Source organism: Enterococcus dispar ATCC 51266 (assembly GCF_000406945.1).
Taxonomy (GTDB): domain Bacteria; phylum Bacillota; class Bacilli; order Lactobacillales; family Enterococcaceae; genus Enterococcus_C; species Enterococcus_C dispar.
Window position 1 is genome coordinate 711,735 of record NZ_KE136354.1, and the last position, 57,671, is coordinate 769,405.

General features: G+C 37.2%; 48 protein-coding genes (2 of these 48 cut by a window edge). 38 read left to right on the plus strand and 10 right to left on the minus strand.

Annotated features, from left to right (window positions below; all coding sequences use genetic code 11):
- The 16 genes from RK01_RS03455 to pcp form a co-directional block, all read left to right on the plus strand.
- Positions 1-256, plus strand: partial view of an NUDIX hydrolase N-terminal domain-containing protein gene (locus RK01_RS03455; RefSeq protein WP_016171886.1) — the end only. Its footprint begins 344 nt before the window's first position; 256 of the gene's 600 nt are visible here — the last part of the coding sequence; its start codon lies off the left edge, out of view; the stop codon is at positions 254-256.
- Positions 257-276: 20 nt separating this feature from the next.
- Positions 277-1,212: an alpha/beta hydrolase gene (locus RK01_RS03460; RefSeq protein WP_016171887.1), complete on the plus strand. Its 936-nt coding sequence runs from the start codon at positions 277-279 to the stop codon at positions 1,210-1,212.
- Between the two features lie 85 nt (positions 1,213-1,297).
- Positions 1,298-2,611 carry a GTPase ObgE gene (gene obgE, locus RK01_RS03465; protein ID WP_016171888.1) on the plus strand — a complete coding sequence of 438 codons (1,314 nt, stop codon included), beginning with the start codon at positions 1,298-1,300 and terminating at the stop codon, positions 2,609-2,611.
- Between the two features lie 161 nt (positions 2,612-2,772).
- Entirely contained in the window at positions 2,773-3,345 is a 573-nt protein-coding gene (locus RK01_RS03470; RefSeq protein WP_016171889.1) for a DUF1269 domain-containing protein, read from the plus strand.
- A gap of 85 nt (positions 3,346-3,430) precedes the next feature.
- Positions 3,431-4,369 (plus strand): ribonuclease Z, encoded by a 939-nt coding sequence (gene rnz / locus RK01_RS03475; RefSeq protein WP_016171890.1) that lies wholly within the window; start codon positions 3,431-3,433, stop codon positions 4,367-4,369.
- A 5-nt stretch (positions 4,370-4,374) separates the two neighbouring features.
- Positions 4,375-5,166 (plus strand): SDR family NAD(P)-dependent oxidoreductase, encoded by a 792-nt coding sequence (locus RK01_RS03480; protein WP_016171891.1) that lies wholly within the window; start codon positions 4,375-4,377, stop codon positions 5,164-5,166.
- A gap of 382 nt (positions 5,167-5,548) precedes the next feature.
- Entirely contained in the window at positions 5,549-7,837 is a 2,289-nt protein-coding gene (recJ, locus tag RK01_RS03485) for a single-stranded-DNA-specific exonuclease RecJ (protein ID WP_016171892.1), read from the plus strand.
- An 11-nt stretch (positions 7,838-7,848) separates the two neighbouring features.
- A complete protein-coding gene (locus RK01_RS03490; RefSeq protein WP_016171893.1) occupies positions 7,849-8,361 on the plus strand; it encodes an adenine phosphoribosyltransferase in 513 nt (170 codons plus the stop codon).
- Positions 8,362-8,628: 267 nt separating this feature from the next.
- Complete coding sequence (gene trhO, locus RK01_RS03495) at positions 8,629-9,534, plus strand: oxygen-dependent tRNA uridine(34) hydroxylase TrhO (protein WP_016171894.1); 906 nt, start codon at positions 8,629-8,631, stop codon at positions 9,532-9,534.
- A gap of 161 nt (positions 9,535-9,695) precedes the next feature.
- Positions 9,696-10,862 carry a radical SAM family heme chaperone HemW gene (hemW, locus tag RK01_RS03500; RefSeq protein WP_016171895.1) on the plus strand — a complete coding sequence of 389 codons (1,167 nt, stop codon included), beginning with the start codon at positions 9,696-9,698 and terminating at the stop codon, positions 10,860-10,862.
- A gap of 167 nt (positions 10,863-11,029) precedes the next feature.
- Positions 11,030-12,070 carry a heat-inducible transcriptional repressor HrcA gene (gene hrcA / locus RK01_RS03505; RefSeq protein ID WP_016171896.1) on the plus strand — a complete coding sequence of 347 codons (1,041 nt, stop codon included), beginning with the start codon at positions 11,030-11,032 and terminating at the stop codon, positions 12,068-12,070.
- 32 nt (positions 12,071-12,102) lie between these two features.
- Complete coding sequence (gene grpE / locus RK01_RS03510) at positions 12,103-12,636, plus strand: nucleotide exchange factor GrpE (protein ID WP_016171897.1); 534 nt, start codon at positions 12,103-12,105, stop codon at positions 12,634-12,636.
- A gap of 46 nt (positions 12,637-12,682) precedes the next feature.
- The gene (gene dnaK, locus RK01_RS03515) at positions 12,683-14,512 is read left to right on the plus strand and encodes a molecular chaperone DnaK (protein WP_016171898.1); all 1,830 of its coding nucleotides are present in this window, start codon (positions 12,683-12,685) and stop codon (positions 14,510-14,512) included.
- A 143-nt stretch (positions 14,513-14,655) separates the two neighbouring features.
- On the plus strand, positions 14,656-15,825 hold the full coding sequence (gene dnaJ / locus RK01_RS03520) for a molecular chaperone DnaJ (protein WP_016171899.1): 1,170 nt from the start codon (positions 14,656-14,658) through the stop codon (positions 15,823-15,825).
- 83 nt (positions 15,826-15,908) lie between these two features.
- Complete coding sequence (locus RK01_RS03525; protein ID WP_016171900.1) at positions 15,909-16,973, plus strand: iron-containing alcohol dehydrogenase; 1,065 nt, start codon at positions 15,909-15,911, stop codon at positions 16,971-16,973.
- A 14-nt stretch (positions 16,974-16,987) separates the two neighbouring features.
- Positions 16,988-17,635 carry a pyroglutamyl-peptidase I gene (gene pcp / locus RK01_RS03530; protein ID WP_016171901.1) on the plus strand — a complete coding sequence of 216 codons (648 nt, stop codon included), beginning with the start codon at positions 16,988-16,990 and terminating at the stop codon, positions 17,633-17,635.
- 146 nt (positions 17,636-17,781) lie between these two features.
- Here pcp and RK01_RS03535 read toward each other — a convergent pair whose 3' ends face one another.
- Both RK01_RS03535 and RK01_RS03540 read right to left on the minus strand, forming a co-directional pair.
- A complete protein-coding gene (locus RK01_RS03535) occupies positions 17,782-18,519 on the minus strand; it encodes an amino acid ABC transporter ATP-binding protein (RefSeq protein WP_016171902.1) in 738 nt (245 codons plus the stop codon).
- Positions 18,520-20,673, minus strand: coding sequence for an amino acid ABC transporter substrate-binding protein/permease (locus RK01_RS03540; protein WP_016171903.1), 2,154 nt, complete (start codon positions 20,671-20,673; stop codon positions 18,520-18,522). It lies immediately after the preceding gene.
- A 364-nt stretch (positions 20,674-21,037) separates the two neighbouring features.
- Between RK01_RS03540 and uvrB the strand changes: the two genes are divergently transcribed.
- From uvrB to whiA, 7 genes are all read left to right on the plus strand, one after another.
- A complete protein-coding gene (uvrB, locus tag RK01_RS03545) occupies positions 21,038-23,032 on the plus strand; it encodes an excinuclease ABC subunit UvrB (RefSeq protein WP_016171904.1) in 1,995 nt (664 codons plus the stop codon).
- A gap of 52 nt (positions 23,033-23,084) precedes the next feature.
- A complete protein-coding gene (gene uvrA / locus RK01_RS03550) occupies positions 23,085-25,904 on the plus strand; it encodes an excinuclease ABC subunit UvrA (protein ID WP_016171905.1) in 2,820 nt (939 codons plus the stop codon).
- A 180-nt stretch (positions 25,905-26,084) separates the two neighbouring features.
- Positions 26,085-27,296 carry a carboxylate--amine ligase gene (locus tag RK01_RS03555; protein ID WP_211212149.1) on the plus strand — a complete coding sequence of 404 codons (1,212 nt, stop codon included), beginning with the start codon at positions 26,085-26,087 and terminating at the stop codon, positions 27,294-27,296.
- 5 nt (positions 27,297-27,301) lie between these two features.
- Complete coding sequence (locus RK01_RS03560) at positions 27,302-28,021, plus strand: amino acid racemase (protein ID WP_016171907.1); 720 nt, start codon at positions 27,302-27,304, stop codon at positions 28,019-28,021.
- A gap of 245 nt (positions 28,022-28,266) precedes the next feature.
- On the plus strand, positions 28,267-29,151 hold the full coding sequence (rapZ, locus tag RK01_RS03565) for an RNase adapter RapZ (RefSeq protein ID WP_016171908.1): 885 nt from the start codon (positions 28,267-28,269) through the stop codon (positions 29,149-29,151).
- Entirely contained in the window at positions 29,148-30,134 is a 987-nt protein-coding gene (locus RK01_RS03570) for a gluconeogenesis factor YvcK family protein (protein ID WP_016171909.1), read from the plus strand. Before rapZ ends, RK01_RS03570 begins: the two co-directional genes overlap by 4 nt.
- Positions 30,135-30,191: 57 nt before the next feature.
- On the plus strand, positions 30,192-31,127 hold the full coding sequence (whiA, locus tag RK01_RS03575; protein WP_016171910.1) for a DNA-binding protein WhiA: 936 nt from the start codon (positions 30,192-30,194) through the stop codon (positions 31,125-31,127).
- Positions 31,128-31,210: 83 nt separating this feature from the next.
- Here the strand turns inward: whiA and RK01_RS03580 are convergent, their stop codons facing one another.
- Positions 31,211-31,729: a thioredoxin domain-containing protein gene (locus RK01_RS03580; RefSeq protein WP_016171911.1), complete on the minus strand. Its 519-nt coding sequence runs from the start codon at positions 31,727-31,729 to the stop codon at positions 31,211-31,213.
- 205 nt (positions 31,730-31,934) lie between these two features.
- On the opposite strand from RK01_RS03580, the gene cdaA reads away from it, so the two are divergent.
- Genes cdaA through glmM form a run of 3 tightly spaced genes read left to right on the plus strand, consistent with a single transcriptional unit; the run spans position 31,935 to position 35,290 of the window.
- Positions 31,935-32,819, plus strand: a complete 885-nt coding sequence (gene cdaA / locus RK01_RS03585) for a diadenylate cyclase CdaA (RefSeq protein ID WP_016171912.1) — start codon at positions 31,935-31,937, stop codon at positions 32,817-32,819.
- Positions 32,816-33,904 carry a CdaR family protein gene (locus RK01_RS03590; RefSeq protein ID WP_016171913.1) on the plus strand — a complete coding sequence of 363 codons (1,089 nt, stop codon included), beginning with the start codon at positions 32,816-32,818 and terminating at the stop codon, positions 33,902-33,904. Before cdaA ends, RK01_RS03590 begins: the two co-directional genes overlap by 4 nt.
- Before the next feature lie 33 nt (positions 33,905-33,937).
- Positions 33,938-35,290 (plus strand): phosphoglucosamine mutase, encoded by a 1,353-nt coding sequence (gene glmM, locus RK01_RS03595; RefSeq protein WP_016171914.1) that lies wholly within the window; start codon positions 33,938-33,940, stop codon positions 35,288-35,290.
- A gap of 120 nt (positions 35,291-35,410) precedes the next feature.
- Here the strand turns inward: glmM and RK01_RS03600 are convergent, their stop codons facing one another.
- Both RK01_RS03600 and glmS read right to left on the minus strand, forming a co-directional pair.
- The gene (locus RK01_RS03600; RefSeq protein WP_016171915.1) at positions 35,411-36,619 is read right to left on the minus strand and encodes an amidohydrolase family protein; all 1,209 of its coding nucleotides are present in this window, start codon (positions 36,617-36,619) and stop codon (positions 35,411-35,413) included.
- Between the two features lie 152 nt (positions 36,620-36,771).
- On the minus strand, positions 36,772-38,577 hold the full coding sequence (gene glmS, locus RK01_RS03605; RefSeq protein ID WP_016171916.1) for a glutamine--fructose-6-phosphate transaminase (isomerizing): 1,806 nt from the start codon (positions 38,575-38,577) through the stop codon (positions 36,772-36,774).
- Between the two features lie 389 nt (positions 38,578-38,966).
- Here glmS and RK01_RS03610 point away from each other — a divergent pair, with 389 nt between their 5' ends.
- The 7 genes from RK01_RS03610 (at position 38,967) to yihA (ending at position 45,476) form a co-directional block, all read left to right on the plus strand.
- Positions 38,967-39,257 carry a hypothetical protein gene (locus RK01_RS03610; protein ID WP_016171917.1) on the plus strand — a complete coding sequence of 97 codons (291 nt, stop codon included), beginning with the start codon at positions 38,967-38,969 and terminating at the stop codon, positions 39,255-39,257.
- Between the two features lie 22 nt (positions 39,258-39,279).
- Complete coding sequence (gene sppA, locus RK01_RS03615; RefSeq protein WP_016171918.1) at positions 39,280-40,311, plus strand: signal peptide peptidase SppA; 1,032 nt, start codon at positions 39,280-39,282, stop codon at positions 40,309-40,311.
- Positions 40,304-40,906: an RDD family protein gene (locus RK01_RS03620; RefSeq protein WP_244874950.1), complete on the plus strand. Its 603-nt coding sequence runs from the start codon at positions 40,304-40,306 to the stop codon at positions 40,904-40,906. Before sppA ends, RK01_RS03620 begins: the two co-directional genes overlap by 8 nt.
- 25 nt (positions 40,907-40,931) lie before the next feature.
- Complete coding sequence (locus RK01_RS03625) at positions 40,932-41,879, plus strand: hypothetical protein (protein ID WP_016171920.1); 948 nt, start codon at positions 40,932-40,934, stop codon at positions 41,877-41,879.
- 117 nt (positions 41,880-41,996) lie between these two features.
- A complete protein-coding gene (gene tig, locus RK01_RS03630) occupies positions 41,997-43,280 on the plus strand; it encodes a trigger factor (protein ID WP_016171921.1) in 1,284 nt (427 codons plus the stop codon).
- A 300-nt stretch (positions 43,281-43,580) separates the two neighbouring features.
- Positions 43,581-44,819: an ATP-dependent Clp protease ATP-binding subunit ClpX gene (gene clpX / locus RK01_RS03635; protein ID WP_016171922.1), complete on the plus strand. Its 1,239-nt coding sequence runs from the start codon at positions 43,581-43,583 to the stop codon at positions 44,817-44,819.
- Between the two features lie 72 nt (positions 44,820-44,891).
- The gene (gene yihA, locus RK01_RS03640) at positions 44,892-45,476 is read left to right on the plus strand and encodes a ribosome biogenesis GTP-binding protein YihA/YsxC (RefSeq protein ID WP_016171923.1); all 585 of its coding nucleotides are present in this window, start codon (positions 44,892-44,894) and stop codon (positions 45,474-45,476) included.
- A gap of 9 nt (positions 45,477-45,485) precedes the next feature.
- On the opposite strand, the gene RK01_RS13680 is transcribed toward yihA, so the two are convergent.
- Positions 45,486-45,644: an SPJ_0845 family protein gene (locus RK01_RS13680; RefSeq protein WP_016171924.1), complete on the minus strand. Its 159-nt coding sequence runs from the start codon at positions 45,642-45,644 to the stop codon at positions 45,486-45,488.
- Positions 45,645-45,775: 131 nt separating this feature from the next.
- Here RK01_RS13680 and RK01_RS03645 point away from each other — a divergent pair, with 131 nt between their 5' ends.
- Both RK01_RS03645 and RK01_RS03650 read left to right on the plus strand, forming a co-directional pair.
- Positions 45,776-47,110, plus strand: coding sequence for a hypothetical protein (locus RK01_RS03645; protein WP_016171925.1), 1,335 nt, complete (start codon positions 45,776-45,778; stop codon positions 47,108-47,110).
- A 3-nt stretch (positions 47,111-47,113) separates the two neighbouring features.
- The gene (locus RK01_RS03650) at positions 47,114-47,314 is read left to right on the plus strand and encodes a hypothetical protein (protein WP_016171926.1); all 201 of its coding nucleotides are present in this window, start codon (positions 47,114-47,116) and stop codon (positions 47,312-47,314) included.
- A gap of 219 nt (positions 47,315-47,533) precedes the next feature.
- Here the strand turns inward: RK01_RS03650 and RK01_RS03655 are convergent, their stop codons facing one another.
- The 3 genes from RK01_RS03655 to RK01_RS03665 are packed head-to-tail and all read right to left on the minus strand — an operon-like array spanning position 47,534 to position 51,169.
- A complete protein-coding gene (locus tag RK01_RS03655; protein WP_016171927.1) occupies positions 47,534-49,453 on the minus strand; it encodes a PTS fructose transporter subunit IIABC in 1,920 nt (639 codons plus the stop codon).
- Positions 49,454-49,499: 46 nt separating this feature from the next.
- Positions 49,500-50,417, minus strand: coding sequence for a 1-phosphofructokinase (pfkB, locus tag RK01_RS03660; protein ID WP_016171928.1), 918 nt, complete (start codon positions 50,415-50,417; stop codon positions 49,500-49,502).
- Entirely contained in the window at positions 50,414-51,169 is a 756-nt protein-coding gene (locus RK01_RS03665; RefSeq protein ID WP_016171929.1) for a DeoR/GlpR family DNA-binding transcription regulator, read from the minus strand. Before RK01_RS03665 ends, pfkB begins: the two co-directional genes overlap by 4 nt.
- A gap of 194 nt (positions 51,170-51,363) precedes the next feature.
- Between RK01_RS03665 and RK01_RS03670 the strand changes: the two genes are divergently transcribed.
- Entirely contained in the window at positions 51,364-52,830 is a 1,467-nt protein-coding gene (locus RK01_RS03670) for an alpha-amylase (RefSeq protein WP_016171930.1), read from the plus strand.
- Positions 52,831-52,846: 16 nt separating this feature from the next.
- Positions 52,847-55,138 carry a hypothetical protein gene (locus RK01_RS03675; RefSeq protein ID WP_016171931.1) on the plus strand — a complete coding sequence of 764 codons (2,292 nt, stop codon included), beginning with the start codon at positions 52,847-52,849 and terminating at the stop codon, positions 55,136-55,138.
- 32 nt (positions 55,139-55,170) lie between these two features.
- On the opposite strand, the gene RK01_RS03680 is transcribed toward RK01_RS03675, so the two are convergent.
- Positions 55,171-56,697 (minus strand): ClC family H(+)/Cl(-) exchange transporter, encoded by a 1,527-nt coding sequence (locus RK01_RS03680; protein ID WP_016171932.1) that lies wholly within the window; start codon positions 56,695-56,697, stop codon positions 55,171-55,173.
- Between the two features lie 218 nt (positions 56,698-56,915).
- On the opposite strand from RK01_RS03680, the gene pcrA reads away from it, so the two are divergent.
- On the plus strand, positions 56,916-57,671 hold the 5' end (the start) of the coding sequence (gene pcrA, locus RK01_RS03685; RefSeq protein ID WP_420864520.1) for a DNA helicase PcrA. The gene runs 1,491 nt beyond the window's last position; the window shows 756 of its 2,247 coding nt (coding positions 1-756); it begins with the start codon at positions 56,916-56,918; its stop codon lies off the right edge, out of view.

Consider the following 57,671-nt stretch of genomic DNA (forward strand, 5'->3'; position numbering starts at 1 on the left):
GCCAGTTCAATTAATGGCAGTAAAAGATAAAGCAAAACATGATTATCCAGCCAGTCTAACTTATGTTTATAAATTCTTTATTTATTGTGAAGCGCTAGATACTGCCATCAAAACGGGCATAGAGACAGCTGAAGTTGGCTTTTTTAGTTTGTCAGAATGTGAAAAGCTACCTTTATCATTAGCTCGAACCACTTTAACGGATTTAAAAGAAGCGTTTTCTTATCACACACATCCTGCCAACACACATTGTGATTAAACTTTAAGTGAGGAAAAGAAATGAAGAAATTTTGGATAACTTTTGGTCTTATTTTACTTGTAGTACTTGGTGGCTTAGCTTTTGCTGGAAACTATTTTTATAATTATGCTTTTGTGCCTTCAGAAAAAGATTTTTTAGCCAACGATACTCCAGCAGATGCCACTGATGAAAAACCCACAACCCAAGCTTTAGCATGGTTTAAAGGAAAAGAAAGAGAAAATTGGCATATTAAAAGTCAAGATAATTTAAAACTTCGAGGGATTTATTTGCCGGCTCAAAAAGAAAGTCATAAAACGGCAATTATTGCTCATGGCTATATGGGCGACGCAGAATCGATGTATCAATTTGCCGATATGTATCACCAACTAGGTTACAACGTTTTGGTTCCAGACGCTCGAGGGCACGGTCAAAGTGAGGGGAATTATATTGGTTTTGGCTGGCCTGAACGCAAGGACTATTTGCGCTGGATTGATAAAGTTTTGAAGAAAAACCCTCAAGAAGAAATTGTGTTGCATGGTGTTAGTATGGGGGCGGCAACTGTGATGATGACATCAGGCGAAAAATTACCTGATAATGTAGTTTCCATCATAGAAGACTGTGGTTACTCATCTATTCAAGATGAACTAATCTATCAATATCACCAGTTGTTTGATTTGCCGACATTTCCAATTATTCAAGTTACAAACTTAGTTACACGTCTACGGGCTGGTTTTTTCTTTACCGATGGCGATGTGACCAAGCAATTAGCCAAAAATAAAACGCCGATATTATTTATCCATGGTTCTGCGGATAAATTTGTCCCTTTTGAAATGTTGGATAAAGTTTATAATGCAACTGATGCTCCTAAAGAAAAATGGGTAGTAGAAGGTGCTGCCCATGCACAAAGCTTTAATCAAAATCCGTCACTCTATCAAGAAAAGGTTAAGAGCTTTTTAAGTCAGCATGAATTCAGGTAATAAATTTTAAAATCATAGACAAATAGCTATTTGGTCGTTACAATAATGAAGACTTAATTTATGGGAATAGAATGGAGGACAAAATATGTCCATGTTTTTAGATCAAGTAACAATTGACGTTAAAGCCGGAAAAGGCGGCGACGGCATGGTTGCTTTTCGTCGGGAAAAATATGTTCCTGATGGTGGACCAGCCGGAGGCGATGGCGGCCACGGCGGTGCAGTTATTTTAGTAGTTGATGAAGGTCTCCGGACTTTAATGGATTTTCGTTTCAATCGTCATTTTAAAGCAACTCCTGGTGAAAACGGGATGAGTAAAGGTATGCACGGTCGCGGTGCAGAAGATACTTATGTGAAAGTTCCGCCTGGCACAACTGTGCGAGACGCGGAAACCGGTGCCTTATTAGGGGACTTAGTAGCAGAAGGGCAGACGTTAGTCGTTGCTCAAGGCGGCCGCGGTGGCCGTGGAAATACGCGCTTTGCTTCACCACGCAATCCAGCACCAGAGTTAGCTGAAAATGGTGAACCGGGACAAGAGCGCAAAATTGAGTTGGAATTAAAAGTCTTAGCTGATGTAGGTTTAGTTGGATTTCCCTCAGTTGGTAAATCTACACTGTTATCTGTAATTTCATCAGCACGTCCTAAAATTGGAGCTTATCACTTTACTACTTTAGTACCAAATCTTGGTATGGTCACTACCAGTGATGGCCGTAGCTTTGCTGTGGCAGACTTGCCAGGGTTAATTGAAGGAGCATCCCAAGGTGTGGGACTTGGTACACAATTCTTACGTCATATTGAACGGACCCGGGTGATTTTGCATGTAATTGATATGAGCGGTATGGAAGGCCGAGATCCCTATGAAGATTATTTGGCGATTAACAAAGAGTTGGAAAGTCATAATTTGCGTTTATTAGAACGTCCTCAAATTATCGTGGCCAATAAAATGGATATGCCTGAATCAGAAGCGAATCTAAAAGCTTTTAAAGAAAAATTACAAGAGCAAAAAGCTGACGAATTTGCAGATGATATGCCAATTTTTCCTATCTCGGCAGTTTCTAAAAAGGGACTCCAGGCGCTTTTGAATGCGACTGCTGACTTGTTAGAAACCACACCTGAGTTTCCTTTATATGATGAAGAAATCGAAGAAGATGTGGTTCATTATGGTTATCAGTCAGATGGGCCAGAGTTTGAAATTACCCGTGAACCTGATGCAACTTGGGTCTTAAGCGGAGATAAAATTGAAAAACTATTCCAAATGACTAACTTCGATCATGATGAAACTGTAATGCGGTTTGCACGCCAATTAAGAGGCTTAGGTGTCGATGAAGCTTTACGAGCTCGCGGCGCTAAAGATGGTGATATTGTGCGAATTGGCAATTTTGAATTTGAGTTTGTTGAATAAATAGAAAAGCAAATTACTAGGACGCAACTTTAAAAGGGAGATTGACGACCCTTTTGTGGAAATGTGTCAGAGTAATTTGCTTTTCTTTTTTCTTTCTTTCCGTTAACTGGTACACTCAATTTATAAAAGCAAATACAAAATGTATATGGAGGTTGATTATCATGAGTAAACGGGTCATTGTGATGAATTTTGAAGTTGCATCTGAAAGTTATCAAGCTTTTTCAGAAGTAAAACAATTGGTTTTAAAACGAGAACTAAAAGGAGAGCAAATGGCAGTTGTAACCCATCAAGATGATGGTAGCCATCAATTTAAAATTGAAGATTTCATGGATTTTACTGGCAACGATAACGCTTCAAAGGGCGGTTTTATCGGCATGTTGGTAGGGGTATTAATTAGTCCCTTAGCGATATTATTAGGTTGGGTTGGTGGTAGTATGATTGGTGCCACTCGGGATGCTAAGGAAATCAGCGAAGCTCAAGACATTTTTAAATTCTTACTCAATAAAATTGCACCCGGTCAAACAGGATTAATTATAATAGCCGAAGAAGATGATAACCGGCCCTTAAATAAAATCGTTTTTGAACAACTTCATGGTGAAATTGCCCGTTTTGATTATGATGAAGTACAAGCAGAAATTCAAAAAGCGCAACAAGTTACAAAAGAAACAAAGGAAAAAGCAAAAGACAGTTGGGAAAAAAGTCATCTAAAGGATGATTCTAATACAAAAGAATAAAACAAAGTTAAGTTTGGGCTTTTGCGCGTGTTATACTATTAAAGAACCTTTCGTTCGTTAAATTTTTAGAAAGCCAGGTTAAAAAATGGAATTAGAGTTTTTAGGAACCGGTGCGGGTGTACCGGCAAAACACCGCAATGTGACAAGCATTGCATTGAAATTATTAGATGAGCGTAATGCGGTTTGGCTATTTGATTGTGGCGAGGGGACGCAAATGCAAATTTTGCGTACGAATATTCGTCCTCGTAAAATTGAAAAAATTTTTATTACCCATTTACATGGTGATCATATTTTTGGCTTACCAGGATTAATTAGTAGCCGCTCTTTTCAAGGCGGGAATGAGCCTCTCGAAATTTATGGCCCAGTCGGTATTAAACAATTTGTATTAAATGCTTTAAAACTTTCACAAACGCGTTTGGCCTATAGCCTGAAATTTATTGAAATAAAAACGGGTGTTGTTTTCCAAGACAAACAATTTACTGTTACCTGTGAACTACTAGATCATGGGATTGAAAGCTACGGCTATCGGGTGGTAGAACACGAGCACGCTGGTGAACTTCAAGTTGCTAAATTAATAGAACTGGGTATTCCAGCAGGACCGATTTTTGGTCGCTTAAAAAAAGGTGAGACAGTAACTTTGCCAAATGGAGAGCTAATCAACGGGAAAGATTATGTTGGCCAAGCCAAAAAAGGGCGAATTGTTACCATTTTAGGCGATACTAGAATGAGTGATGCTTCGGTGAAATTAGCACAAAATGCAGATGTTTTAGTACACGAAAGTACCTTTAACAAAACAGAAGCTAAAATGGCGCGCAACTATTTTCATTCCACGACTCATCAAGCGGCTGAAGTGGCTAAAAATGCTCATGCTAAACGATTAATATTAACTCATATTAGTGCCCGCTACTTAGCGCAAGATGCTCTCAATTTGGAAAAAGAGGCCCAAGAAATTTTTCCCAATACAAAAATTGCTAAAGATTTTGATATTGTTGCGATTCCCTTTGAAGATGAATTGAAGGAGTGAGAAGGATGGATTTACAAAATAAAGTTGTCTTAGTTACCGGTGGTTCCGGCGGTCTAGGCGAACAGCTCTGCTATGAAGCTGCAAAACAAGGTGCTATCGTCATTGTTTGTGCAAGAAGAATCAATTTGATTGGTAAAGTAAAAGAACAATGTGAAATGTTAAGTGGCAAAACGGCTTACGCTTTTCAATTAGATGTAGCCCAACCTGACAGCGTGGCTGCCATGCTTGAAAAGGTACAAAGTGAAGTTGGCAGTGTCGATATATTAATCAATAATGCTGGTTTTGGTGTTTTTGAAGACTTTGTTACCTTTGATATGGCAACAGCGTATCAAATGTTTGAAGTAAATGTCTTAGGGATGATGGTATTGACGCAAAAAATTGCATTGATGATGTTAGAAGCAGGAAAGTCTGGAAATATTGTCAATATTGCCTCTATGGCAGGAAAAATGGCCACACCTAAAACTGCGGTATATTCGGCGACGAAATTTGCTGTATTGGGCTTTTCAAATGCATTACGTTTGGAACTAAAACCTGCTGGTATCCAAGTTATGACTGTTAATCCAGGCCCGATTGCAACAAACTTTTTTGAAAAAGCTGACCCTAGTGGGAACTATTTGTCAGACTTAGGAAATTTAGTGTTAGAACCTGAGGACTTGGCAAAAGTTATTATAAAGGGAATCCGAAAAGGTAAACGAGAGATTAATCGTCCGCGTTTAATGCAAGCGGCAAGTCAATTTTATACTCTATTTCCAAAAATTGGGGATTTACTCGCTGGCGGAATTTTTAATCAAAAATAAATATTTTTTAGACTATCTGAACGTACAAAAGGTAGTCTTTTTTTACGAAATAATATATAAATTTGCTATAGGTAGAAGAATGTAAAGCCAAGGATTAGGAATATTTTAATCGTATTAAAAGACGCAGCTGGCATGCTATTTTCATCGTGTCCTGGTTAGCTTTTTTCTTAAGTCTTACTCTAGGATAGCATTTTTTAACTACGTATAAAGTTATACTTTGATAAATAGGAATCAGAAAAATAGTGTCATTTTTAGCGATGAAATAAGAAGTTTTTGGAGAATACGACTTAAAAGTCCACTTGAAAAGAATGTTGGAAAACTTTCCAACCTTTGCTGATTTTGCTATAATAATCTGGTTGGGAGTGATTTTTTGAGTAGCTCTATGTATAATTGGCAACTTCCCCAATTAATGGAAGCGCCACAAGAATTTTTAAAAATATGTGAGAAATTTGATTTAAATAAAACATTAACACAACTTCTTTGGCAACGTGGGATTCAAGATGAAGCGCAACTAGCGGCCTTTTTACAACCGCAGATAGAACAATTACATGATCCATTTCAACTATTTGAGATGGAAAAAGTAGTTGATCGAATTCAAGAAGCCATCATGAATGGTGAACGCATTATGGTTTATGGTGATTACGATGCTGATGGAATTACCAGTACGACTATTATGACTGAAGCACTGGAACTTTTAGGGGCGGATGTCAGTTTTTATTTACCCAATCGCTTTAAAGACGGCTATGGACCAAATCTTGCGGTCTATCAGGAAATGATTGCTACAGGTATTCAATTGATTATTACCGTTGATAATGGTGTGTCCGGTCATGAAGCTATTGACTATGCCAATGCACAAGGTATAGATGTTATTGTTACCGATCATCACGAATTACCAAAGGTATTACCGAATGCCTTTGCAATTATTCATCCACGCCACCCTAATGGACATTATCCTTTTGGGGAACTGGCCGGAGTTGGCGTAGCTTTTAAGGTGGCTTGCGCGCTTTTAGAAGAGGTGCCCGCTGAGTTTTTGGATCTGGTAGCGATAGGGACTGTAGCGGATATGGTCTCTTTAACCGATGAAAATCGTGTGTTGGTCACTTATGGTCTTAAGGCTTTGCGACAAACCGAACGTCTGGGGCTGCAAACACTTTTAAAAGTTAGTGGAGTAGATGAAACAAAATTAGATGAACAAAGTATCGGTTTTGCATTAGCCCCCCGGTTAAATGCGATTGGTCGCTTAGCGGATCCAAATAAAGCGGTTACCTTATTAAAAACCTTTGATGAAGCAGAAGCTGAAAATTTAGCCAAAGAATTGGATGAAATTAACAAAGAGCGCAAAGGCTTAGTAGAAATGATTACCAAAGAAGCTTTAGCGCTAATCAATCCGCAAGACGCAATTCATATCGTGGCAAAAGAAGGTTGGCATGAAGGTGTTTTAGGAATTGTGGCTGGGCGGATTTTAAAAGAAACGGGGAAACCCACACTTGTTTTAACCATTAAAGAAGATGGCATTGCTAAAGGGTCAGGTAGAAGTACTGAGTCGCTTAATATGTTTGCCATGTTGGATGAGCTGCGGGAATTGTTCACAAGTTTTGGGGGACATCATGCGGCAGTCGGTGTCAGCCTACCATTAAGCGCACTAACAGAGCTTAAAGAAAGAGTCGCTGATTTTGCCCATGGGCATAAAGAAATGTTAGTTGGAAATTCGTTAGCTATCGATGCGGCAATTCAAATTTCTGAAGCGAGCCTCGGCTTAATTAAGGAGCTGAAAAAGTTAGCTCCTTTTGGCATGGATAATCCGCAACCCTATTTTTTATTTCAACACGTTTATACACTAGATGTGAAAACAATTGGTGCAGATAGTAATCATCTGAAATTTACTTTAACAGATAAAGATAATAGTCAATTAACCACAATTGGTTTTGGTTTTGGTAGTTACGCTACTTCAGTAGAAAATAACGAACTTGCAGTAGTAGGACAGTTGCAGATTAACGAATGGAATGGGCGACAATCCCCACAACTCCAACTTGTTGATTTTGCCTCGGTTGGCTTGCAAATCGTTGATCTTCGAGCTAAAAAAAATCGACAGCATTTACAATTTAACTCAGATTCACTCTTTTTGTATTTTGGCCCTAAGATTTCTGAAGAATTCCAAACGGGATATGCAAAAAAAGCGGTTCACTATCAAGACTTCGACCATTTGAGTTTATTATTGCAAGAAAAAAATTTCTCTAGTGTGGTTTTTTTAGATTGTCCCACCAATGCGGCAATATTAAAAGAAATTGTGACATTAGCTGATTTTCAACAAATATATTTGATTTTAAGTACCAATGATGATGCCTATTTAGATGGATTAGGAACAAGGGAACAGTATGGACGTTTGTTCAAACTAATCGCGCAACAAAAGGCATTAGATGTCCGCTACAAATTACCAAGTATTGCGCAATTTTTAAAAATACCCGAAAAATTATTAATTTTCATGATTCAGGTGTTTTTTGATTTGGAATTTGTTACAATAAGCGATGGTGTTTTGCGTCAAGCTGATATAGATGGCAAAAAAGATCTTACATCCAGTCAGGTTTATAAAAATAGACAACAAAAAATTAAAACAGAAGAATTTCTTTTGCTAAGTGACGTAGCAACTTTAAAAACGTGGTTTGAAAATTAGGAGGAAACAACATGGATTTGAAAGATTATATTGCAAGTATTCCCGATTACCCTTCAAAAGGGATTGTTTTTCGCGATATCTCACCTTTAATGGCAGATGGTATGGCGTATCGTGAAGCAACAAAACAGATTGTAGATTATGCAAAAGAAAAAAGAATCGATATGGTGGTTGGACCGGAAGCGCGTGGGTTCATCGTTGGCTGTCCAGTCGCTTATGAATTGGGAGTAGGATTTGCACCCGTGCGTAAAAAAGGAAAGCTGCCACGTAAGACAATTGAAGTAACTTATGATTTGGAATATGGTACTGACACATTAACCTTACATGAGGATGCTATTAAACCTGGACAACGCGTCTTAATTTGTGATGATTTATTAGCTACTGGGGGTACAATTAAAGCTACTACGGAACTCGTTGAAGAATTAGGGGGCGTAGTTGTTGGTTGTGCTTTCCTAATCGAATTAATGGATTTACACGGACGGGATAAAATTAAAGATTACGATATGATTACTTTAATGGAATATTAAAAAAAGACGTTTTGCAACGCTTGTTGCAAAACGTCTTTTTTAGTCTAGCTCGTGGAATGAATAAAATTTTTTATGTGAAAAAGGTGCTTATGCATGAAAAATAACCCAACGTTAAAAAAGTGAGGGGAATAAAGAAAAAGATACATAAAGGATGTCAATTTCAGTGGATAAAAATTTCAGGGCTTAAACTTTGCGACTATTTGTACAAGCAGAGAAATTTCTTCTAAACTCAAGATTCGCTATACTACTAAGGAAAGGGGAATAAGTATGGATTACGAAGTATTACTTTACTATAAATATACAACTATTGAAGATCCGGAAACTTTTGCACAAGAGCATCTGGCTTTTTGTCAAGAATTGGGTTTAAAAGGTCGAATTTTAGTTGCCAAAGAAGGAATTAATGGGACGGTGTCTGGGTTAAAGAAGGACACAGCAGCTTACCAAAAAGCGTTGCAAGCAGATTCGCGTTTTGCAGGAATCCTGTTTAAAGTTGATGAAGCAAATGAACATGCCTTTAAAAAAATGTTTGTCCGATCACGACAAGAAATTGTTTCATTGAAATTAGCTGATGATTTGAATCCAAACGAAACAACGGGAGAATATCTTTCACCACGGGCTTTTAAAGCAGCTTTGCTAGATGAAGATACCGTTGTTATCGACGCTCGTAATGACTATGAATATGATTTAGGGCATTTTCGTGGGGCCATTCGTCCGGAAATTCGTAATTTTCGCGAGTTGCCACAATGGATTTTAGAACACAAAGAAGAATTTATGGAAAAACGGGTAGTAACGTATTGTACGGGTGGAATTCGTTGTGAAAAATTTTCTGGTTGGCTTGTCAAAGAAGGCTTTAAAGATGTCGGCCAGTTACACGGCGGCATTGCCACTTATGGAAAGGATCCAGAAGTACGTGGTGAATTATGGGATGGTAAAATGTATGTTTTTGACGAGCGTATTAGCGTTGAGATCAATCAGGTGGATAAGCATGTAGTCGGTCGGGATTGGTTTGATGGGAGTCCTTGTGAACGCTATATTAACTGCAGTAATCCTGAATGTAATCGTCGTATCTTGTCTTCTGTGGAAAATGAAGAAAAGTATTTAGGTGCTTGTAGTGAAGCCTGTCGCAACCATCCTCGCAATCGCTATGTCAAAACGCATTTGTTTCAAAAATAGCTTGTGCCTTAAAGGTTGGAAAGTTAATTTCCGACCTTTTTCATTTTACATCTTTAAAAATAGATGATAAAAGACATTTTTCCCCTAACGAATTTACTTATGGTAAGATAGACGAGAAATAAGAACGATTATGAAAAGTAATGTTAATTGAGAGGAATTAAATGATGCAACAGAGTGAAAAACAAGTGAAAGAGGCTATTTCAGCGTATATTCATATCCCTTTTTGTGAACATATCTGTTATTACTGTGATTTTAATAAAGTCTTTTTAGAAGGACAGCCAGTAGATGAATATATTTCAAGTCTTTTAAAAGAAATAAAGTTAACTTTAGAACAAAATCCAATTACTCAAAGCCCTACCTTATACATCGGTGGAGGCACCCCCACTTCACTGTCAGTTAAGCAACTGGATACGTTATTAAGTGGTATCAATCAACTTTTTCCGATGGATACTGTGAACGAGTTCACTGTGGAAGCGAACCCCGGTGATTTAACTTTTGATAAGTTACAGGTGATGAAAGCACACAATGTTAATCGCCTTTCAATGGGAGTCCAAACTTTTGATGATGTATTATTGAAAAAAATAGGACGTAAACATACCGTAAAAGATGTTTATGCTACGATGCATTTTTTAGAAAAGGCCGACTTTCAAAATGTTTCCATCGATTTGATATACGCATTACCTGGTCAAACACTAGCAAGTTTCCGTAACACGTTAAAACGCGCAATTGAATTGGATTTACCCCACTACTCGTTATACTCTTTAATTCTTGAAAACAAGACCATGTTTATGAATTGGGTGAGACAAGGACGTCTAGAGATGCCTGATCAAGAAATTGAAGGACAAATGTTTGAAGAAACTATGGCAGCCATGCACAATACTGGGAAGTTTCAATATGAAATTAGTAATTTTGCCAAACCAGGCTTTGAGTCGCAACATAACTTGGTCTATTGGAATAACGAACACTATTTTGGCTTTGGGGCTGGTGCAAGTGGTTATCTTGGCCAAAGACGTTATAAAAACTTCGGACCAATTCAACATTATTTAAAACCATTGCGTCAAAATCAGTTGCCAATTTATGAAACTGAAGAATTGACACGCAATAACCAAATTGAAGAAGAAATGTTTTTGGGCTTACGCAAGAAAGCGGGTATCTCAAAATTTCATTTTAATGAAAAATTTGGCACGGATATGACAGAAATTTATGGTGATGTTTTAAGAGAACTAATCAAAAAAGATTGGCTTGCAGAGACTGATGATCATGTTGCTTTAACATCAAAAGGGTTGTTAATTGGAAATGAAATTTTTGAGAAGTTTTTGTTAGATTAGTTTTTTTAGCCTTTCAAACCCTTGGTATAACTAAGAAAATTCATTAGCACTCTTGTTGCAAGAGTGCTAATTTTTTGTTGCACATTTCTTGACAATAAAGTTTCTTGTGGTATATTAATATGTGTTAGCACTTAAAAGGATTGAGTGCTAAATACGAGGTGATGAATATGTTGACGAATAGACAACAAGATATTCTGCGTCTCATTATCCAACACTATACCAAGACCGGGTTGCCGGTAGGTTCGAAATCCTTGATGGCTGCAGGAATCAAAGCGAGTTCTGCTACAATTCGTAATGATATGAAGGCTTTAGAAGAAGCGGGCTTATTACAAAAAACCCATTCTTCTTCCGGTCGTGTTCCTTCGATGAAGGGTTATCGTTACTATGTCGATCATTTATTAAAACCTACGCGCGTAGCTAAAACAGAGATGCAAGTTATTAAACAGTCTTTTGGTCAAGAATTTCATGAGATTAATGATATTATTCAACAATCTGCTGAGATTTTATCGACTTTAACGAGTTACACTGCATTTTCTTTAGGTCCGGATATGAAGGATAGACGTCTGACTGGATTTCGTATTGTTCCTTTGAATAGCCGTCAAGTGATTGCAATTATTGTGACGGATAAAGGTAACGTCGAAAGCCAAGTCTTTGCTTTACCGCAAAGTGTCAGCGGCGCCGACTTGGAAAAGATGGTACGGATCATCAACGACAAATTAGTAGGTGAGCCATTACTCACGGTTTATCAACGTCTGCGTACTGAGATACCGATGATCTTGCACAAATACTTTCAAACAACAGAAGGTATTTTAGATTTATTTGACTTAATGTTAGGTCAAGTTTTTGAGGAAAAAGTTTTTGTTGGCGGTCGCATGAATATGATTGATTTTGAACCATCACAAGATGTTGATCAGTTCAAATCAATTTACCGCTTTATGAAAGACCCTGAAGAGTTGATGCAACTTTTGATTCCCCCCACTGAGAGCATTGATATTCGTATCGGTGATGAGTTGGGTAATGACTTGTTTCATAATATGAGCTTAATTCAAGCGAGTTATGATATTTCAGGTCATGGTAAAGGAGTTATTGCATTATTAGGGCCTGCGAGTATGCAGTATTCTAAAATGTTTGGTTTACTTGATGTGTTTTCTCGTGAACTCGCTGAGAAATTAGCAGAATATTATCGTTCGCTAGATGCAACAAGTTAAAAGAAATTTTGCATAGAAAGGTGGCAAGTTCAGTGTCTGAAAAAGAGGAACAAAAAGAAGAATTAGCCGAAGAAATTACTGAGCTAAAAGATTTAGAGGATTCAGAGTCTGTGTCAGATGAGTTGACTGAGTTGACAAAAAAAATTGATGAGATGGATGATCAATTGTTACGGGCCCGTGCAGAAATTGCGAATATTACCAATCGGAATCGCAATGAGCGCGAGTTGTTGCAGCGTTATCGTTCCCAAGATTTAGCCAAAAAACTCTTACCAGCAATTGATAATTTGGAACGGGCAATGGCAACAGAAGTTAATGATGAACATGGTGCAAGTTTGAAAAAAGGTGTCGAAATGACATTGGCGAGTCTACAAAATGCTTTGAAAGAAGAAGGAATTGAAGAAATTCCTGCAGAAGGCGAAGTCTTTGATCCAAACTTCCATCAAGGTGTGCAAACAGTTGAAGCAAGTGAAAATGCACCTGCCAATACTATTGTGCAGGTACTTCAAAAAGGTTACAAATTACATGATCGCGTTTTGCGTCCAAGTATGGTTGTTGTAGCCCAATAAATTATTGTTTTATAAAAAGAGATAACTTTTAAAGGAGCGTTTTATTATGAGTAAAATTATTGGTATTGACTTAGGTACTACAAACTCTGCTGTTGCAGTCTTAGAAGGCGGCGAAGCAAAAATTATTGCTAATCCAGAAGGTAACCGGACAACTCCTTCTGTTGTTTCGTTTAAAAATGGCGAAATTCAAGTAGGGGAAGTTGCGAAACGTCAAGCAGTAACAAATCCAAATACAGTTTCATCTATTAAACGTCATATGGGCGAAGCGGGCTACAAAGTTGATGTTGAAGGTAAATCTTATACACCACAAGAAATCTCAGCCATGGTATTACAATACATTAAAGGTTTTGCTGAAGACTATCTAGGAGAAAAAGTTGAAAAAGCAGTTATTACAGTTCCTGCTTATTTTAATGATGCCCAACGTCAAGCAACAAAAGATGCTGGTAAAATTGCAGGTCTTGAAGTAGAACGAATTGTAAATGAACCAACTGCCGCAGCGTTAGCGTATGGCTTAGATAAGACTGATCGCGATGAAAAAATCTTAGTATTTGACCTTGGTGGCGGTACATTTGACGTTTCCATTTTAGAATTAGGTGATGGCGTTTTTGATGTATTGTCAACTGCCGGTGATAATCATTTAGGTGGGGATGATTTTGATAACAAAATTATCGATCATATGGTAGCAGAATTCAAAAAAGAAAATGGTATCGATCTTTCAAAAGATAAAATGGCAATGCAACGTTTGAAAGATGCTGCTGAAAAAGCGAAAAAAGATTTATCAGGCGTGACGAGCACACAAATCAGCTTACCATTTATTACAGCAGGAGATGCTGGTCCATTACACTTAGAAATGACATTAACTCGTGCTAAATTTGATGAATTAACAGCTGACTTAGTTGAACGTACTAAAGTTCCTGTACGCCAAGCACTAAAAGATGCTGGTTTATCACAATCTGAAGTAGATGAAGTTATTTTAGTTGGTGGTTCAACTCGTATTCCAGCAGTAGTTGAAGCAGTTCGTAAAGAAACTGGTAAAGAACCAAATAAATCTGTTAACCCAGATGAAGTTGTTGCGATGGGTGCTGCTATTCAAGGTGGGGTTATTACAGGTGATGTAAAAGATGTTGTCTTACTTGATGTAACACCACTATCGTTAGGGATTGAAACAATGGGCGGTGTGTTTACAAAATTGATTGACCGTAACACTACTATCCCAACAAGTAAATCACAAGTGTTCTCAACTGCGGCAGATAATCAACCAGCTGTTGATATCCACGTTTTACAAGGTGAACGCCCAATGGCAGCAGACAACAAAACATTAGGTCGTTTCCAATTAACTGATATTCCTGCTGCTCCTCGTGGTATTCCACAAATTGAAGTAAGCTTTGATATTGATAAAAACGGGATTGTGAATGTTTCTGCTAAAGATTTAGGAACGCAAAAAGAACAAAAGATTACAATCAAATCATCATCAGGTTTATCAGATGATGAAATCGAACGGATGGTCAAAGATGCTGAAGCAAACGCTGAAGCAGATAAAGCCCGTAAAGAAGAAGTAGACTTGCGGAATGATGTAGATGCTTTATTATTCTCTGTTGACAAAACATTGAAAGAATTAGAAGGTAAAGTTGACGCCGACGAAGTTAAGAAAGCCGAAGATGCACGAGATGAATTAAAAGCTGCCGTTGAAGCAAATAATTTAGAAGATATGAAAGCAAAACGGGATGCTTTAAGCGAAATCGTCCAAAACTTGACTGTCAAATTATATGAACAAGCGGCGCAACAACAAGCTGAAGCTAACCCAGAGGAAGCACAAGGCGGCGCTGATGATGTTGTCGATGCTGATTTTGAAGAAGTCGATGGCGAAGATAAATAATTTTAGTCAAAAAGAGCTATTTTGTACTTGATGAGGAAAAAGCCAAGGCTACCGCTTTGGCTTTTTCTATGAGATAGTTTAGCTTCCTTTTAAAATGTGTTAAAATACCCAAGTGAGAATAAAAGTATGTGGAGGGAAAGCCTATGGCAGACAAACGTGATTATTACGAAGTCCTCGGGCTGCAAAAGGGAGCTTCCGATGACGAAATCAAAAAAGCATATCGCAAGCTTTCCAAAAAGTATCACCCAGATATTAATAAAGAGCCTGATGCAGAAGAAAAATTTAAAGAGATTTCGGAAGCTTATGAAATATTAAGCGATCCGCAAAAACGGGCAGCCTATGATCAATATGGTCATGCTGGAACTGATCCTAATTATGGTGGCGGCTACGGTGGTTTTGGTGGCGGCAACTATGGCGGGTTCAGTGGTGGCGGCAGCTTTGGTGGTTTTGAAGATATTTTTGAATCTTTCTTTGGCGGCGGTGGGGGACGTTCTGTTGATCCCAATGCTCCGCGGCAAGGTGCAGATTTACAGTATGCGGTTAATTTGAAGTTTGAAGAAGCAATTTTTGGCGTGGAAAAAACAGTGAAATATAACCGTGAAGAAGTTTGTCATACCTGTGGCGGTAATGGTGCAAAACCAGGAACTCAACCAGTGACATGTTCAAAATGTCATGGTTCTGGTTCAATTAATGTGGAACGTCAAACACCATTAGGTCGTATGATGAGTCGTCAAACATGTGATGTGTGTCACGGTACCGGTAAAGAAATTAAAGAACCTTGCCCAACTTGTCATGGTTCAGGTCATGAAAAAAAAGCGCATGAAGTAAAAGTTACTGTTCCAGCCGGGGTGGAAGACGGCCAACAAATGCGCTTACAAAATCAAGGTGAAGCCGGTGAAAATGGTGGGCCTTATGGTGACTTATATGTTGTTTTCCGAGTAGAAGAAAGTGATATCTTTGATCGCGACGGCGCAGAAATTTACTACGAGTTGCCGCTTAATTTTGTCCAAGCTGCATTAGGGGATGAAATTAATGTGCCAACAGTTCATGGTGAAGTGAAGTTAAAAGTTCCAGCAGGGACACAAACGGGTACGAATTTCCGTTTGCGTGGAAAAGGTGCGCCAAAATTACGTGGAACTGGCAATGGCGATCAACATGTAAAAGTCAATTTAATTACGCCGAAAAATTTGAGCGAAGAGCAAAAACAAGCCTTGCGTCAATTTGCTGAGGTTAGTGGTACCAAATTAACCGAACAGCAATCAGAAGGTTTCTTCGATAAAATGAAAGATGCTTTTGGTGGTAAGAAAAAATAGATAAAAGAGTTCATGGGAAAATTTCCATGAACTCTTTTTCTTTTTGAGGTATAGTAAGAATAATCTAAAAAAGGAGGCAGACAATGCGAGTTTTTACTAGTCCTCAAGAATACATACAAGGGCCAAATGCCTTTCAATCAGAATTATTTCGCTTAAATCGTTTAGGTAACCATGTGTTAATTGTAACAGATTCTTTTGTCATGAAGATGCTGGGAAATAAAATAGTCCATAATCTAACGGTTGCTAAAATTAAAAGTGAGGCCATTTTAGTAGACGAAAATAATCCGCCAGAACTCTTGGTTAATGCTCAAGAATCGGTAAAAAAATTTGGATGTCAATTTATCATCGCTTTAGGTGGGGGAAAAGCAATGGATTTAGGCAAAATGATTGCCAACGCTTGTGAGTTGCCAATCGCAATATTGCCAACTTCTGCTGCTACAGATGCAGCTACCTCACGGATTTCTGTCAGGTATGATGAAATGGGAAATTTCGTCCGTTATGATTTTTATGCCCAAAATCCTGAAATTATTTTAGTTGATACTACTGTCATTCTAAACGCTCCTGCTGAAATGCTCTTGGCGGGATTTGCTGACGGAATTGCCACTTATATTGAAGCGAGGAGTATTTGGCAAGAAAATGGACGAAATACCATGGGTGCATCCCCGACTATAGCGGCGTTAAGTTTGGCAAAAAGTTGTCACGAAGTTTTAATCCGCGATATTAAAAATGCTCAAAAAGCGCAAGCTGTAGGTGTAATAAATGAAGCCTTTGAAAATGTCGTAGAAGCCAATATCTTACTGAGTGGTTTGGGCTTTGAAAATGGGGGTTTGAGTCTAGCCCATGGATTTCATAATGTTGTCATGGGAGAAAAAGCAATGAATGTCACTGGTAGTCATGGTCAAATTGTCGCAGTGGGTGTGCTGCTCCAGTTATTGGCAGAAGAACGCCAATCAGAATATGAAACGCACCAAAAGCTATTTTGCCATCTTGCTTTACCGACTACGCTGCATGAGCTTAATTTGAATTTATCAGAGGAAATGCACCAATATTTGGCAAAAAGAATTTTACTCACTCGAAATGCGGGGAATTATATTAGTAGACAAGTCAATGTAGAAAAAATAATGGCGGCCCTTATCAAATTACATTAAAAAGGAAGATAATGATGAAAATTTTAGTGACAGGCTTTGATCCCTTTGCAAAAGAGCAAATTAACCCTGCTTTAGAAGTTGTAAAACAATTACCAGACGAGATAGAAAACGCACAGATTATTAAATTAGAAATTCCTACTGTATTTCATCAGGCTGGTTTTATTGTTGAACAAGCGATTAAAAACTATCAACCCGATATTGTACTTAATATTGGTCAGGCAGGAGGGCGCTTTGCCATAACATTTGAAAAAGTAACGATTAATCTTGCTGACGCACGGATTGCTGATAATATGGGCGAACAACCAATCGACGAAACTATTTTTGCTGACGGCCAAACTGCCTATTTTACGCAGCTGCCAGTAAAAGCGATGGCAGCTGCAGTGAAAGCTGAAAAAATTCCGGCAGCTGTTTCTTACACAGCTGGTACTTTTGTTTGTAATTATATTATGTATTATGTGCAGTATTTAATTGATAAGAGGTATCCGTCTTTAAAAGGTGGATTTATTCATGTTCCTTTTATCCCCGCGCAAGTAATAGACAAACCAAATCAACCGGCAATGAATTTACAAGATATTGTCCATGGTGTAACACTGGCTATTAAAGCTTTGGTTACCTATAACGATCAAGCAGATATTAAAACATTTGGTGGAACAGAGCATTAAAAAGCATCATTTTACAAGTGAATCTTGTAAAATGATGCTTTTTTTATAGGTGCAGGGATTATATGATTTTTGCAAGTAATAAGAGCAATATATTAGGCTTTCCTCCTATTACTTGAGAGCTGAGCGAGTCCGTTCAGCTTTTTTTATTAAATATTCAAAACTTTATTTAAAAAGTCTTGGGTGCGCGGATTCATTGGATTATTAAAGACTTCATCTGGTGTGCCGTCTTCTAAGAATTTGCCGCCATCACAAAATAGAACACGGTTAGCAACTTCTTTAGCAAAGCCCATTTCGTGGGTAACGATGACCATTGTCATTCCTTGTTTGGCCAATTTTTTCATAACGTTTAGTACATCACCAACCATTTCTGGATCAAGAGCTGAGGTTGGTTCATCAAACAACATGATATCTGGATTCATCGCCAATGCCCGAGCAATAGCAACCCGTTGTTTTTGACCCCCAGATAAACTACCGGGTAAGGCATCTTTTTTATCAGATAGACCAACAGTTTCTAATAGGCTGTCAGCTTTTTTCTCAGCATCCGCTTTTGACATACGACCTAGATCAGTTGGTGCTAAAGTAATATTTTGTAAAACTGAAAGATGAGGAAAAAGGTTAAAGTGTTGAAAAACCATGCCAATATGTTGGCGCACTTTGTTAATATCCGTTCCTTTGGCCATTAAGTGAGTGCCATCAATTTCAATATCGCCACTGGTCGGTTCTTCTAAGCGATTTAAACAGCGTAAAAATGTACTTTTCCCAGAGCCGGAAGGACCGATTACGCAGACAACTTCTCCTTCATTAATGGTGATACTCATATCATTTAAAACGGTATTATCTCCGTATTTTTTTACTAAGTTCGTTACTTTAATTTTCTCAGCCATTTATTTCACCTTCTTTTCTAAAACTTTAGCTAGACGAGTTAGGGCAGTAATAACGATTAAATACATCACGCCAATAATCAGATAGACATAGGTACTTTGCATATTACGCGCGACAATTATTTTACCAGTTTGCAATAATTCGACTACTCCGATAACGGAAATAATAGTTGTATCTTTTAATGAAATAACAAATTGGTTAACAAATGATGGAATCATAATTTTAATTGCTTGAGGTAAAATGATTTTCCGCATTGTGTGGGTATATCCCAACCCCAGACTACGAGAAGCTTCCATTTGGCCCACAGGAACAGCATTAATACCACCACGAACAATTTCAGCGATATAAGCGCTGGCGTTTAAAGTTAAGGTAATAACACCGGCTGTATAGTCGGGAATAGTAAAACCTATTGCATCAGATAAACCAAAGAAAATAAAGAATGCTAATACCATCATTGGAATTCCGCGAATAATATCAACGTAAATTGAAGCAAAGATTCGTAAACCTCTGATGGGTGCAACGCTGAATAATCCAAAGATAACCCCAATAACAAGTGCCAATACAAATGAAATTAATGCCAGAGAAATGGTTTTCCATAGGCCTTCTAACAAAACTTTCCAATTGTTTTTCAATAAACCACCAATAGTTGACTCGTCAACGCTTGATTTCTTTTGTTCGTTTCCATCTGCAATATATTTATCTAAAATCTTATCATATTCGCCAGTGCGTTTCATCTCTGTTAAAGCTTCATTGAACATCTCCAATAATTCAGGGGCCTGGCCCTTTTTAACAGCAAAACCGTATGAACCGCCGCTTTCGCGTTTAATTGGCGTAGCTAATTCTTGTCCCTGACTAATGGCATAACCAATAACAGGATAATCGTCCATAATGGCATCAATTTGTCCGCCACGAACGGAATCATATAAACCATCTGCTGTATCATATTGTTTAATCGTATAGCCGTATTTAGCTTTATTTTTTTGGAGAAAATCAGCACTTTCCGTTCCGATTTTGGCGCCCACTTTTTTGCCTTTTAAATCAGCATACGTTTTAATTTCGTCATTGTCTTTTTTTATTGCTAATTGGATACCAGATTCAAAATAAGGATCAGAAAAATCAAAACTTTGTTTTCGTTCATCCGTAATTGTCATGCCGGCAATCATAGCATCGGCTTGATTGCCTTGGACCGCTTGCACGGCGCCAGCAAAACCAATATGATTCCATTTCAATTTAAAACCTTGCATTTCTGCCGCTTTATTCAATAAATCAACGTCGATTCCTTCATACTTGTTATCTGTATTTTGAAATTCAAAAGGTGCAAAGGCTGTATCACTGGCAATTACGTATTCCGATTTTTTGGGTTCAATTTTTTTCATGGTGCCAGTAGCGGTCTCATCATCGCTTTTGGCAACATAATTTGCGACAATTTTATCATACTCGCCATTTGCCTTTAAATCTTTTAAACCAGCATTAAATTTTGCAAGTAATTCGGCATTTTTGCCTTTTTTAACAGCAAAACCATAGGAATTTCCTTTTTCTTTTTCCCCTACTAGTTGTAAAGGCTGTCCTTGTGTCACCGCGTAACCTAAGACGGGTTCATCATCAAAAATGGCTTGGACAGTATTATTGTTCAAAGAACCGTACAATGCATCAGCGGCATCGTATAGTTTAACATCAAAATCATATTTGTCTTTGTTTTCTTCAAGGAAAGTAGCGGATTCTGTTCCTACCTTGGCACCAACAGTTTTTCCTTTTAAGTCATCGTAATTTTTAATTTTGCTATTTCCTTTAGCAACAGCCATTTGAATTCCACTATCGTAGTAGGGATCGGAAAAGTCAAAAGATTTTTTTCGTTCATCTGTAATACTCATGCCCGCAATCATGGCGTCTAATTGGTTGGATTGCACGCCTTGAATAGAACTATCAAATCCTAAGGGTTTAAGTTCTATTTTAAAATTTTGGTCTTTAGCGATAGCTTTTAATAAGTCGATGTCAATGCCAACGTACTCGTTTTGCTCATTTTGAAACTCAAAAGGAGCAAAGGTGATATCTGTCCCAATTTTGTAAGTTTGTTCCGCTGCAGCGGCAGGTTTGGTGACGGCTAAAGTTAAAAATCCCGCCAAGAAAGATAAACATAAGATTAGTTTTCTTTTCATCGTAATTCCTCCTATAAATAAATGTTAAAAGGCTCCTCTCTACCCAATAAAATGGCAGAAAGATTAAGCCTTCTTAACTGCGTATAAAAAAGTACATATAAAAATCACATATAAAATATTATATGCAGTAATCAGAATCTTCACAATGCTTTTACGGAATTATGAGAAAAAAATTCTTGAAAAAGTAACAAGTTATGTGATAAAACCTAACATTAAGAAAAGCTTCAGACGCGATTGAAAAGTAGCGAAAATATGTTCGCTATGTTAAAATATTTCGTGGACAAAATGCGTATTTATTTCCTTTTATATAGGAAAAGAATACAATTTTTGTAGAGAGAAAATAATGTTAGGGAGGAAGATGTGAATGATTGATCGAGTAACCTCCAATCAATTTCAGTTAGTTTCAAAATATGAGCCAGCTGGGGATCAACCCGCAGCGATTAGTCAATTAGTGGCTGGTGTGAATGCCGGCAAGAAAGCACAGGTATTATTAGGTGCCACTGGGACTGGTAAAACTTATACGATTTCAAATGTTATTAAAGATGTTAACAAACCGACTTTGATTATTGCACATAACAAAACGTTGGCAGGACAATTATATGGAGAATTCAAAGAATTTTTCCCCAACAATGCCGTGGAGTATTTCGTTAGCTACTATGATTACTATCAACCAGAAGCTTATGTTCCATCTTCTGACACCTATATTGAAAAAGACTCAAGTATTAACGATGAAATTGATAAATTACGACATTCGGCAACAAGTGCTTTACTAGAGCGTAATGATGTTGTCGTTGTTGCATCGGTTTCGTGTATTTTTGGTTTAGGTTCACCAATGGAATATCAAAAGCAGGTCGTATCTTTACGCGTTGGTATGGAAATCAGTCGGGACCAATTATTGCGAGATCTCGTGGAAATTCAATTTGAACGAAATGATATCGATTTTCAACGGGGACGTTTTCGTGTCCGAGGAGATGTTATTGAAATTTTTCCTGCTTCACGAGATGAACGGGCATTACGAATTGAATTTTTTGGTGATGAAATTGATCGCATTCGTGAAGTAGACGCGCTAACTGGCGAAATAATGGCAGAAACAGAGCATGTCTCCATATTTCCAGCGACTCACTTTGTGACAAATGAAGACCACTTAGAAACCGCGATTGCATCGATTCAAAAGGAATTGGATTTTCGCTTGAAAGTTTTAAGAGATAATAATCAGTTATTAGAAGCGCAACGTTTGGAACAGCGCACCAATTATGATATCGAGATGCTGCGTGAAATGGGATATACTTCTGGAATTGAAAATTATTCCCGTCACTTAGATGGTCGTAAAGAAGGCGAACCGCCTTACACATTGATTGATTTCTTTCCAGATGATTTTTTAATCGTGATTGACGAATCTCACGTCACAATGCCACAAATTCGTGGGATGTACAATGGGGATAGGGCACGTAAACAAATGCTAGTTGATTATGGATTTCGTTTGCCTTCTGCTCTTGACAATCGACCACTGCGCTTAGAAGAATTTGAAGAACATGTTCATCAAATTATTTACGTCTCGGCTACACCAGGACCATATGAGGCAGAACAAACCGACACTGTAATTCAACAAATTATTCGTCCAACCGGATTATTAGATCCCGTGATTGAAGTTCGACCAATTATGGGCCAAATTGATGATTTAGTCGGTGAGATTAATGAACGGGCTGCAAAAGATGAACGTGTTTTTGTGACCACATTAACAAAAAAAATGTCGGAAGATTTGACCGACTATTTTAAAGAATTGGGCATTAAAGTAAAATATCTTCACAGCGACATTAAAACTTTAGAACGAACGGAAATTATCCGTGATTTGCGCTTAGGGAAATTTGACGTCTTAGTGGGAATTAACTTATTAAGAGAAGGTTTGGATGTACCGGAAGTGTCTTTAGTGGCGATTTTAGATGCAGATAAAGAAGGTTTCTTACGCAGTGAACGTTCTTTAGTACAAACAATTGGCCGTGCCGCTCGTAATTCAGAGGGGAAAGTAATTATGTACGCTGATAAAATTACTGATTCCATGCAAAAAGCGATGGATGAAACTTCTCGCCGTCGCGGTATTCAGGAAAAATACAATGAAGACCATGGTATCGTCCCCAAAACAATTATTAAAGAGATTCGTGATTTAATTGCGATTACTAAGACTAGTGATGATGCGGGTAAAGAAGTAACTTTGGCTAATTATGATGAATTAACCAAAGAAGAAAAAGATACCTTATTAATCAAATTGGAAAAAGAAATGAAAGAAGCGGCAAAAACGTTAGACTTTGAAACAGCCGCCACGTTGCGGGATACGATTTTAGAACTAAAAGCGACGGAATAAAATAAGTTTAAAAGCGTCTTTTGACGCTTTTAAACGATTAAGGAGTAAAGATATGGCAAATGATAAAATCGTGATTCATGGCGCCAGAGCCCATAATTTAAAAAATATTGATGTAACGATTCCGCGAGATGAACTGGTTGTGGTAACAGGGCTTTCTGGTTCTGGGAAAAGTTCGCTTGCTTTTGATACTTTATATGCAGAAGGACAACGGCGTTATGTTGAAAGTCTTTCAGCATATGCTCGTCAATTCCTAGGTCAAATGGATAAACCGGATGTCGATAGTATCGATGGTTTGAGTCCTGCTATTTCGATTGATCAAAAAACAACGAGTAAAAATCCGCGTTCAACGGTTGGAACAGTAACAGAGATTAATGATTACTTGCGCTTATTATACGCTCGTGTTGGGCATCCCATTTGTCCAAATGATCATATTGAAATTACAAGTCAATCTGTAGAACAAATGGTCGATGAAGTCTTAACCTTACCAGAGCGCACCAAAATTCAAATTTTAGCTCCTATTGTGTATCAAAAAAAAGGGCAACACAAAAAGGTTTTTGAATTAATTCAAAAAGAAGGTTATGTGCGGGTCCGTGTAGATGGCGAAATTTATGATATTAGTGAAGTACCAGAGCTGGAAAAGAATTTAAAACATGAAATTGCAATTGTTATTGATCGAATTGTGGTTAAAGATGGTATTCGTTCTCGTTTGTTTGATTCTTTTGAAGCAGCTTTACACTTAGCGAAAGGTTATGCAGTCGTCGATGTTATTGGTCAAGAGGAAAAATTATTTAGTGAACATTACTCTTGTCCTTATTGTGGTTTTACGGTAGGAGAATTAGAACCACGTCTGTTTTCTTTTAACGCGCCTTTTGGAGCATGTCCGGAATGTGATGGTTTAGGTGTGAAATTAGAAGTCGATTTGGACTTGGTTATTCCAGATCAAAGCAAAACATTACGTGAAGGTGCGATTGTACCTTGGAATCCAATTAGTTCACAATATTATCCTGAAATGTTAGCTCAAGCCTGCGATAGTTTTGGGATTGATTTAGATACTCCATTTGAAAAATTGCCTGAAGAGCAACAACAAATTGTTTTAAGAGGGTCAAATGGAGAAACCTTCCATTTTCATTATGAAAATGATTTTGGTGGTGTTCGCGATGTTGAAGTTCCTTTTGAAGGCGTATTAACCAATATCAAGCGTCGTTACCACGAAACCAATAGTGATTTTACCAGAGATCAAATGCGTCTTTACATGACAGAGCTTACCTGTGAGGCTTGTCATGGATATCGCTTAAATCCGCAAGCCTTATCAGTCCAAATTAATGGAACTCATATTGGTGCAGTTAGTGAAAAGGCGATTCATGCTGCCTTGAACTTTTTTGAAACGGTAAAATTAACCGAGCAAGAACAAATGATTGCAAAACCAATTCTAAAAGAAATTGGTGATCGCTTAAATTTCTTGCAAAATGTTGGTTTGGACTATTTAACTTTAAGCCGTGCTGCTGGAACATTATCTGGAGGGGAAGCACAACGAATTCGGTTGGCTACTCAGATTGGTTCAAACTTATCCGGGGTCTTGTATATTTTGGATGAACCATCGATTGGTTTGCACCAACGAGATAATGATCGACTGCTAGCTTCTTTGCGAAAGATGAGGGATTTAGGCAATACTTTAATTGTCGTTGAACATGATGAAGATACGATGCGAGCCGCTGATTATCTAATTGATGTTGGACCTGGCGCCGGTGCACAAGGTGGCGAAATTGTGGCGGCTGGGACACCAGATGAAGTCGCTGCCAATCCTAATTCCATTACCGGACAATATTTATCGGGTAAAAAAGTGATTCCAGTACCAAAAACGCGCCGCAAGGGCAACGGTAAGAAGTTAAAAATCACAGGAGCGTCAGAAAATAATTTAAAAAACGTGAATGTTGATTTTCCATTAGGAAAGTTTATCGCGGTTACTGGTGTCTCAGGATCGGGTAAGTCCACATTAGTGAATGAAATTTTGAAAAAAGCGTTGGCCCAAAAAATTAATCGCAATTCGAATAAACCCGGCAAATTCAAAAAAATGACCGGCTATGAATCAATTGAAAAAATAATTGATATTGATCAAAGTCCAATTGGCAGAACACCCCGGAGTAATCCGGCGACTTATACAAGTGTCTTTGATGATATTCGCGATTTATTTGCCAAAACAAATGAAGCCAAAATTCGCGGCTACAAAAAAGGTCGGTTTAGCTTTAACGTGAAAGGTGGTCGCTGTGAGGCTTGTCGCGGTGATGGTATTATCAAAATTGAAATGCACTTTTTACCAGATGTATACGTACCGTGCGAAGTGTGCCATGGAAAACGCTACAACTCTGAAACCTTAGAAGTTCACTATAAAGGTAAAAATATTGCCGAAATTCTAGATATGACAGTTGAAGATGCCGTGGAATTTTTCAAACATATTCCTAAAATTCATCGCAAATTGCAAACAATCGTTGATGTCGGCTTAGGTTACGTCACATTAGGCCAGCCTGCAACTACTTTATCTGGTGGGGAAGCACAACGTATGAAATTAGCCAGTGAACTCCACAAAAATTCCAACGGAAAAAGTTTCTATATCCTAGATGAGCCGACTACGGGTCTTCATACAGACGACATTGCTCGGTTGTTGAAAGTTTTGGAACGTTTATCAGATGCTGGGAATACTGTTTTAGTGATTGAACACAACTTAGATGTTATTAAATCTGCAGACTATGTCATTGACCTTGGTCCTGAAGGCGGCGACGGCGGCGGAATGATTATTGCTAAAGGTACGCCCGAACAAATTGCCAAAGTTAAAGAAAGCTATACCGGACAATATTTGAAAAAAGTTTTAAATTAAATCACTAATATTTCTTTTAGAAATAGAGCAGTCAGAAGATAGCTTTTGATTGCTCTTTTTCTTTATGGTATGATACGAATGTTGTATTAATAGAAGATTCTATAGTTAAAGTAAAACATGAAGTGAGTGTGGTAAAAAGTGGAACAACAACCTTTTGTCCCCATATTATTAGGTAGTGATATGAATGTTTATGGCATGGCCCGAGCATTTTATGAAGAATACGGTATGAAATCAACCGCATATGCTTCTTTTCAATTAGCACCAACGAAATATAGTAAAATTGTAGATGTAAATGTAATTCCAGGTTTTGATCAGGATCCTGTCTTTATTGAGGAATTATTAAAACTAGCGCAGACAAAATATCAAGATCGCGGAATAAAATATTTATTGGTGGCTTGTGGTGATGGTTATGCAGAATTGTTGTCGCAACATAAAGAGGAATTGAAAGAATATTATGTTTTTGCAGCAAACGATTATACTCTATTTGAAAAATTAATTAATAAGGTTAGTTTTTATGATATTTGTGAAAAATATCAACTGCCTTATCCGAAAACATTAATTATTACGAAGGATATGGTCGTTGACGGTAAATTAAATCAAGATTTACCTTTTGAATTCCCAGTTGCTTTAAAACCAGCCAATAGTGTGGAATGGTTATCTGTCGATTTTGAAGGACGTAAAAAGGCCTTTATTATTGATAATTTATCCGAGTTTAATATGATTTTAGATCGTCTATACAAAGCTGGCTATACAAGCGAAATGATTGCTCAAGATTTCATTCCTGGGGATGATAGCAATATGCGGGTATTAAATGCTTATGTGGATCAAAATGGGCATACACGCTTTATATTTTTAGGACATCCTTTATTGGAAGATCCGGCACCGGCTGCAGTCGGAAATTACGTGGTGATTGTCCCCGATGAAAATGACGCAATTTATCAAACAATTAAAAGCTTTTTAGAGAAAATTAATTATGTTGGCTTTGCCAACTTTGATATGAAATATGATCGTCGAGACGGCCAATATAAATTATTTGAAATTAACTTGCGCCAAGGACGAAGTAGTTTCTTTGTCACGTTAAGTGGTTTCAATTTGGCTAAATATGTCACAGAAGACCTGGTATTTAATAGTGTATTTAGAGAAACGGCATACGGTCGTAAAGATAATCCGGATGCGAAAGTTTGGTTGGGCGTACCCAAAAAAGTTTTTCGCCGATATGCAAAAGATAATGCAGATAAACAATATGCAGAAAATTTGATTAAAGCAGGACGTTTTGGAACAACCTTGTTTTATGAAAAGGATTCATCTATTCGTCGCTATATATTGATGAAGTATGCTTTCCACAATTATGTAACAGGCTTTAAGAAATACTTCAGTGAGAAAGAAGGCTAGATTTGGTGGAAAACTTTTTTAGTATTTTAGGTGGAATGGGGACTCAAGCAACGGAAAGTTTTGTTCGTCTGCTAAATCTACGGACGGTTACCCACAAAGATCAAGACTATTTAAATTACGTTTTATTTAATCATGCCACAGTGCCCGATCGGACTGCGTATATTTTGGATCAAAACGCTGAAAATCCTTTGCCTTTTTTATTAGACGACATTGCAAAACAAAATTTATTGCAACCAAACTTTATTGTTTTGACCTGTAATACTGCCCATTACTTTTTTGATATGTTGCAGGCAGCAACCGAAATTCCGATTTTGCATATGCCGCGAGAAGCAGCAATTGAAATGAGCCGTCGTCAAAAAGGTGGTAAAGTTGCTTTTTTAGGAACAGAAGGCAGTGTAAAAGCCGGTGTTTATCAACGGGAACTTGAAAAAGTCGGTTTTGAAGTGATGTTACCTAATAAAAAATTACAACAAAAAGTAAATAATTTGATTTATCGTGATATTAAAGAAAATGACTTTTTAAATAAAGCACTTTATTATGAAATTTTAGTTGAAGCTATCGAAGCGTGCGGCTGCGCCAGTGCCGTTTTAGGTTGTACCGAATTATCTTTAATGCAAGAGTTTGCAACGGATAATCCCTATGATGTCGTCGATGCTCAGTCGATTTTAGTTGATCGTACGATTGAACGGGCTTTAGCAGATCGTAAAAAAGCGGATCATTCTTAATGAATGATCTCTTTTTTTGCTTAAAATTTTGTCACCAGCAAATATCACTAGCAAATAAGAATGTAATTATATTGCTAATGATACGCCCGGGGTGTTATAATATGTATACAAGGTTGCAAGTGAAATGTTAAGTAGGAAATAAAACCGAGCAAAGAGGTAAGGTCCAAAATACTTTCTTTGTTCGGCTTATTATTGTAAGGAAAATTTCAAGTGAAAATTTGCAACTATTGAGAGGAGCTGCTTTTATGCAAGACAATTTAAAACTAGTAATTATTACCGGGATGAGTGGTGCCGGCAAAACAGTAGCGATTCAAAGTTTTGAAGATATGGGGTATTTTTGTATTGATAATATGCCCCCTTCATTAATTCCAAAATTCTGGGAACTCATCAAAGAATCTGGTAAAGTGACCAAAATCGCCTTAGTAGTAGACTTGCGTTCGCGCTCTTTTTTTGAAGAAATTCAAGAGATGTTAGTAGACATTGAAAATACGAATTTTATTGATACGCAAGTATTATTTTTAGATGCGTCGGATGAAGAATTGGTTTCGCGCTACAAAGAAACCCGAAGAGTCCATCCTTTAGCAATGGAAGGATTGATTACAGAGGGAATTCGTAAAGAAAGAGCCATTTTAGAAGATTTGAAAACAAAAGCTACGTTTGTAGTGGATACAACGAATTTAACACCACGGCAATTGCGTGAAAAGATTAATCAAGAATTCAAAACAACCAATGAAGGCGGTTTTCGTATTGAAATGATTTCATTTGGTTTTAAATACGGCTTGCCTATTGACGCCGATATTGTAATGGATGTTCGTTTTTTACCCAACCCACATTACATCCCGGAGTTGCGTCCATTAACGGGTAAAGACAAAGAAGTTTATGATTACGTGATGTCGTTTCCGGAAACAGAACAATTTTATCAACAGTTTTATCAGTTATTAGAAACCATCATGCCAGGATATGTAAAAGAGGGCAAAAGTAGTTTAACTATTGCGATTGGCTGTACGGGTGGTCAACATCGTTCCGTTGCCCTGACAGAACGGTTGGGGTTGGCATTAAGTAAAAACTATAAAGTCAATATTACTCATCGTGATAAAGACAAGCGCAAAGAGACGGTGAATCGTTCATGAAATTAAAAACCTATCGTATTCGGAAGCCAAAAGTAGTTGTGGTAGGCGGCGGCACGGGTTTGCCTGTTATTTTGCGTGGTCTAAGAAACCAGGGGATTGACATTACCGCTGTCGTCACAGTTGCAGATGATGGCGGCAGTAGTGGTGAAATTCGCAATTCGATTGCGATGGCGCCTCCTGGAGATCTGCGCAATGTATTGGTAGCTTTATCAGATATGTCTCAACTGTATTCTGATATTTTTCAATACCGTTTTCACAAAGACGATAAATTTTTAGCCAATCATGCGCTGGGAAATCTAATTATTGCTGCAATTTCAGAAATGCGCGGCAGTACTTATGAAGCCATTCAATTATTAACAAAAATGATGCATGTGGATGGTCATATTTACCCTTCCAGTGAAACACCGTTAGTTTTACATGCTATTTTCAAAGATGGCACTGAAGCAATTGGTGAGTCAAAAATAGCAATTGATCGCAAAACGATTGATCATGTATTTGTGCGCAATCAAGAAGGAGATAACGAGCCAACTGCTGCGAGAAAAGTAGTCTCATCTATTATGGAAGCAGATATGATTGTTTTAGGTCCTGGCAGCTTATTTACGAGTATTTTACCGAATTTAATGATTTCTGAAATTGGTGCGGCGCTTTTAGCCACCAAGGCTGAAACCGTCTATATTTGTAATATTATGACACAAAAAGGGGAGACCGAGCATTTCACTGATGCCAATCACGTTCAAGTCTTACATCAACATTTAAAGCGTCCTTTTGTAGATACAGTTTTAGTGAACACAGAAAAAGTACCAGAAGGTTATATGAATCCAGAAATATATGATGAATATTTGGTTCAAGTAAAACACGATTTCAAAGGCTTGCGTCAAGAAGGATGTCGGGTTGTTTCTGCTGATTTCTTAGAACTGCGTGATGGCGGCGTTTTCCATGATGGTGAAAAAGTTGTCGAAGAATTATTGCGGATATTATATTAAAAAACAATAAAATTTGTTATTAGAGAAAATTGAACAGATTAGAAAGGAGTGATTGTGATGTCATTTGCTGCGGATGTAAAAAAAGAGTTGACGACCTTAGAAGTTCATCGAGAACATGCAAAAGCTGAACTTGCAGCTTTGATTCGGATGAATGGATCGGTTAGTTTATGTAACCATCAGTTTGTCTTAAACATTCAAACGGAAAATGCAGCGATCGCTCGCCGAATTTATACTTTATTAAAAGACCATTTTGGTGTTCGAAGTGAATTATTAGTTCGTCGTAAAATGAAGCTAAAAAAAAATAATGTGTATATTGTGCGGCTAAAAGAGCGCACTCAAGAAGTATTAAACGAATTAGCGATTATGGATGGTTTAATGTTTCAAACACATATTTCAGATGAAATTATGGGCAATGCCCAAAAAATGCGCTCTTATTTGCGTGGTGCTTTTATGGCATCTGGTTCGGTGAACAATCCGGAAACGAGCCGATATCATTTGGAAATATATTCTCTTTATGAAGAACACAATCAAGATGTCTGCCAAATGCTCAATTATTATGGCTTAAATGCTCGGACATTAGAACGGCGAAATGGCTATATTTCTTACTTAAAAGGAGCTGAAAAAATTGCTGACTTTTTAACCTTAATTGGTGCGACGAACTCAATGTTGAAATTTGAAGATGTCCGAATTGTAAGAGATATGCGTAATTCGGTGAACCGCCTAGTGAATTGTGAAACGGCGAATCTAAACAAAACAATCGATGCCGCTTCCAAACAGATAGAAAATATCGAATTCATTGAGCAAAGAGTTGGCTTACAGGCATTGCCAGAAAAACTACAAGAAATTGCAGAATTGCGTTTGGAACATCCAGAAGTTAGTCTCAAAGAATTAGGAGAGATGATTCCTTCTGGTGCAATTTCAAAATCCGGGATTAATCACCGCATTCGTAAAATTAACGAATTTGCGGATCGTTTAAGAGACCCAGCTGTTTAAATATTGAGATTGTTAAAATAGATAAAGCCTGTCCGTTACTATCTTCATTTTCAAGGTGAAGAGAAGGGCGGACAGGCTTTACTTTATTCGTGAAGGTACTCTAAAAGGGTCTCATCGCTAATACTTTCGTCAAAGATATGATTATTAATAATCATAGTGGGAACAAATTGAATATTCGCCCGTTGTGCTTCAGTGATGATGGCTTTTTGAGTTAGTTCATCTTCGTAGTTTTCTAATTTCAAATTTTCTGTGGCAAATTTTTCCACTGACTCTAATGGTAAATCTCCCCATAGGTCTTGAGATAAGAAGATTTTTTTGATGTCTGCTAATGCTTTTTTTGCATCACCTTTTGTTACATACTGATGCATAACATTTCCACGTTGTAAGCTTTCTTTGTCTTTATTGTACAATTTAATGACGCGCTTTAAATTGCCGTTAGCAACTTCTGCTTCCAATAATTTTTCATGCTCTAAAAACCATTGCCGACAATAAGGACAACGCAGGTTAATAAATTCAACCAGCGTTTTTTTAGCATTTTTATCGCCAATCATTAATCCCACATCGCCATTTGTCTCGTCTGCATTAATAATACTAATATCCAAAACATTTCATCCTCTCTGTTTTCTTTCAATGTTAGTGTAGCGAAAAGAAAGCAAAATGGGAAATATTGTGTTTAATCTTGCTGCTTTTTGAAGAGAATTGAAAAGAGTTATGAAAAAATTGTAACTTCCATTGTTTTGCAGGTGAGGGGATATAAAAGCTGTGCTATACTATTGAAGTAAGTCCAATAGTAAAGGGAGTCTGCCTATGTCATTTAGCATTCAAGAATTATTTAATATCGATTATTGGAAACAAATGTTTAATGTCGATATTTTTTCTTGGAATTTTTTTGTCAATATTTTAGATATTCTTGTTGTTTGGTATATCGTTTATAAGTTGATACAACTTGTTAGAGGTACCAAAGCCATTCAGTTGTTTAAAGGGGTAGCCATTTTTATTGCCATTCGTTTTGGTGCTGAACTAATTGGCTTGCATACTTTATCTTGGTTGATGGATCAAGTCATTACCTATGGGGTGATTGCGGCTATTGTCATTTTCCAACCTGAAATCAGACGCGGACTGGAACATTTGGGGCGTAGCACTTTCTTTAAAACGACAAAACAAGAACAAAAAGAAGATGAGCAATTGATAACATCATTGGACAAAGCCGTTCAATATATGTCCAAACGTAAAATAGGTGCTTTAATCACCATTGAACGTAACACAGGGCTTGAAGAATATATTGAAACTGGGATTCCACTAGAAGCAGATATTACCGGGGAACTTTTGATTAACATTTTTATTCCTAACACGCCCTTACATGATGGGGCGGTCATTATTCGCAATGATAAAATAGCTGTTTCTTGTGCGTATTTGCCTTTGTCTGAAAGTATGTTGATTCCAAAAGAATTTGGTACCCGTCACAGAGCGGCTGTTGGAATTAGTGAAGTCAGTGATGCGATTACCGTGGTAGTTTCAGAAGAAACTGGTGGAGTCAGCATTACATTGAATAATCAATTATTATCTGAGCTTTCTCAAGAAGAATATTTGAAAATTTTACACAGAGAATTAATTCCTGAAGAAAAAACTGAGACAAAGAAAAATCAATTTCAAACCTTTATCGAAAGTATCGCTAAAGGAGGCAAAAAATGAATTCAAGTCGTAAAAGCAATATTTTGTATGGCTTCTTAGCGTTTGTTTTCAGCTTGATTTTATTTTTCAATGCCAACGGCCGGAATGTTCAAACAACTTTGAATACTAATCCAGAAAATTTTGAAGAAACGGTCAACAAAGTACAAATTCATCCGGTTTACGATTCGGATAAATATTATATTTTAGGCTTTGATCCTTATGTTTCTGTGAAATTAAATAGTGCCAACCGGATCCAATTAAACGCTGAAGCCAATCCGGATACGCGCGGTTTTCGCGTCGTTTGTGATTTGACGGGTTTGGGTGAAGGCACTCATGAAGTAAAGTTGCGGATTCAAAATGGCAGCAGTGCTGTCGGTTATACTATCAGCCCGGCCAAAGTAACTGTCACGATTGAAAAGAAAGTCACTAAGTCATTTAAAATCAATCCAGTTGTATCTTCTTCTAACTTAGGCGAAGGTTTTTCTGTTGATAGTATTACTGTTGAACCTGAAGAAGCACAAATTACTACGGGTGAAAAAACGTTGGCTGAAATTGATCGTGTTGTGGCAACTGTCGATCCATCTAAAACTGCCAGTGCCGACTTTGAAGAAAAAGCAACGATTGAAGCTCTGGATAAAGAGGGAAATCGCTTAAGTGTAATTTCTGATCCGACAGATGCACAAATTACTGTTAAAGTAAAAGCACCTGAAAAAACGGTTAGCCTTTACGCTTCTCAAGTTGGGACAGTACCAACTGGTATTTCTCACTATGATTTTAAGTTGGATAATTTATCGACAATAATCCGTGGGCCGCAGTCTAAATTGGATGGGATTGAAAGTATTGCTGTGCCAGTAGATATCACCAATATTTCTGAAAAAACGACGCGTGAAGTAGCGATACCAACTGAGACTGGTGTTGTCGCTTCTCCAAAAACAATCAAGGTTGAAATCACACCGGTGCGAAATACAACAAATACACAAACAACGACGACTTCTACTGCACCTGCAACCAGTTCTTCTGAAGAAGTTAAAGAAACAACAACTGCATCAAGTGAACAAACCAGCGAGACAACAGAATCTGGAGTGGACCAGACGTCAAATGAATGAAATTAACTAAAACAATTTTGTGAGGTAAGAAAAATGGGTAAATATTTTGGTACAGATGGTGTTCGTGGCATAGCCAATGTTGAATTAACACCAGAATTAGCATTTAAACTGGGCCGTTGTGGTGGCTATGTTTTAAGTCAGCATGAAGATAGTGATCATCGTCCAAAAGTTTTAGTAGGACGAGATACGCGTATGTCTGGACAATTATTGGAAAATGCATTGGTGGCAGGTTTATTATCTGTCGGAATTGAAGTCTTCACACTAGGTGTCATTTCAACACCAGGAGTTGCCTATCTGACGCGGGTGCAAAAAGCGAGTGCTGGGGTAATGATTTCAGCCTCTCATAATCCTGCTCAAGATAACGGCATTAAATTCTTTGGTAGCGATGGTTTTAAATTAGTTGATGAACAAGAAGCTGAAATTGAAGCCTTGCTTGACGCACCGAAGGATACGTTGCCACGGCCTTCTGCTGAAGGCTTAGGAACTGTAGAAGAATTTCCTGAAGGTCTTTTAAAATATTCACAATTTTTAGAGCAAACAATTACGGGAGATCTATCGGGTGTAACTGTTTGTATCGATGCGGCAAACGGTGCGACAGCCACTAGCGTAAATCGGTTATTTGCAGATTTGGAAACTGATTTTTATACTATGGGTACATCGCCTAATGGCTTAAATATCAATGATGGTGTTGGTTCAACTCATCCCGAAAAATTAGCAGCTTTTGTTGTTGAAAAAGGTGCCGATGCAGGCCTTGCATTCGATGGTGATGGCGATCGGGTTATTGCGGTTGATGAATTAGGAAATATCGTAGATGGCGATAAGATCATGTATATTTGTGCGAAATATTTAGCTTCTAAAAAACGACTAAAACAAGATACTATTGTTACGACTGTCATGAGTAATTTGGGTTTTCATAAAGCGGTTGAAGCAATTGGCTTAAAAGATGTTATTACCCAAGTTGGTGACCGCTATGTCGTTGAAGAAATGCGTAAAAATGATTACAATTTTGGTGGCGAACAATCAGGTCATATGGTCTTCTTAGATTTCAATACTACAGGTGATGGGATGCTTTCGGGGATTCAGTTACTAAGCATTATGAAAGAAACAGGTAAAAAATTGTCTGAATTGGCAGCTGAAGTGACTATTTATCCACAAAAATTAGTGAATATCCGCGTTACTGATAAAAATGGTGCGATGGAAGTTCCTGCAATCAAAGCTGTGATTGAAGAGGCTGAAAAGGAAATGAATGGCGAAGGCCGCATTTTGGTACGCCCTTCAGGAACGGAGCCATTATTACGTGTAATGGCCGAAGCGCCAACTGATGAGTTAGTAAATTATTATGTTGATAAAATTGCTGCGGTTGTGCAAGCTGAAATTGGTGCTTAAATAAATAAGAGCAGGTAAAATTGTGTTTTACAATTTTACCTGCTTTTTTATTGTGCAATAACCGGATCAATCAGGAAATTCGGGTTGCTATATTTATAAAAGTATTTTTTCAGATCGCTTTTATTTTACGCGCTGACCTTTAAAATAGCTTGCAGTAACGGGAACTTTGCGAGCAACAAATTCGGCGGTCGAACCGGCATTTACTAAGGTAAAATTAGCAGGCATACCTGTCTTTATCCAACCAGAAGCAGTGATTAATTTTTGATCCGTGACTAGTTCGAGACTTTCTGTCAGCTCTTTTTGCGTAGTTAAATCAAAAATTTCCGCATAACGATTCAGCTTATCCATTACATCGCCATTACCAAAAGGCGACCAACAATCATAAATATTATCACAACCAATTAATATTTTGACACCGGCTTGTTTTAACTCTGTTAGAGGCGGGATGACAAAATCTAAAGGAATACTAGAAATAATCGTTACTTTATTGGCTGCTAAGCGAGCAAACAATTCTTTTCTTTCTTCAATTGGCAAATCGCGTAAGCCGTAAGCGTGGCTAATTGTCACTTTACCTTGCCACTTTGTTTCCTCAATTAATGTTAAAAATTTAGTAAATACTTTTCTTGCATCGTGATGTCGTTCATGTAAATGATAGTCAATCGGGACATTAAACTGTGTTGCAAGCTCAAATGTTTGATTTAATGATGTTTCTAAGTCATTGTCAATGCTGATTGGATCAACACCACCTACTAAATTAGCACCATTTTCTAAAGCTGTTTTCATCTCATTAAATGCATTTGATAAAAGTAAACCATGTTGAGGAAAAGCGACCAATTCATAGTCCAATTTATTTTGATAGTTTTCCAATACCTTTTGGGCAGATTCAAGGTAGCGTTGTCCCACGGTGGGATGAATGTCAATATGAGAGCGAAAATGCGTTACGCCACAGGAAAGTTCTAAGTTAATCAAATTTTCCATTCTCTTTGAAAAAGAGAGGGGGACTTTGTTTAAATAATCAAATTCTTTGGTAAAACGTTCAATCCGATTTTTTACTGGTACTATGGGGGTCCAGGGAATACCTAATTTACTTTTATCAAAGTGAACATGCATCTCACGTAATTGTGGTAAAAGCAATGTATTTTGTCCATCGATTACGACCAAATCCTCCGTCAAATTTTCTTTGCTTATTTCGACTTCATTGTCTAAAACAGCAGTGATAATTCCAGAATCAAACATTATAGCGAGCTTTTTTGTAGCTGTTCCATAAGTGAAACTACCTTCTGTTAAATAGTCGGTTTCTATGCGTACATTTTTAAGTAACGTTTTCATAAAAAACACCTCCAATTTAGTATAAAGATAACGTTAAAGCGTTCAAAAAGCGAATTTTTAATTTTCACAACTAAGGCTGAATTAACTGCAATCAAAAATGCTGAAATAAGGGTAGAAAAAAACCGCACACACTCAAGTATACGGTTAAAAAATTATTCGACAGTAACAGATTTAGCTAAATTTCGGGGCTTATCAACATCATAACCTCTTTGTAAGGTAGCGAAATAAGCGATTAATTGGGTTGGAACTACGGCCAATAAACTACTTAGTAAGGGGTGGATATTAGGCAATAGAATTTGATCTTCTGGTTTTGCCATCTCTTCAGTGGCAATGACCAATGTGTTGGCCCCCCGACTTTTTACTTCTTGCAAATTCCCTCTGGTATGAGGTCCAGTAACAGCATCGGTAATGATGCCAATTACAGGTGTCCCTTCTTCGATTAGAGCAATTGTGCCATGCTTTAACTCCCCAGCTGCAAATCCTTCTGCTTGAATATAAGAAATTTCTTTTAACTTTAAGGCTGCTTCCATGGAGACGTAATAATCATTCCCGCGACCAATATAAAAAGCGTTGCGGGTATTAGTTAAGTATTCCTGCGTTAAATCAGCTAAGAGTTCTTTTTCGTTAATCATCGTTTCCATAGCAGTTGCGATTAATCCTAATTCATGGAATAAATCAAAATGAAGGGCAGCTGGAATTCCTTTTTCTACGCCTAGTGCTTTGGCTAGAACTGCCATAACGGCAATTTGAGCAGTATAAGCTTTTGTTGAAGCCACAGCTATTTCAGGGCCGGCATGAAGTAATAACGTGTAGTTTGCCTCACGAGATAAAGTTGAACCTGCCGCATTCGTAATGGTTAACGAAGGATGTCCCAACTCATTGGTTTTGACTAGCACTTGACGACTATCAGCTGTTTCACCGCTTTGGCTTAAATAAATAAAAAATGGTTTTTGTGATAATAGCGGCATGTTGTAGCCAAATTCACTTGATAAGTGGATTTCTACCGGTAATTGAGTTAGGTTCTCGAAAAATTTCTTGGCTGCCCAACCCGCATGACTGCTTGTGCCACAGGCCACGATATAGATGCGATCACTATTTTTTAAAGTCGTTAACAAGTTTTGGTCCACCGCAATGGATCCATCATCATTTTGATATTTTTGAACAATTTTGCGCATTACGACTGGTTGTTCATCAATTTCTTTTAACATGTAATAAGGATATGTTCCTTTTTCAATATCACTGGCATCAAGTTCAGCCACATAAAAATCACGTTCGATAATTTTTCCCTCGGCATTTTCAATTGTAGCTTTTTCAGCTGTTAATGTAACCATTTCGCCATCCATTAATTCCATAAAACGACTTGTTTGGTCTAACATTGCTAAAGCATCGCTACATAATACATTAAAACCTTTCCCTAAGCCAATTAGAAGAGGGCTTTTATTTTTTGCGACATAAATTGTTTCATTGTCCGTTGTATCGATTAAAGCAAAGGCATAAGAACCTTCAATTAGTGTCAATGCCTTTTTGAAGGCCGCTTTTGTTTGCAGACCTTCATTTTTAAAGTGGGCAACCAAATGAACGGCAATTTCTGTATCGGTTTGACCATAAAATGTATCCGCAGCTAAATAAGTTTGACGTAAGTCATCATAATTTTCGATGACACCATTATGAACTAACACAAGTTCCCCGTTTTGACTCGTATGAGGATGAGCATTTTCTTCTGTTGGTTTACCATGAGTAGCCCAACGTGTATGGCCAATTCCAATTGTACCCGTAATCGTAGGATTTAATTTTGCTTCCAAATTTTTGATCGGTCCAGTAGATTTTACTAAATGGCTGTCATCTCCAGCTACATAAATACCTGCGGAGTCATACCCGCGATATTCAAGACGTTTTAAGCCATTTAAAATGATTGTTGTTGCATCGTTTTTTCCAACAACTCCGACGATTCCACACATATAAAAAACCTCTTTCTGATAACGGGGATGTTTTCTTTTCTATAACATGCTCCGTCCAAATTTCAAATAATTAGATTAGACCAATTTTATTGGTATAGATATATAATTATTGGTCTAATTAATAAGACAACAAAAATGATATTATTTATTAACGTTTTTGTCAACAAATAATTTTGAATATTTTTAATTGGTATATGTTTGATTTTTTGAAACCAATATACGTTGTAAAAATTCAGTCTGCCATTTTCAATCTTAATTAACAAAATTATTTATTAATAACTGTTTTTTTTGAAAGCTTTTCGCTACAATGATATCAGGGTGATCGATTGTATTATAAAGCGACAACCAAACTGATAAAAAATCAGTTTTTGGAGATTGAGGAGGATATTATGGAAAATATGGTACGTTGTATGAGTTTTAAACAGTTAAAAGCAGCTGTAGCAAAATTAGAAGCGGCAGAAGCTGTAGACGATAACACAAAAGTTTTTATTGATACAGGCTGGGATAGTTTACAAGAAGTGGCTCCAGAAAGTATTGCGATAAAAAAGGCACGCTATTTTCAGGTACAAGACCCGGTGAGTAAAGAATATTTTGGTGGTTTTGCTTTAGAGGAAAAAGCTGAAAAGGTGAACGCTACAGGAGAAGAAGAAACGGTTATTGTCATTGAAAATCAATATTAAAAAAGAGTAGGGAGTAAACGAAATGAATAAAAGAAGATGGATTGCTGTAGTGATTGCAGTGGGGTTATTTGTGTTTTCAGCTGTATCTTCCCGTGTTGCAACCCATAATAGTGAAGATACGCAAAAAGCGTTGGCTGGATTAAATGCATTGCTGTATGGTTCAAACCAGATGGAAAAAGAAGTGATTGAAGAAGGTAACGGCACCCAGCAAATTGCAAAATTAACACTTGATGGCACTATAGCCGATACAGGCTCAGGTGGGATTTTTTCGACTGAAACTTACAGTCATCAAGATTTTTTAGCACAGTTAAAAGAAATTCAAACAGATAAAAGCATTAAAGGTATCTTATTAGAAGTTAATTCTCCTGGTGGCGGGGTGTATGAGAGTGCTGAAATTGCCAAAGAGTTTACGAAGATCAAAAAATTAAATATTCCCGTGTACGTCAGCATGAAAAATATGGCTGCAAGTGGAGGCTATTACATTTCAGCTGCTGCAGATAAAATTTTTGCTACTGACGAAACTGTGACAGGATCAATCGGAGTGATTATGTCTGGCGTCAACTACAGTGGTTTAATGGAAAAATTAGGCATTACCGATCAAACATATAAAAGTGGGGCGCTAAAAGATATGGGCTCGGCGACGCGTAAACCAACTGAAAAAGATAAAGAAGTATTGCAAACCTATGTTAACAATGCCTATGACCGTTTTGTCAAAGTGGTAGCTACAGGTCGGCATATGTCAGAAGATGCGGTTCGTAAAATTGCGGATGGTCGCATTTATGATGGTGCGCAAGCTAAAACTATCGGTTTAGTGGATGAAATTGGGTTTCCTGAAGATACGTTAGCTGCATTGAAAAAAGATAAAAAATTGGAAGATGCCCAAGTAATTGAGTACACAGTTGGCGATACTGGTTTTTATTCTTCTTGGTTAGGCAGTAAAGTGGCCCAATGGCAAGGACTTGCTCCAAGTGAAAGCAGTAAAGTATTACATCTTTTTGAATCCCTTGGAAATGCCCAAGCGCCTAAACCTCTTTATTATTATGGAGGTGAATAAATTGAGTGATAAAGTACAAGGACCTAAAATTTTTAAAACAGCTCAAGAAAAAGAAAAACTAAGTGCAACAGAAATTGAGAAAAAACAGCAACAATGGCGCCCTTTGATAAATGAACAGCCTGATAAACAAAATTATTTTCCCAATTATTTTTACGCGGGTTTTTGGATTCGCTTTTTTTCGTATCTCGTGGATTTATTATGTGTGAATGCTGTAACAAATGGTACGATTGGTTTGGTATATCGTATTGTCGGAGTAGAAATAGCGACTAGCTTTTTGAGTTTATCTTCTTTACTAGCTTTAGCAGTCTATTTGAGCTATTTTACTTTACTGACAAAACTTAACCATGGGCAAACAATTGGTAAAATGATTTTTGGCATTCGTGTGGTTTCGCTAACACAATCCGAGTTGTCATGGACTACGGTTATTATAAGAGAAACCGTTTGCCGTTTTATCCTGAAAGGATTTCCTTTTATACTAGGCTATGTGGTAGCAGCTTTTACTGATCACAAACAACATGTGGGCGACCACTTTTCAGATACTTCTGTCGTTACGATTAATGTATTAAAAGCTTTTAACAAAGAAATACGGGCTTAATTTGCAATAGGAGCAGGTGTAAAAGATGGGAGAAAAAATTGTCTTTCCGGATGAATTAGAACGTAGCATACGCTTAGGCCAAAAAGCGATAGAACAAAAAGAGTATTTAACCGCGTGTGGTTACTTTAAAAAAGCCTATGAAATGGAAATGTCTTTTTCAGTCAATCAATTATATGTGGCAGCTTTACTGAAATTAGAAGATTTTGAGGCTGCCCTTCAAGTGGCGCAAGATTTTTCAGAGGAATATCAAAGCACAGAAGCAGCTTTAACACAATATGTTCGCATTTTATTATTAAATCAACAGTTTTTAATTGCACGTAAAGTTATCTCTCAAAGCGTATTGTTGACAAAGGAAAAAAAACGTACTTTAACTCAACAAGTAGAACAGCTGGAATTAGCCATCGATTTGCTTGATCCAGAAAGTTTACAAGTTAAGCGACAATTATTAAAACGTTGGGATAAAAAGCAAACACCTATGCCGTCTGCTGCGTGGGATGAGTTTCAGCATCAGTTAACTTATCCTCAATTTGTGGCTTTGATGCAAGATTTTTTACCTGCAAGTAACAATAATTTTTTACGACCGCGCTTAATTGAAGAACTGGTATTATTAGGTTGTGATAAAACTATCCTAACCAATAGTTGGTTAGAAATTGGTTATCAATTGGATCTAAAGACTCTGCTATTACCAGAAGATTTACCGGCTTTTAAAAAACTACAACATTATTTTGAGTCTGAAATTGCTGCAAAGAATGTTCAAATGGCGGAGTATTGTATCGCTGAATTGAAGACGCATTTGGCACTAACATATCCATTTGTCCCTTTTGCAGAAAATACAATGTTATGGGCTCAGAGCTATGTCTTAGAATACCAAAGGTTAATGGGAGATGTTACTGCTGAAAAAAGCCTAGGCGAACTTTCAAAAATTAATCTTCAAAAAGAAAAAATTCGCCAAATCTATCAAGAAATTTTCTGAAGTTTTTTTTACTTTCCATAACCTTAAAATGTTTACAATTCATAAGGGTTAGTGTACTATTTAAAAGTATGCATGAAAGTATTTCATAGTAAAATTAGTTTATTCGGAGGGAAACACATGACTGCAAAATGGGAAAAAACTGGCACCAATGATGGTGTATTGACATTTTCAATTGATCAAGCTGAAATTCAAAAAGGCTTGACACAAGCATTCAATAAAGTAAAAGGCAGCTTAAACGTACCTGGCTTCCGTAAAGGGAAAGTTTCACGTCAAGTATTTAACCGTATGTATGGCGAAGAAGCATTGTATGAAGATGCATTAAACGCTGTTTTACCAGAAAATTACGAAGCAGCAGTTAAAGAAGCAGGAATCGATCCTGTTTCACAACCAAAAATTGACATTGATAGCATGGAAAAAGGTCAAGATTGGGTAATTAAGGCAGAAGTTACTGTAAAACCTGAAGTAAAATTAGGGGATTATAAAGACTTAACTGTTGAAAAACAAGATCGCACAGTTACAGCTGAAGATGTTGACGCAAAATTAAAACAAGAACAAGAACAACAAGCAGAACTAGTGATTAAAGAAGACGAAGCAGCTGTCAATGGCGATACTGTTATCATCGACTTTGAAGGTTTTGTTGATGGCGTTGCATTTGAAGGCGGCAAAGGCGAAAACTATTCATTAGAATTAGGTTCTGGTTCATTCATTCCTGGTTTTGAAGAACAATTAGTCGATCATAAAGCTGGCGATAACGTAGATGTTACCGTGACGTTCCCTGAAGACTACCAAGCAGAAGATTTAGCTGGTAAAGAAGCAAACTTTAAAGTAGTTGTTCATGAAGTAAAAGCAAAAGAATTACCTGAATTGGATGATGAATTTGCCAAAGACGTTGACGAAAACGTTGAAACTTTAGCTGAATTAAAAGAAAAATACATGAAAGAATTAACGGAAGCAAAAGAAAAAGCAGCTGAAGATGCAAAAGATGAATTAGCTATTCGCACTGCTGTGGAAAATGCTGAAATTCTTGACTTGCCACATGTAATGGTTCATGACGAAGTACACCGTTCAATGGACGAATTCTTAAACAACATGCAACGCCAAGGTATTGCACCTGAAATGTACTATCAATTAACTGGTTCAACTGAAGCCGACTTACACAAACAATTTGAAGGTGAAGCTGAAAACCGCGTGAAAACAAACTTAGTAATTGAAGCAATTGCTGCTGCTGAAAACTTGGAAGCAACAGAAGAAGACGTTGAAAAAGAAATCGCTGAGTTGTCTGAAGCTTACAACATGCCAGTTGACCAAATCAAACGCGTCTTAACAGAAGATATGTTGAAACATGATATTACAATGAAAAAAGCAGTCGAACTTGTAACTGGAACTGCAGTTGAAAAATAATTTTTTTGCATTTTGAGTCGTTGGCTTTGGCTGACGGCTTTTTTTGTTTTAAATTTTATCAGTGAGGCAAAAAAGCAATAATAGAATAGGATTCCTATCTAAGTAGGATTAACCGAAACTGTGAATATTATTTGCTAAAGTAAAAAGGGTAGGGATAAATTCCCATAAACGGTGATCTTTTGAAACAATAAACGCAACTACTTTTGCTTTGGCAAATTGTATGCTATCATAGTCTAAGACTGTTTAAATCAGTTATCCATCACTCGTTAAGAGTACGGAAATTTTTCAAGGGGTGAGACCATGTACGACAACACTAGCGGAAATGAAACTGTACGTTGTTCATTTTGTGGGAAATCACAAGAAGAAGTACGTAAGATCGTCGCCGGTCCCGGGGTCTACATTTGTAACGAGTGTATCGACTTATGCAAAGAGATCATTGACGAAGAATTCCTGGATGAAGATGTGCGGGAATTCATCGATGTACCTAAACCAAAAGAAATATTAGCTATTTTGAATGAGTATGTAATAGGGCAGGACCGTGCTAAAAAAGCATTGTCAGTTGCGGTTTACAATCATTACAAACGGGTAAATGCTGAGAGTGTAGAAGATGAAGTGGAGTTGCAAAAAAGTAATATCTGCTTGATTGGACCAACTGGTTCTGGGAAAACTTTCCTAGCCCAAACATTGGCACGCTCTCTAAATGTTCCCTTTGCAATCGCAGATGCTACCAGTTTAACTGAAGCAGGTTACGTAGGTGAAGATGTCGAAAATATTTTATTGAAATTATTACAAGCAGCTGATTTCAATGTTGAACGAGCACAAAAAGGGATTATTTATATTGATGAAATCGATAAAATTGCGCGTAAAAGTGAAAATGTTTCGATTACCCGAGATGTTTCGGGTGAAGGTGTGCAACAAGCGTTATTAAAAATTTTAGAAGGAACAGAAGCAAGTGTTCCTCCTCAAGGTGGGCGCAAACATCCTCATCAAGAAATGATTCAAATTGATACCACCAACATTTTATTTATTGTCGGTGGTGCCTTTGATGGAATTGAAACTATCGTAAAAAATCGTATGGGTGAAAAAATTATTGGTTTTGGTACCAACAATAAGAAAATTGGGGATGATGAAAGTGTTATGCAACATATTATTCCTGAAGACTTATTGAAATTTGGTTTAATTCCAGAATTTATTGGGCGTTTGCCAGTTATGGCTGCTTTGGATAAATTGACCAATGATGATTTGGTTCGAATCTTAACGGAGCCTAAAAATGCATTAGTGAAACAATATAAAAAACTAATGTCATTAGATGAAACTGAGTTAACTTTTGAACCAGCAGCGCTAAAAGCTATCGCGGCCAAAGCGATTGAACGAAATACAGGAGCACGGGGGTTACGGTCCATTATTGAAGATATTATGATGGACGTGATGTTTGATGTACCCAGCGATGAAGATATTAAAGAAGTTATCGTAACGGAAGATTCAGTTACAGGTAATGGAACACCAAAAGTAATTTATGCTGAAAAAAAAGCCGGATAATATGCTAAAAGCTGGGTTTTATACCCAGCTTTTGGTTTGAGCGGAATAATTTTAGAAAAAGGAGTGAAGTCGATGAAAGTTCATAATGCAGAAATCGTGATCAGCGCCGTTTCTCCCAAGCAATATCCCGAAACTGACTTACCAGAAATCGCTTTAGCAGGACGTTCAAATGTAGGGAAATCTTCCTTTATCAATACCCTAATTGCCCGTAAAAATCTTGCTAGAACTTCTTCTAAGCCAGGTAAAACTCAGACACTCAATTTTTATCTGATTGAAAATATTTTGCATTTCGTAGATGTACCCGGATATGGATACGCCAAGGTTTCAAAAACGGAACGAGCAAAATGGGGCCAGATGATAGAAACTTATCTTACACAACGTGAACAATTACGAGCTGTAGTTTCATTAGTTGATATGCGTCATGAACCCAGCCAAGAGGATATTCAAATGTATCAGTTTTTAAAGTATTACGATTTACCTGTGATAGTGGTGGCAACGAAAGCGGATAAAATTCCACGAGGTAAATGGAATAAACACGAATCCGTAATAAAAAAAGCATTAGATTTTGATAAATCTGATACTTTCATTATTTTTTCTTCGGTAACAAAAGAAGGTAAAGATGAAGCATGGGCTGCCATTGAGGCCGCTATAAAATAAAGAGTCGAATCATTTCTGATTCGACTCTGTTTTTTTATTCTTTTTTTTGTCTTTGTTTTCTGGTTTTAAGAAGCGGGTCACGTCTACTTCTTCTTTTTTATCCGGCATAATGACAAAGTCATCAAACATTTTATCTAAAGAATCATCTCGTTCGAATTTTAGCCCCATTTGTGCCACCTCCACATAGAGTTTAACATGTTTCTCTTTTTTTATTAAGAAAAAGTGATTCCTTTTTACTTTTTTTTAATCCCATTATTCGTTATAATAAAATTATAGAAACATTAAAAGGCGGTGAGATTATGAAACTGACAAATAAAATGTTCGTTACAGTGCAATATATTAATTTGAATGATCAAATGATTAAGCGCCACCTGCAAGATTGGCTTGTTTTTATTCGTCTCCTTTATCAACCCAAACAAATGGTAGTCAACCATGAAGAAATCCAGCCCTTTTCACTGCAGAAAGTGCATCAGCTCCTAAACAAGTTAACGGAACATGAAGATTTAGAATTTATTGTAAAAAACGGTCCCAACGAATCTTATTTTCATTTAGTTGATGGTAATTTATTAGAAAAACATTTAGTTTCACAAGAGATTTTTTTGAGGCAGAAACAAATGATTCTTAATTATCTGGATATCAAAATGAGCAAACGGGGACTATTTGGTTATTTGCGTAGCTATGACGAATATTTATATCATAATACTGATAAAATTGAAATGCGGCTGGAATTTCAAACATCAGAACAAATTGAAAAATTACCCAAAATTCGTAATAAAGAAAATGAAACAGTAGTAGATTGTAATCAATTTGCGGGATATGATATTTTTTATCGCGGCTTTTGTTTAACCTCTTGTTGGCGAATATATTTCAGCGCTCGGTATCATAAAATTATTCCTCTGGGGGTAGTAGAAGAGGTTCAACAAGTGGAGCAAGTTACTAAAGTTGCAGAAGATGTCTGGTTTGTTGAATTATACAAAGACCCTTATCGTTGGCAAGAAAAAATAAATTTGGATTATCAGCGACTATTTCGCGATCAAATGGGGATTGATCAACTCGCCTGGGATAACGGAGTAGGAATTTTGCGAGAACCGTTAATTGAGTATGCATACACGGATAACATCATTCAAACTGTTCAATATCAAAATGATCGTCTGCAGCCGACACCCAAAAAAGAAGCAACTCATTTTGTTACGCGCGTCTATGATCTAGTTCATGACAATTATCAAGAACGACGAGTGAAAGGCGTTTTAAATGCGCAAGCTTATTTTCCTTGGGTAGATGAACAAGGGATGAAAATGATGAATTATTTAGTTCTAAATCCGCAATACTCTTTGGACGAAGGCCTTTGTGCTTATGAATTTTATTTGCGAAATTATTTGGAGATTAATGTGACAGATGAAAGGTACCATGAATACTTAGCAGTACTAAATATTTATCTGCCAGATGAATTTTTAACCAAAATACCATATAAAGTGTTGAAAGAAAAAATGGTTGATATTCATTTTACCCGCTTAAAAAAACGAAAACAGCGTGTTTTTTTTGATATAAAGAAAGACAAGAATCATCTAAGAGTCAATTTTGTTCCATTTTCAATAATGAAAAATACTAGTGAAATCAGTCGTGTGGGGGGTTAAATAATGGAAGATTTATTGTTTAAAAAATATATGTTGCCAACAGGAGCGCTAACGGTATTGTTACTACTATTACCCGATTTTTTCATGAAGATTCCATTAGCCTTGGGGATTATTTTGCTTGGCAGTTGTTTATGTATTTATAACTATTGGAAATTAGAAGTGAAATTGGAAGTTCAAAAAATCAAAGCACACCGCGAAGAATAAAAAATGGAACGGACTCATTCAGCTCTTAAGCAATAAGACAAGATCTTGTGAATTGTTCTTCAAAATTCTTATAATTTTGACTTAATTTCACTGAGCGTATGTTTATGCAGCTACACAGTAACAATATTGATATATCGGATTATTTCTTGTGAATTCTATAAAGAAAACGTCAAAAATCAACTTAGATAGCTGATTTTTGACGTTTTTCATATTCTTATTTTAATGAATATCTTTTTTCAATAGTCCGAAAATCACACCGGAAATAACAGCACCAATTGCGATAAAGACTAAATAAAGAATCGGATTGCTGACTAAGAAGACTACGAAAATACCACCGTGGGGTGCAAGTAATAGAATATCTTTGGCACCTACAAGCGCTCCGGTAATCGCTGAACCAACGATAAAACTTGGGATGGCCCGCAATGGGTCAGCTGCTGCAAATGGAATTGATCCTTCTGTTACAAAGGATAGTCCCATCACAATGTTTGTTAAACCTGCATCTTGTTGATCTTTGGTAAATTTATTTTTGAATAAGCGGGTAGCGACAAAAATTGCTAATGGAGGCACCATACCGCCGGCCATAACAGAAGCCATTACAACACTCCCACCAGAAGCAACCGTAGTAGCTAACGTTGCTGTACCAAATACATAAGCTGCTTTGTTAATTGGACCGCCTAAGTCAGCTGCCATCATACCGGCAAGTAACGCACCTAATAATGCAGCGTTTGATCCGCTTAAGCCTGTTAAGAAACTGTTTAATGCATCATTGATAACTTTCATTGGGACGTTGATAATCAACATCAAAAAGCCGGTAATTAACAGACCAAAAACAGGGTAGAACAAAATTGTTTTGATGCCATCCAATGATTTTGGTAAGTTCTTGAAGAGTTTACGTAAAAATAAAATAACGTAACCGCCAAGGAAACCACCGATTAATGCTCCTAAGAAACCAGCACCTCCAGCATTAGCTAAAGCACCTGCGGCAAAACCCACAATCAAACCAGGACGATCAGCAATACTTGAAGCGATAAAACCTGCAAGAACAGGGAGCATAAAGCCAAAAGCAGCATTACCAATTTGGTTGAACCATGAAGCTTGCATATTGTAATTACCCAGTTGGGCTAAACTATCCTGGGGCACACCCATGAATTGGTCAATCATAAAGGATAGGGCAATTGCAATCCCGCCACCAATTACAAATGGCAGCATGTGGGAAACACCATTCATTAAGTCTTTGTAAATGCGTTGGCCAACCGTACCATCAGCACTTTCTTTGGAATCACTCGAACTTGAACCATCGCCTTTAAAGACTGGAGCAGTACCGCTTAAGGCTTCATTAATCAAGTTTTCTGGTTTACGAATTCCATCACTGACTGGGCGATTAACTAAATGTTTACCATCAAAGCGATCCATTTCAACATTTTTATCCGCTGCAACAATAACACCATCTGCTCGTGCGATATCTTCTGCTGTTAGACGGTTTTTAATTCCTTCTGAACCATTTGTCTCGACTTTAATGTCGACACCCATTTCTTTGGCTTGTTTTTTCAAAGCATCTTCTGCCATGTAGGTGTGAGCAATACCTGTTGGACAAGCAGTAACGGCAACAATATATTTGCGGTTAAAACTTTTCAGTTCTTCTTCTTCAGCGGCTTTTTTCTCAGCTAACGCTTCAGCTTCTTTTTGAGCTTCTGTATTAGCAAAAAGTTGTTGTACTTCATCGGGTGTTGTTGCCGATTTTAATCGTGCCACAAAATCGGCATCGATTAAGAGACGTGAAAGAGCAGCTAAGGCTTGCAAGTGAGTGTCATTTGCGCCTTCTGGAGCAGCAATCATAAAAAAGAGATAAGTTGGTTGTCCATCTAATGATGCATAGTCAACGCCTTTGGTACTTTTAGCAAAGAGAACCGTTGCTTCTTTGACCGCTTTATTTTTAGCGTGGGGCATTGCAATCCCGTCACCTAATCCAGTTGATGTTTGCGCTTCACGGGCCAAAATTCCTTCTTTGTAAGTTTGGATATCAGAGATACGACCAACATCATACATTTTTTGGACCATTTCATCGATTGCGCCTTTTTTGTCAGTTGCCTGAAGATCCATAATCATGGCATCTTTAATCAATAATTCATTGATATTCATTGTTTTCCTCCTTAATTTTGCAACAGTGTCTTATTTTTAACTGAATTTAATCGGCAATTTTTTCAACCACAACTTCAGCCAATAATTCTTTAATGAAAGGAGCTTGTGCTAAATCATCAGAAAATGCGGTAGCACTGCCACAAGCCACTCCCCATTTAAAGGCGGCGATAGCATCTTGACTTTGACTATATTCACCAATAAAACCGGCAATCATGGAATCCCCTGCACCAACTGAATTTTTTAGAGGACGTTTTAAGACATTGGATTGATACACACCCTCGTTGGTAAAGAGTAAAGCTCCGTCTCCAGCCATAGAGATAATGGCGTTTTTAGCGCCAGCAACAAGTAATTTTTTGCCATATGGCACGATATCAGCAATGCTATTGAAAGTAGTTTGGTAAGCTTCTGCTAATTCGTGGTTGTTGGGTTTGACTAATAAGGGTTCACTCGTTAATGCATTCATTAAATCTTGACCTGTGGTATCAATTACAAATTCTGCTTGCTTTTCTTTCACTAATTGAATTAACTTTTGGTAAAAACCACTAGGTAAACTAGCTGGTGCACTTCCTGATAAAACCACAATATCATCTTGAGAAATTTTTGTGAGTTGTGATTTTAAATCAGCGATGTCAACAGTGTGAATAGCAGGGCCTAAGCCGTTAATTTCAGTTTCAGATTCCGCTTTTAATTTGATATTGATACGGGTATCATCTTCAATTCTAGTAAAGTTTTGTGCAATGTTTTCTTGTTTTAACCAATCGGCAATAAAGTTTCCGGTAAAGCCACCTAAAAAACCTAGTGCATTATTATCAACGCCAATTCTTTTTAAAATGCGTGAAACGTTAATTCCTTTGCCACCGGGTAATTTTAGGTCTTTTTTCATTCGATTTACTTCGCCGATTTTTAAATCTTCGACGTGGACAATATAGTCGATGGAAGGATTGAGTGTAACTGTGTGAATCATATTTTTGCCTCCAATATTTTGACATCGTGATACATTTCAGCGTGTTCTTGTGGACAATAGTCAGTTAAGATTGTCACAGCTTCAAGAGGTGCTACTTTTGCAAAACTAATTTGGTTGAATTTGCTGTGATCGGCCAAGATAAAACCTTCTTCAGCTTGTAAAAGCGCAACTTTTTTCAAAATGGCTTCTTCTGGATCGGGTGTTGTTAGACCAGCTGCTAAATCAATGCCGTTGATTCCTAAAAAAGCTTTGTTGAAATTGAACTCTTGAAGCTGTTTTAGACTAGTATTACCCAATGTGGCATTGGTGGATAGTTTAATTGTTCCCCCTAATATAATTGTGTCAATATTTAAATCAATTAACTGAGCTGCGTGTTTGACGGAATTGGTGACGACTTTTAGCGGCGTACCTGTTGGAAGCAAGGGGATTAATTCCAATGTACTACTACCAGCATCTAAGTAAATGACATCATCATTTTTTATTTGAGCTGCAGCTAATTTGGCAATCACTTGCTTAGCAAGAACATTTTCCTTTGATTTTGTCTGCATGTCTGCTTCAAACCCGATGTGTTGGCCTATTCTTTTAGCTCCACCGTGAACGCGAATTAATAATTTCTGATTTTCCAACTCTTGTAAATCACGCCGGATTGTGGATTCAGATGCATCTAATAAGTTTGTTAGCTCATGTAATTTGATGATATTATTTTGCGTAAGGAGTTGCAAAATTTTTTGTTGTCTTTCTTCTGTAAGCATTTACAATTCCTCCTTCGACCATATAATAGCATGTTGTTCATTCAAATTCAACTACAATCAGTCAAAAACGTTCAAAATAATTCATCGACTCGTTTCAAGCTTGCTAATTTAGGAAACTTCAATGCTGGAAGGGTTAACAATTGAAAAAGAATGTGTTTTTTGGCTTAATTATAAGTAGAAGGGTGTTGGTAAATATGAAGAGAACTTTATTACAGGCATTTCAATGGGAATTAGAAGCAAATAGTAACCATTGGAACTTATTAGGAGAACAAATAGATTATTTAAAAAAATTAGGCATTAATGCATTATGGTTACCGCCGGCAGCAAAAGGATCAGCGGGAGTTAATGATGTGGGATATGGCACGTATGATTTATATGATTTAGGTGAATTTGAGCAAAAAGGGACAGTTCCCACCAAATACGGTACCAAAGAGGAATATCTAGCAACAATAAAGAAACTACAAAATAATGAAATTGAAGTTTATGCGGACATTGTTTTTAATCACTTTATGGGAGCAGATGAAACAGAGAAAGTTTCGGCTGTTAAATATAGTTGGGATAACCGTAATCAGCAAATTAGTGATGAAGAAGAAATTGAAGCCTGGACGCGTTTTACATTTCCGGGACGAAAAGGAAAATATAGTGATTATGTTTGGACTTGGCGCAATTTTTCCGGCGTTGATTATGATGCGCATAATAAAGATCACGCAATTTTTAATATTGCAGATAAAGGCTGGGTTTCAGATGTTGATTCAGAAAATGGCAACTTTGATTATTTGATGGGTTGTAACTTAGACATGACGTATGAAGAGACAATTGAACAGTTAGATCAATGGGGAAAATGGTTTTTGGCTGAGACTAATGTAGATGGTTTTCGGTTGGATGCTGTAAAACACATTCAATTTGATTTTTTTGTGGATTGGTTATTACGCCGAAGAAAAGAAAAGGAATCCCCACTTTTTGTTGTTGGCGAGTATTGGACTGATGAACTTGATAAGTTGGAAAATTATATCGATTCGTCTGGAAATTTAATTTATTTATTTGATGTGCCACTTCATTTCAATTTGTATCGCGCAAGTAGAAGCAATGGTGAATTTGATTTACGCGAGATCTTTACGGGAACTTTAGTTGAGTCAAGACCAGATTATGCTGTTACTTTTGTCGATAATCACGATACACAAAAAGGTCAAAGTTTGGAATCTTGGGTTGATGGCTGGTTCAAAGTGCATGCCTACGCATTAATTTTATTACGTAAAATTGGCACGCCGACAGTTTTTTGGGGTGATTTATATGGTATTCCAACGCAAGAAGTTGGGGCGGTGGGCGAAAGTCTGGAATATTTGCTAAAAATTAGAGAACATTTGGCATATGGCAATGAAGTGGATTATTTTGACGACCCTAACTGCATTGGCTGGGTACACACCGGTGATTTTGAAAAAGAGCTATCTGGGTTTGCGGTAGTTTTAACCAATACGGATGCCAATCAAAAAGAGATGACGATTAGTGCGATTCATGCGGGCAAAACTTTTGTAGATGTGTTAAAAAATAATAATACAAAAGTTGTCTTGGATGAAAACGGTCGAGGCATATTCCCGGTAAATGGGGGTCAAGTTTCTGTTTATGTCAATGAAGAAGTTGCTGAGATGATTTGGGAACAATAAGAAAAGAGGGGAGAAAATGAAAAAGCTAGGGGTTTGGTTTGGATTGCTTTGTATCTTGCAAGGTGTGGTACCGGTGCAAGCCATTGCAGAAGTTTTACCAGAAAATACAACGAAGATGGAGGATGTCGCCACGACAAATCCTCCTATATCAGAAGATTCTACAAAACAGATGGAAAGTACAATAGACGAGACACCTGCTGATAGTGAGGGCGTCGCTGAAACCTTTGAAAAAAATTCAGAAACTGCTATGAGCGCTGAGAAGAATACTGCTACTACTGAAACGACAACGGAAACTGATGGTAAACAAAATTTGTCCCAAGAGGATAATAAAATAGCTTCCAAAGCGAAAAAGCAAATAAATGCTTTACATTATGTAACATTAACCCAATCTAATGCTAATTTGAAAATATATCCAGATTTAGCTGATTTAGACTCGTGGAATTTGCCTACGCAAGAGCAATTGAATAAAACCTACCAAGTAAAAGCTACATTTACATTGGAAGAACAAAATTATTATCTTCTTAGGGATAAAACTGGTGATCTTGGCTACGTGTCAGCAACGTCGGTTACTCTGACAGCTTTTCCCCAAGGTAGTGAAATTCTCTATGAATCAGATAATTATTTTGCTGTGACGACAGAAATGGATGCATTGTTTCATGACTTTTCTCAAGCTCCCCAATCAACAAAAAGTATCTTACGGAAAACATTCAAAGCTAAGGGGTATTATCTTGATTTTGATGGTACACGTTATGAAGTTTTAACAGATAAGAATGGCGTGCAAATAGGAATTGTAAAGGCGACGGCCTTAAAAGCAACCAACGCAGGTGGTCTTTATAAATCTCATAAGCAATATGTGACTTTTGTAAAAAACAACAGTAAAATTTACAAAGATTTTACTTTAAATGAGCGTAGTAAAACCAATGCATATTATTTAAAAACTTACGAATCTCGTGGTTTTTATCTTCATTTTAATGACATAAAGTATTTCACAATCTATGATAATAAAGGGAAATGGATTGGTTATGTGCCAGAAAGTCTGGTTAAACTAGGTAACGGCAAAGGTGGTATTTATCAAAGTAGTAATCGCTATATTACTTTTACGAGTGCCAATTATGCTCTGTATAGTAATTTTGATTTTAAAAAGTTGCGGACCACAAAAGGATTATATAAAAAAACTTATCAAGCCCGGGGCTACTATGAGCACTTCAACGGTGCGCGATACTATACAGTCTATGATAATAAAGGCAAATGGCTAGGTTATGTTAATGCTGCCAGTGCTAAAACAGGGAATGGCAAAGGCGGTATATATCAAAGTAGCAATCGTTATATTACCTTTACCAGCGCCAATTATGCTATGTATAGCAATTTCAATTTTAAAAAATTACGAACTACAAAAAATTTGTATAAAAAGACTTATCAAGCTCGGGGTTATTATGAGCATTTTAATGGTGCTAGATATTATACCGTTTATGACAATAAGGGCAAATGGTTAGGTTACGTAAACGCTGCCAGTGCTAAAACAGGAAATGGCAAAGGTGGAATCTATCAAACATTAGGCAATGAAGGTGTGGTTATTTCACGAAATTATGCCACCTATCATAATTTCAATTTCAAAAAAAGAGGGAAAACGGCTTCTATCTTTAACCAAACTGTTCAAGTAAGAGGATATTATCAACATTTTAACGGCGCAAAATATTACTCTATTTACAGCACGAAAGGTAAATGGTTAGGCTATGTCAATAGCGGAGCGGTACGAATTAAAAAAGGTGCAGCGTCTTATTTAGGGACAAGTCGCGCAAGAGTAGTAAAGCATCTGAGTGCTAATGAGAAAAATGGTTTTTATGTTGGAACGCGTTATCGCGGACTCGGTTATGGTGGGATTAGTAATCAAGAAGTATTTATGCAGCCAAAGGGGAAGCCCAATAAATATGGGCAAGGAATGAATTGTACCGGTTTTGTGGCTGCGGCTATGCGTAATAGCGGCGCTAACTTAGCACCGATTACTCGCTTAGGTTATGGTGGTGCGGCTAATGCCACATTATGGCGCGATGCTTTAAAGAAAAATTGTAAATATTATACTTACGGCTCGATTAATGCATTACTAAAAAGCGGCCGGGCGAAAAAAGGAGATATTTTATATCTTGAAGGACGTTGGGGAGAATATGGTGCCGATTGCCACATTGGTATTTTTTGGGGAAACAATGGGCACCAAAATCGATTTTGGCATCAAGTGTTAGCAGGTAATATGATTTCAAATATTTTTTCAGGTACCCCTTATTCAATGATTTATTTATTCCCGCAAGAATAATAAAAAGCGAGACCCAACTTGGGTCTCGCTTTTTACATTTGTTCTTTGATACGACGAATAATAGCACTAGCATGAGTAGTATCTGTCAATATTTCTAAGGTGTCACCAATTTTCATAACGGTATCGCCATGAGGTAGAATTTCGCGGTCCCCACGATGTAGTAATGCTAACAGCATATGATCTGGCCATTCAAAATCTCGTACTAAAGTTCCATCTAATTTACTGCCAGATAAAACTGGAATTTCTACGGTTGTTCGCTGTCCAGTCAAATGCGTTTTTTTACTTTTCACAAGGCGCTCTAATAGTGACTCATAAATTGGATCCCCACCTAAAATATCTACCACAATATATGCAACAAGGGCAGTTAAACCCAATGGCATTAAATGAACCAGTGAGCCAACCATTTCAGTAACTAAAATAATTGCCGTCAAAGGTGCCTTCCCGATTGCCGCAAAGTAGCCAGCCATCGCAATGACAATAAAATCTTTCACGAAAAAAGGTTCCAGGCCAAAAACTGTCACTGCTAAATTAGCAAATAGACTGCCAATAACTGCTCCCAAGGTTAGGATGGGTAAAAAAATTCCTCCTGGTAAACCCGAACCATAGGAAATCATGGAAAAAGCAAAGCGCAACCCAAGCAATCCCAAAAGCGCAATTAAAGTGGGTGAATGTTGTCCTAAAGCTAAAATAATTTGATTGCCACCACCCAAACTATGAGGAAAGAATAAGCCCACAGGAATTACTAATAAAAAAGGTAAAATACCCCGAAAGTAACTGGGTAACGGTAAAAAAGTATACCATTTATCTAGAGCCAGTAAAATAATTTGATAAAAACGGCCTAAAACGCCTAGGAGGATACCAAGTAAAATGAGTAGCCAATAATATTTTAAAGGAAGCGAAGGAATATCACCAAGGTGTAATACAGGTTGTAGCCCAAAAAAAGTTAAAGAAACAAAATTAGACATTAATGCTGCTGCAAAAGAAGTTAACCAAACAAGGGGCGAAAAGTTATGATGTACTTCTTCCACTACAAATAACAGACCTGCCACCGGGGCGTTAAATGCTGCTGCTAAACCCGCTGCAGCACCACTAGATAATAGAATTTTTTCTTCGCTTTTGCTTGCTTTCATTTTAGTAGCAATTCCTTGAGCACAGCTAGCGCCTAGCTGGATGGAGGGGCCTTCACGTCCCAGAAAAAGTCCCATACCGACGCTTAAAATGCCGCCGACAAATTTTTTCCATAAAACGGACCACCAAGAAATTGTAATATCATCTTTTAGTTGTCCTTCTACTTGTGGAATCCCACTACCTTTAATGTTGGGTTCACTTTTAATCAAATATCCGACGACGACAGCCAATAAAATCATCAAAAGGCTCCATGGGATTAACCACAAAGGGTGAATCTTTAATTGATGATAAATATAAGGCAACATTTCACCGATTTTTTCAATTGCAAGTCGAAACAAACTGACGACAACCCCTGCTAAAGTACCAACCAATACTCCTTTAGCAATATATTTTATTTTTGTCTTATCTAACGTATCTAAAAAATTTTTCACCTAAACCCCGCCATTTCTTTTATCCACTTGTCAAAAGACTGCGTTATTATCATAGCGGATTTTTTTGTACAGGACAAATAAATATTGCCTTTTATATATCAGGTCTTATTTTGCTGGTTCATTTGACTTATAAAAAACCTAACATTTTTTTCTTTTTCAATTTATCCAAGGAAGCTTAAATGCTATAATTAAAAAGATTGAATTAGAGAGGATGTTGTCTGGTGTCACCCAATTCATTATTAGAGGGAATGAATCCTCGTCAAAAAGAAGCCGTGAAACAAACTGAAGGTCCGTTATTAATTATGGCGGGCGCAGGCAGTGGCAAGACGCGCGTATTAACCCACAGAATTGCCTATTTAATTGAAGAAAAAGAAGTGAATCCTTGGAATATTTTAGCGATTACTTTTACCAATAAAGCTGCCAAGGAAATGAAAGAGCGGGTGAATAAGATTATTCCTGCTGGCGGACAAGATGTTTGGGTATCTACTTTCCATTCGATGTGTGTCCGCATTTTACGCCGCGAAGTTGATTTTATTGGCTATTCTCGCAATTTTACAATTATTGACAGTTCTGAGCAGTTGACATTGATGAAACGCGTTTTAAAAGAGCTGAATATTGATCCTAAAAAATATGATCCCCGTTCTATTTTAGCGGCTATTTCCAATGCAAAAAATGCACTCTTAACACCCAGGGACTATGAAGCACAACAAGGAGCTTTTTTTGAAGAAATTGTTGCGCGTTGTTATGATATGTATCAACAAGAACTAAAAGTTAATGAATGTATGGATTTTGATGATTTAATCATGAATACTATCCGTTTGTTTCATGAGCATCCAGATTCTTTGTACTATTATCAAAATAAATTTCATTATATTCATGTTGATGAATATCAAGATACTAACCATGCACAATATACTTTAGTAAATATGTTAGCTGCACGTTTTAAAAATTTATGTGTTGTAGGAGATGCCGAT

What these genes read in the sequence shown, in the direction of transcription:
- RK01_RS03460 (WP_016171887.1), top strand. Translation starts at nt 277, where the DNA reads ATGAAGAAATTTTGGATAACTTTTGGTCTTATTTTACTTGTAGTACTT.
- obgE (WP_016171888.1), top strand. Translation starts at nt 1,298, where the DNA reads ATGTCCATGTTTTTAGATCAAGTAACAATTGACGTTAAAGCCGGAAAA.
- RK01_RS03470 (WP_016171889.1), top strand. Translation starts at nt 2,773, where the DNA reads ATGAGTAAACGGGTCATTGTGATGAATTTTGAAGTTGCATCTGAAAGT.
- rnz (WP_016171890.1), top strand. Translation starts at nt 3,431, where the DNA reads ATGGAATTAGAGTTTTTAGGAACCGGTGCGGGTGTACCGGCAAAACAC.
- RK01_RS03480 (WP_016171891.1), top strand. Translation starts at nt 4,375, where the DNA reads ATGGATTTACAAAATAAAGTTGTCTTAGTTACCGGTGGTTCCGGCGGT.
- recJ (WP_016171892.1), top strand. Translation starts at nt 5,549, where the DNA reads ATGTATAATTGGCAACTTCCCCAATTAATGGAAGCGCCACAAGAATTT.
- RK01_RS03490 (WP_016171893.1), top strand. Translation starts at nt 7,849, where the DNA reads ATGGATTTGAAAGATTATATTGCAAGTATTCCCGATTACCCTTCAAAA.
- trhO (WP_016171894.1), top strand. Translation starts at nt 8,629, where the DNA reads ATGGATTACGAAGTATTACTTTACTATAAATATACAACTATTGAAGAT.
- hemW (WP_016171895.1), top strand. Translation starts at nt 9,696, where the DNA reads ATGATGCAACAGAGTGAAAAACAAGTGAAAGAGGCTATTTCAGCGTAT.
- hrcA (WP_016171896.1), top strand. Translation starts at nt 11,030, where the DNA reads ATGTTGACGAATAGACAACAAGATATTCTGCGTCTCATTATCCAACAC.
- dnaK (WP_016171898.1), top strand. Translation starts at nt 12,683, where the DNA reads ATGAGTAAAATTATTGGTATTGACTTAGGTACTACAAACTCTGCTGTT.
- dnaJ (WP_016171899.1), top strand. Translation starts at nt 14,656, where the DNA reads ATGGCAGACAAACGTGATTATTACGAAGTCCTCGGGCTGCAAAAGGGA.
- RK01_RS03525 (WP_016171900.1), top strand. Translation starts at nt 15,909, where the DNA reads ATGCGAGTTTTTACTAGTCCTCAAGAATACATACAAGGGCCAAATGCC.
- pcp (WP_016171901.1), top strand. Translation starts at nt 16,988, where the DNA reads ATGAAAATTTTAGTGACAGGCTTTGATCCCTTTGCAAAAGAGCAAATT.
- RK01_RS03535 (WP_016171902.1), bottom strand. Translation starts at nt 18,519, where the DNA reads ATGGCTGAGAAAATTAAAGTAACGAACTTAGTAAAAAAATACGGAGAT.
- RK01_RS03540 (WP_016171903.1), bottom strand. Translation starts at nt 20,673, where the DNA reads ATGAAAAGAAAACTAATCTTATGTTTATCTTTCTTGGCGGGATTTTTA.
- uvrB (WP_016171904.1), top strand. Translation starts at nt 21,038, where the DNA reads ATGATTGATCGAGTAACCTCCAATCAATTTCAGTTAGTTTCAAAATAT.
- uvrA (WP_016171905.1), top strand. Translation starts at nt 23,085, where the DNA reads ATGGCAAATGATAAAATCGTGATTCATGGCGCCAGAGCCCATAATTTA.
- RK01_RS03555 (WP_211212149.1), top strand. Translation starts at nt 26,085, where the DNA reads ATGAATGTTTATGGCATGGCCCGAGCATTTTATGAAGAATACGGTATG.
- rapZ (WP_016171908.1), top strand. Translation starts at nt 28,267, where the DNA reads ATGCAAGACAATTTAAAACTAGTAATTATTACCGGGATGAGTGGTGCC.
- RK01_RS03570 (WP_016171909.1), top strand. Translation starts at nt 29,148, where the DNA reads ATGAAATTAAAAACCTATCGTATTCGGAAGCCAAAAGTAGTTGTGGTA.
- whiA (WP_016171910.1), top strand. Translation starts at nt 30,192, where the DNA reads ATGTCATTTGCTGCGGATGTAAAAAAAGAGTTGACGACCTTAGAAGTT.
- cdaA (WP_016171912.1), top strand. Translation starts at nt 31,935, where the DNA reads ATGTCATTTAGCATTCAAGAATTATTTAATATCGATTATTGGAAACAA.
- RK01_RS03590 (WP_016171913.1), top strand. Translation starts at nt 32,816, where the DNA reads ATGAATTCAAGTCGTAAAAGCAATATTTTGTATGGCTTCTTAGCGTTT.
- glmM (WP_016171914.1), top strand. Translation starts at nt 33,938, where the DNA reads ATGGGTAAATATTTTGGTACAGATGGTGTTCGTGGCATAGCCAATGTT.
- RK01_RS03600 (WP_016171915.1), bottom strand. Translation starts at nt 36,619, where the DNA reads ATGAAAACGTTACTTAAAAATGTACGCATAGAAACCGACTATTTAACA.
- glmS (WP_016171916.1), bottom strand. Translation starts at nt 38,577, where the DNA reads ATGTGTGGAATCGTCGGAGTTGTTGGAAAAAACGATGCAACAACAATC.
- RK01_RS03610 (WP_016171917.1), top strand. Translation starts at nt 38,967, where the DNA reads ATGGAAAATATGGTACGTTGTATGAGTTTTAAACAGTTAAAAGCAGCT.
- sppA (WP_016171918.1), top strand. Translation starts at nt 39,280, where the DNA reads ATGAATAAAAGAAGATGGATTGCTGTAGTGATTGCAGTGGGGTTATTT.
- RK01_RS03625 (WP_016171920.1), top strand. Translation starts at nt 40,932, where the DNA reads ATGGGAGAAAAAATTGTCTTTCCGGATGAATTAGAACGTAGCATACGC.
- tig (WP_016171921.1), top strand. Translation starts at nt 41,997, where the DNA reads ATGACTGCAAAATGGGAAAAAACTGGCACCAATGATGGTGTATTGACA.
- clpX (WP_016171922.1), top strand. Translation starts at nt 43,581, where the DNA reads ATGTACGACAACACTAGCGGAAATGAAACTGTACGTTGTTCATTTTGT.
- yihA (WP_016171923.1), top strand. Translation starts at nt 44,892, where the DNA reads ATGAAAGTTCATAATGCAGAAATCGTGATCAGCGCCGTTTCTCCCAAG.
- RK01_RS13680 (WP_016171924.1), bottom strand. Translation starts at nt 45,644, where the DNA reads ATGGGGCTAAAATTCGAACGAGATGATTCTTTAGATAAAATGTTTGAT.
- RK01_RS03645 (WP_016171925.1), top strand. Translation starts at nt 45,776, where the DNA reads ATGAAACTGACAAATAAAATGTTCGTTACAGTGCAATATATTAATTTG.
- RK01_RS03650 (WP_016171926.1), top strand. Translation starts at nt 47,114, where the DNA reads ATGGAAGATTTATTGTTTAAAAAATATATGTTGCCAACAGGAGCGCTA.
- RK01_RS03655 (WP_016171927.1), bottom strand. Translation starts at nt 49,453, where the DNA reads ATGAATATCAATGAATTATTGATTAAAGATGCCATGATTATGGATCTT.
- pfkB (WP_016171928.1), bottom strand. Translation starts at nt 50,417, where the DNA reads ATGATTCACACAGTTACACTCAATCCTTCCATCGACTATATTGTCCAC.
- RK01_RS03665 (WP_016171929.1), bottom strand. Translation starts at nt 51,169, where the DNA reads ATGCTTACAGAAGAAAGACAACAAAAAATTTTGCAACTCCTTACGCAA.
- RK01_RS03670 (WP_016171930.1), top strand. Translation starts at nt 51,364, where the DNA reads ATGAAGAGAACTTTATTACAGGCATTTCAATGGGAATTAGAAGCAAAT.
- RK01_RS03675 (WP_016171931.1), top strand. Translation starts at nt 52,847, where the DNA reads ATGAAAAAGCTAGGGGTTTGGTTTGGATTGCTTTGTATCTTGCAAGGT.